Origin of the sequence: Nocardia altamirensis NBRC 108246 (assembly GCF_001612685.1) — a bacterium.
Lineage (GTDB): Bacteria > Actinomycetota > Actinomycetes > Mycobacteriales > Mycobacteriaceae > Nocardia > Nocardia altamirensis.
Genome location: NZ_BDAY01000003.1, coordinates 57,672 through 115,342, shown reverse-complemented (window position 1 = coordinate 115,342; position 57,671 = coordinate 57,672). Strand labels below are relative to the sequence as shown.

General features: G+C 66.3%; 39 protein-coding genes (2 of these 39 cut by a window edge). 17 read left to right on the top strand and 22 right to left on the bottom strand.

Translation table 11 applies throughout. From position 1 onward, the window contains the following. Together NA11_RS00920 and NA11_RS00915 are read right to left on the bottom strand one after the other, a co-directional pair. On the bottom strand, window positions 1–734 hold the 5' portion of the coding sequence (locus NA11_RS00920) for a phenylacetate--CoA ligase family protein (RefSeq protein WP_069159768.1). 415 nt of this gene lie to the left of the window's left edge; 734 of the gene's 1,149 nt are visible here — the first part of the coding sequence; its start codon is at window positions 732–734; its stop codon lies beyond the left edge, outside the window. Continuing rightward, entirely contained in the window at window positions 727–1,929 is a 1,203-nt protein-coding gene (locus tag NA11_RS00915) for a pyridoxal phosphate-dependent aminotransferase (RefSeq protein WP_167837519.1), read from the bottom strand. Before NA11_RS00915 ends, NA11_RS00920 begins: the two co-directional genes overlap by 8 nt. Window positions 1,930–2,266: 337 nt before the next feature. On the opposite strand from NA11_RS00915, the gene NA11_RS00910 reads away from it, so the two are divergent. The 3 genes from NA11_RS00910 (at window position 2,267) to NA11_RS00900 (ending at window position 6,600) form a co-directional block, all read left to right on the top strand. Further along, the gene (locus NA11_RS00910; protein WP_069159767.1) at window positions 2,267–2,998 is read left to right on the top strand and encodes a hypothetical protein; all 732 of its coding nucleotides are present in this window, start codon (window positions 2,267–2,269) and stop codon (window positions 2,996–2,998) included. A gap of 409 nt (window positions 2,999–3,407) precedes the next feature. After that, on the top strand, window positions 3,408–4,625 hold the full coding sequence (locus tag NA11_RS00905; RefSeq protein ID WP_069159766.1) for a cytochrome P450 family protein: 1,218 nt from the start codon (window positions 3,408–3,410) through the stop codon (window positions 4,623–4,625). A gap of 142 nt (window positions 4,626–4,767) precedes the next feature. Continuing rightward, window positions 4,768–6,600, top strand: a complete 1,833-nt coding sequence (locus NA11_RS00900) for an acyl-CoA dehydrogenase family protein (RefSeq protein ID WP_069159765.1) — start codon at window positions 4,768–4,770, stop codon at window positions 6,598–6,600. Window positions 6,601–6,626: 26 nt separating this feature from the next. On the opposite strand, the gene NA11_RS00895 is transcribed toward NA11_RS00900, so the two are convergent. After that, entirely contained in the window at window positions 6,627–17,429 is a 10,803-nt protein-coding gene (locus tag NA11_RS00895; RefSeq protein WP_141717308.1) for a winged helix-turn-helix domain-containing protein, read from the bottom strand. Window positions 17,430–17,725: 296 nt separating this feature from the next. On the opposite strand from NA11_RS00895, the gene NA11_RS45410 reads away from it, so the two are divergent. Further along, window positions 17,726–18,511 carry a hypothetical protein gene (locus tag NA11_RS45410; RefSeq protein WP_069159763.1) on the top strand — a complete coding sequence of 262 codons (786 nt, stop codon included), beginning with the start codon at window positions 17,726–17,728 and terminating at the stop codon, window positions 18,509–18,511. A 27-nt stretch (window positions 18,512–18,538) separates the two neighbouring features. Here the strand turns inward: NA11_RS45410 and NA11_RS00885 are convergent, their stop codons facing one another. The 3 genes from NA11_RS00885 to NA11_RS00875 all read right to left on the bottom strand — a co-directional run bounded on the left by NA11_RS00885 (window position 18,539) and on the right by NA11_RS00875 (window position 22,589). Then, complete coding sequence (locus NA11_RS00885; RefSeq protein ID WP_167837518.1) at window positions 18,539–21,133, bottom strand: helix-turn-helix transcriptional regulator; 2,595 nt, start codon at window positions 21,131–21,133, stop codon at window positions 18,539–18,541. A gap of 101 nt (window positions 21,134–21,234) precedes the next feature. Further along, window positions 21,235–21,747 (bottom strand): hypothetical protein, encoded by a 513-nt coding sequence (locus tag NA11_RS00880; protein ID WP_069159761.1) that lies wholly within the window; start codon window positions 21,745–21,747, stop codon window positions 21,235–21,237. A 14-nt stretch (window positions 21,748–21,761) separates the two neighbouring features. Further along, the gene (locus NA11_RS00875) at window positions 21,762–22,589 is read right to left on the bottom strand and encodes a glutamate ABC transporter substrate-binding protein (RefSeq protein ID WP_069159760.1); all 828 of its coding nucleotides are present in this window, start codon (window positions 22,587–22,589) and stop codon (window positions 21,762–21,764) included. A 293-nt stretch (window positions 22,590–22,882) separates the two neighbouring features. On the opposite strand from NA11_RS00875, the gene NA11_RS00870 reads away from it, so the two are divergent. Beyond that, window positions 22,883–23,266, top strand: coding sequence for a hypothetical protein (locus tag NA11_RS00870; protein ID WP_069159759.1), 384 nt, complete (start codon window positions 22,883–22,885; stop codon window positions 23,264–23,266). Window positions 23,267–23,406: 140 nt separating this feature from the next. Here NA11_RS00870 and NA11_RS00865 read toward each other — a convergent pair whose 3' ends face one another. The 4 genes from NA11_RS00865 to NA11_RS00850 all read right to left on the bottom strand — a co-directional run bounded on the left by NA11_RS00865 (window position 23,407) and on the right by NA11_RS00850 (window position 27,489). Continuing rightward, a complete protein-coding gene (locus tag NA11_RS00865) occupies window positions 23,407–23,832 on the bottom strand; it encodes a hypothetical protein (RefSeq protein WP_069159758.1) in 426 nt (141 codons plus the stop codon). Window positions 23,833–23,835: 3 nt separating this feature from the next. Then, the gene (locus NA11_RS00860) at window positions 23,836–24,153 is read right to left on the bottom strand and encodes a hypothetical protein (RefSeq protein WP_069159757.1); all 318 of its coding nucleotides are present in this window, start codon (window positions 24,151–24,153) and stop codon (window positions 23,836–23,838) included. Between the two features lie 95 nt (window positions 24,154–24,248). Next, the gene (locus tag NA11_RS00855) at window positions 24,249–24,983 is read right to left on the bottom strand and encodes a MerR family transcriptional regulator (RefSeq protein ID WP_069159756.1); all 735 of its coding nucleotides are present in this window, start codon (window positions 24,981–24,983) and stop codon (window positions 24,249–24,251) included. Window positions 24,984–25,122: 139 nt separating this feature from the next. Continuing rightward, entirely contained in the window at window positions 25,123–27,489 is a 2,367-nt protein-coding gene (locus NA11_RS00850; protein ID WP_069159755.1) for a serine/threonine-protein kinase, read from the bottom strand. A gap of 218 nt (window positions 27,490–27,707) precedes the next feature. On the opposite strand from NA11_RS00850, the gene NA11_RS00845 reads away from it, so the two are divergent. Then, window positions 27,708–28,160 (top strand): hypothetical protein, encoded by a 453-nt coding sequence (locus NA11_RS00845; protein ID WP_069159754.1) that lies wholly within the window; start codon window positions 27,708–27,710, stop codon window positions 28,158–28,160. A 63-nt stretch (window positions 28,161–28,223) separates the two neighbouring features. On the opposite strand, the gene NA11_RS00840 is transcribed toward NA11_RS00845, so the two are convergent. The 3 genes from NA11_RS00840 to NA11_RS00830 all read right to left on the bottom strand — a co-directional run bounded on the left by NA11_RS00840 (window position 28,224) and on the right by NA11_RS00830 (window position 31,183). Next, window positions 28,224–29,171 carry an EamA family transporter gene (locus NA11_RS00840; RefSeq protein ID WP_069159753.1) on the bottom strand — a complete coding sequence of 316 codons (948 nt, stop codon included), beginning with the start codon at window positions 29,169–29,171 and terminating at the stop codon, window positions 28,224–28,226. Continuing rightward, window positions 29,164–30,027, bottom strand: a complete 864-nt coding sequence (locus NA11_RS00835) for a prephenate dehydrogenase (protein ID WP_069159906.1) — start codon at window positions 30,025–30,027, stop codon at window positions 29,164–29,166. The genes NA11_RS00840 and NA11_RS00835 overlap by 8 nt, the downstream gene beginning before the upstream one ends. A 379-nt stretch (window positions 30,028–30,406) precedes the next feature. Then, window positions 30,407–31,183: a TetR/AcrR family transcriptional regulator gene (locus NA11_RS00830; protein ID WP_069159752.1), complete on the bottom strand. Its 777-nt coding sequence runs from the start codon at window positions 31,181–31,183 to the stop codon at window positions 30,407–30,409. Window positions 31,184–31,621: 438 nt separating this feature from the next. On the opposite strand from NA11_RS00830, the gene NA11_RS00825 reads away from it, so the two are divergent. The 4 genes from NA11_RS00825 to NA11_RS00810 all read left to right on the top strand — a co-directional run bounded on the left by NA11_RS00825 (window position 31,622) and on the right by NA11_RS00810 (window position 34,289). Next, a complete protein-coding gene (locus NA11_RS00825; RefSeq protein WP_069159751.1) occupies window positions 31,622–32,479 on the top strand; it encodes an NAD(P)H-binding protein in 858 nt (285 codons plus the stop codon). After that, entirely contained in the window at window positions 32,476–32,991 is a 516-nt protein-coding gene (locus NA11_RS00820; protein WP_069159750.1) for an anthrone oxygenase family protein, read from the top strand. The genes NA11_RS00825 and NA11_RS00820 overlap by 4 nt, the downstream gene beginning before the upstream one ends. Before the next feature lie 165 nt (window positions 32,992–33,156). Continuing rightward, window positions 33,157–34,041 (top strand): hypothetical protein, encoded by an 885-nt coding sequence (locus NA11_RS00815; RefSeq protein WP_141717305.1) that lies wholly within the window; start codon window positions 33,157–33,159, stop codon window positions 34,039–34,041. Next, entirely contained in the window at window positions 34,038–34,289 is a 252-nt protein-coding gene (locus tag NA11_RS00810; protein WP_069159748.1) for a hypothetical protein, read from the top strand. Before NA11_RS00815 ends, NA11_RS00810 begins: the two co-directional genes overlap by 4 nt. 107 nt (window positions 34,290–34,396) lie before the next feature. Here NA11_RS00810 and NA11_RS00805 read toward each other — a convergent pair whose 3' ends face one another. Further along, on the bottom strand, window positions 34,397–35,842 hold the full coding sequence (locus NA11_RS00805; protein WP_069159747.1) for an MFS transporter: 1,446 nt from the start codon (window positions 35,840–35,842) through the stop codon (window positions 34,397–34,399). A 384-nt stretch (window positions 35,843–36,226) separates the two neighbouring features. On the opposite strand from NA11_RS00805, the gene NA11_RS00800 reads away from it, so the two are divergent. Both NA11_RS00800 and NA11_RS00795 read left to right on the top strand, forming a co-directional pair. Continuing rightward, window positions 36,227–37,831, top strand: a complete 1,605-nt coding sequence (locus NA11_RS00800) for an L-aspartate oxidase (RefSeq protein WP_069159746.1) — start codon at window positions 36,227–36,229, stop codon at window positions 37,829–37,831. A 400-nt stretch (window positions 37,832–38,231) separates the two neighbouring features. Continuing rightward, the gene (locus NA11_RS00795; RefSeq protein WP_084653856.1) at window positions 38,232–40,811 is read left to right on the top strand and encodes a LuxR C-terminal-related transcriptional regulator; all 2,580 of its coding nucleotides are present in this window, start codon (window positions 38,232–38,234) and stop codon (window positions 40,809–40,811) included. 4 nt (window positions 40,812–40,815) lie between these two features. On the opposite strand, the gene NA11_RS00790 is transcribed toward NA11_RS00795, so the two are convergent. Next, complete coding sequence (locus NA11_RS00790; RefSeq protein ID WP_084653914.1) at window positions 40,816–41,322, bottom strand: DUF4254 domain-containing protein; 507 nt, start codon at window positions 41,320–41,322, stop codon at window positions 40,816–40,818. A gap of 390 nt (window positions 41,323–41,712) precedes the next feature. On the opposite strand from NA11_RS00790, the gene NA11_RS00785 reads away from it, so the two are divergent. The 3 genes from NA11_RS00785 to NA11_RS46115 all read left to right on the top strand — a co-directional run bounded on the left by NA11_RS00785 (window position 41,713) and on the right by NA11_RS46115 (window position 45,683). Then, complete coding sequence (locus NA11_RS00785) at window positions 41,713–42,708, top strand: zinc-binding alcohol dehydrogenase family protein (protein ID WP_069159904.1); 996 nt, start codon at window positions 41,713–41,715, stop codon at window positions 42,706–42,708. A gap of 188 nt (window positions 42,709–42,896) precedes the next feature. Further along, window positions 42,897–44,117, top strand: coding sequence for a hypothetical protein (locus NA11_RS00780; protein WP_069159744.1), 1,221 nt, complete (start codon window positions 42,897–42,899; stop codon window positions 44,115–44,117). A gap of 237 nt (window positions 44,118–44,354) precedes the next feature. After that, window positions 44,355–45,683 carry a CBU_0592 family membrane protein gene (locus tag NA11_RS46115; protein WP_174567641.1) on the top strand — a complete coding sequence of 443 codons (1,329 nt, stop codon included), beginning with the start codon at window positions 44,355–44,357 and terminating at the stop codon, window positions 45,681–45,683. Between the two features lie 20 nt (window positions 45,684–45,703). On the opposite strand, the gene NA11_RS00770 is transcribed toward NA11_RS46115, so the two are convergent. From NA11_RS00770 to NA11_RS43670, 6 genes are all read right to left on the bottom strand, one after another. After that, entirely contained in the window at window positions 45,704–48,376 is a 2,673-nt protein-coding gene (locus NA11_RS00770) for a discoidin domain-containing protein (protein ID WP_245745640.1), read from the bottom strand. A 152-nt stretch (window positions 48,377–48,528) separates the two neighbouring features. Beyond that, the gene (locus NA11_RS00765) at window positions 48,529–49,416 is read right to left on the bottom strand and encodes a helix-turn-helix domain-containing protein (protein ID WP_369691106.1); all 888 of its coding nucleotides are present in this window, start codon (window positions 49,414–49,416) and stop codon (window positions 48,529–48,531) included. 98 nt (window positions 49,417–49,514) lie between these two features. After that, the gene (locus NA11_RS00760; protein ID WP_069159741.1) at window positions 49,515–50,342 is read right to left on the bottom strand and encodes an SAM-dependent methyltransferase; all 828 of its coding nucleotides are present in this window, start codon (window positions 50,340–50,342) and stop codon (window positions 49,515–49,517) included. Between the two features lie 133 nt (window positions 50,343–50,475). After that, entirely contained in the window at window positions 50,476–53,091 is a 2,616-nt protein-coding gene (locus NA11_RS00755; RefSeq protein ID WP_069159740.1) for a helix-turn-helix transcriptional regulator, read from the bottom strand. Between the two features lie 156 nt (window positions 53,092–53,247). After that, window positions 53,248–53,847 carry a dihydrofolate reductase family protein gene (locus NA11_RS00750; RefSeq protein WP_069159739.1) on the bottom strand — a complete coding sequence of 200 codons (600 nt, stop codon included), beginning with the start codon at window positions 53,845–53,847 and terminating at the stop codon, window positions 53,248–53,250. A gap of 181 nt (window positions 53,848–54,028) precedes the next feature. Further along, window positions 54,029–54,343 carry a WhiB family transcriptional regulator gene (locus NA11_RS43670; RefSeq protein ID WP_084653854.1) on the bottom strand — a complete coding sequence of 105 codons (315 nt, stop codon included), beginning with the start codon at window positions 54,341–54,343 and terminating at the stop codon, window positions 54,029–54,031. A 140-nt stretch (window positions 54,344–54,483) separates the two neighbouring features. On the opposite strand from NA11_RS43670, the gene NA11_RS00745 reads away from it, so the two are divergent. Further along, entirely contained in the window at window positions 54,484–54,864 is a 381-nt protein-coding gene (locus NA11_RS00745; RefSeq protein ID WP_069159738.1) for a DUF1707 SHOCT-like domain-containing protein, read from the top strand. Between the two features lie 41 nt (window positions 54,865–54,905). Here the strand turns inward: NA11_RS00745 and NA11_RS00740 are convergent, their stop codons facing one another. Then, window positions 54,906–56,444 (bottom strand): amino acid permease, encoded by a 1,539-nt coding sequence (locus NA11_RS00740; RefSeq protein WP_069159737.1) that lies wholly within the window; start codon window positions 56,442–56,444, stop codon window positions 54,906–54,908. 182 nt (window positions 56,445–56,626) lie between these two features. Here NA11_RS00740 and NA11_RS00735 point away from each other — a divergent pair, with 182 nt between their 5' ends. Further along, window positions 56,627–57,671 carry the 5' portion of an SPFH domain-containing protein gene (locus NA11_RS00735; protein ID WP_069159736.1) on the top strand. 11 nt of this gene lie beyond the right edge of the window, so only the first 1,045 of its 1,056 coding nucleotides appear in the window; its start codon is at window positions 56,627–56,629; the stop codon falls past the right edge of the window.

The following is a 57,671-nucleotide window of genomic DNA, read 5'->3' as shown; positions in this document are numbered from 1 at the left end:
ACAATGACCCGGATCTGCGCGCCGATGACGTTGTCGATGTCCTCGTCGAGCAGCGTGTCCAGGGTGGCGCCCTTGTTGCCGGCCAAGTGCTTCGGGCGCCACGGCGGCAGGGCCATGGCGTTGAACCCGCCGAAAGCGCTCAGCCCGTCGGCGAGTTGGCCGAGGATCTGTTCGGGCGTTGCGTTGAGATGATGATTGTTCTCCACCACGCAGCCTGCCGTGGTGAAGATGTCCTCCATCAGTTTGCCCGCGACATGGCCGTTGTGAAAACCGTTGAACATTCGTGCGTAGTCCGCGGGTTCGGCCTCCCGCATCAACCGATCGCCGAACTGCGTTGCCGCTGCCCAATCTTCGTGGGTGTAGTACGAACCCTTCGGTCGCCCAGTGGAACTGGTGGTGAGGAACTTTCTGGCGATCCGTTCCTCGGAGGCCAGCCCGAACAGGCCGTTCACCGCCGCCGCGGCCAGCCGGTCCGGCAGCAGCGCACCGTCCGGCACCGACGACACCTCACCGGGCGCGAGCAGCGGCAGCTCGCCGAATTCGGCGTAGGACCGCAGCGGGCCACCGTGGAAACCCGCTTCGGCCAGCCGTTTTCCGTGGAACGAGCAGCTGTCCGCCGTGTCGGCAACGAAGGCACTCAATATCTCGAGGTAAGCGGAATCCAGCGGCTTCTCATCGATGCCGCGATCGGTGCTGTCGAACACGGACGCACCGAAGCGGAGCAGCTCAGGCACGACCGGCCTCGATGGCGGCGAACGCGTTGCCGAGCCGTTCGATGCCCTCGTCGAGCACGTCGTCGGGGCAGGCATAGGTGAGGCGAATATGGCCCTCGCCCAGCGAACCGAAGGCGGTGCCCGCCACCGTGGCCACCGAGAACTCCTCGGTGAGGAAATCGCTCACCTGCTGGGCGGACCGGCCCGTCGCGCGAGTATCGGGGAAGACGTAGAAGGAGCCGTCCGGCGCCGGACAGGTCACGCCGGGCATCTGATTCAGCGCGGCGACCATCTTGTCCCGTTTGGCGCGCAACAACGCGGTGGTGTGCGCGACGTGATCCTGCGGTCCGGTCAGTGCGGCCAGCGCGGCCTGCTGGACGAACGCGGGCACGTTGGTCACCGAGTTCTGCTGGAAGATATCGAGCAACGTGCACAGCTCCGGATTTGCCACGCTCCAGCCGATCCGGAATCCGGTCATGATATAGGTTTTGCTGAAAGTGTCGACGACGATCGACCTTTCGGCCATGCCCGGCAATGCGGCGATCGACTCGTGCTCGGCCGGTGCATACACGCGATGGCTGAATATCTCATCGCTGAGCACCAATGTTCCGTAGCGCACACACAATTCGGCGATATCAGCGAGGTGGCCGACCACCATGCCGTTCGGGCGTTGCGGGGAGTTGAGAATCAACAGGGCGGGCCGGTGTTCGGCGAGCAATGACTCCAATGCCATGAGATCCCAAGCGAAATCAGGCTCGGTCAGCGGTGCGTAGAGCACCTGGCCGCCCGCGTAGGTCACCCAGAACTCGTCCGGCGGATAGCCCGGATTGGGGAAAACGACCGAGTCGCCCTCGCCGATCAGCGTCAGCAGCGTCTGCGTCAACGCATGCTTGGCACCCATGGTGACCAGCACTTCTTCCCTGGCTGTCGGCCTGCCCCGACTGGTCAGCTCGGCGGCGATGGCGTCGCGCAGCTCGGGCAGGCCTGGACCGGGGACGTAGCGCACCTCGCCTGCCCGCAGCGCCGCCGTGCAGGCTTCCATGATGTGCGGCGCAGGCAGGAATTCGTCGCCCTGGAAATCGCCCTTCTCGAAGTGCACGATGCGGCGGCCGGTCTCCTGTTCCAGCGCTTCGGCTTTCCGCATCGACGCCCACTGCTTCGGAAGGACGAAATGCTCGGTCCGCGCCGAACCGATCGGCATCGTTGGCAGTGCCATGACATTCTCCTGTAGGGGTGCGCAGCCAGCACATCCGGCGGTGGTGCCGAGGTGTGGCCCCACAGTGTGGGAGCCACGTTGATCGTTGACCGATCGGTAACTGACCGGCATCAGGGAACCCCTGCGCGATGTTTGCTATGCACGTAGGAACGTTGCGGCTCGAGCCGGCCCCACACCATGGCCGATCTGGCGACACGCATCGCTCGCCGCAGACCTTGCCTGGTCACCCTGGTAGGTAGGTATGCCACGGGATAGCCGTCAGGCATCACCCCATGCGCGCGGCCCACCGAGTTCTGGACCATTGTGCTGGACGGATCAGCATGCAGATCGGATCGCCATGGTGCCCAACAGTCTCCTCTGGACCAACTTCCACGGGCCGGAGAAATACGCCACCGATGATGTCGTGATCACCGCGCTGACCGCCGCCGACGGTCGCTGCATCGGGGTGACGCTGCCGATGCTCGACCAGCGCGACACCGCCTACCAGCAGTACGCGGGGAAGCGGATTCGCCGGGGCGATCGCTACTTCAGTCTGGTCACTCCATTGCCGACGGGTCGAGGCGAACCGCAGGCATGGGACTTCGGGCCCGCACGAAGAGCGCCTTGGTATGACGCGGTGCTCGCGGCGGGCACGCCGCCGATTCTGCTGCTCACGCACGTGCGCTGCGGTCGCGCGGTCATCAGTGTGCTGCAGGACGGCCTGCCGACGTTCGCCTGCGTCTCCGGGGACACGCTCGGGCGGTTGGTCGCCAACCATCCGATTTTCCGCCGTGCGCTTGCCGCGAATCCGGGTAGTCCGGTGGTGCTGCCGATTCGGGAGTACGGCGACCCACATCCGCTGGTCGGCCCGCCCGCCGCCATGGCATTGCAGCGCAGCGGTGTCGATCGAGATATCCACACGGTCAACGGCATTCCCGTCCTGCGCGTCGGCAAGGCAGGAAGCTGGTCCCAGCTCGGCATCGAGCCGAGGTCGGATCCGGCGGGGCATCCGCTGCCGCCCTTCTACAGTTTCGCCGCGGTGGATCGGGCGGCCGCGCGGCAACCCGCGGCCGCGGCGGCCAAGCGCTGAACGAGCCTGCCGCGGTTGCTGTTCCCAGCGCAGGGAACAGCGACGGGTGCGCCGATGCGTATCGTCAGAAGAGATTGACTGAAACCCGGTGCATTCGAACATATTTGAGATACCGGCTGGTTTCATGAGCAGGACCGCCAGGTTGCTCACCGGCCCGCGCGAGCAGAGGAGTTCCAGCGTGTCCACGTTCTATCGTGCGCCAAATCCGCTGCCCGCGAACCTGTTCCCGCTGTTCCGATTACCTCGGTAGGCACGCCGAGACCAGCACACCTCCACCGCGATCCGGATACTCCGGTTCGCGGTGGCTACGCGTGCGCTCATGAATGCCGTCCCCACATCTCTCGCCCGACCAAGGAGAACCTCTGCAGTGCCTCTGCACGCTCAAACCGCACCAACAACGAATCCCCCCATGCCGATCGAGGCGATCGGCCCGCGAATCCCGATCTACACCGAGGAATTCGCGGCCGATCCGCACGGCGCCTACCGCAGCATGCGCAGTCGCTACGGCACCATGGTGCCGGTCGAAATCTGGCCGGGCGTGCCCGCCACCTTGGTGATCGGCTATCGCACCGCGGTCAGGATTCTCAACGATCCCGAGCACATGTCCGCCGATCCTCGACCGTGGCAGAAGACCGTTCCCGCGAACCTGCCGATCATGCCGATGGTCGAATGGCGACCGAATGCGCTGCGCAGCAACGGAAACACGGTCGAGCACGCGCGGTACCGCAAAGCGACCAACGACGCGTTGGCCGGGGTCGACCAGCACGCCTTGCACACCATGGTGGAATCGGCCGCCCTGCCGCTGATCAACGCGTTCTGTGAGACCGGGTCCGCGGATCTGCTGAGCCAGTACAGTCTTCCGCTGGTCTTCGATGTGCTCAATCAGATGCTCGGCTGCCCGCCACAGATCGGTCAGCAAGTCGCTGAAGCGAGCAAGGCGCTGTTCGAAGGGGTCGACACGGCCACCGTGAACGCGATGCTCGACGCAGCGTTGCTCGACCTCACCCGCCTCAAACGCGCGGTGCCCGGCGACGATCTCACCACCCGGCTGGTGCGCCATCCTGTGGAACTGACCGACACGGAGATGATCCACCAGCTCGTCACCTGCTATTCCGCGGGCATCGAAATACCGCAGAACCTCATCGCCAACACGGTGCTGTTGATGTTGACCAACGAAAAACGTTTCATGGGCAACGAACTCGGCTTCGCACCGTCGACCGCCTCGGCGCTCGACGAGATCTTGGCGACCGATCCGCCGCTGGCCAACTACTGCATCACCTACCCGCTGCAGCCGATCGTGATCGACAACGTCTGGCTACCCGCGAACCAGCCGGTGATCACCAGCATGGCGGCGTGCAACAACGGCCCCGAGCTCAACACCGGCGACTACGCGGGCAACGGATGGAACCTCGCATGGGGTTCCGGGCCGCATGCCTGCCCCGCGCTCGCCAGGTCGGCCGCGCAACTGATCGCGCACGACGCCATCGACCTGCTGCTCGACGCATTGCCGGAACTGCGGCTCGCCGTCCCCGCCGACGAATTGGTGTGGCGCCCTGGGCCATTCCATCGGGCACTGGCCCAACTACCCGTCGTCTTCCCCGAGACGCCGCCGATGAATCTCAGGTAAGGACCGTGTATGGAATAGCCGCGCACCAGCGAACCGCCGACAGCACCGGGCAGCCCACCGGCGTCCGCCCGGAGAAACCTGCCCGCGCGCCACCACCTCGAGCGATTCTGTGCGGGCCGAACCCAGCGTCAGGGTGAGTGCAATGACAACTTCAGACGTTACCGCCAACGAAACGTACGCCGAGCCACCGCTTCGGCCTTTCGACACCGCCGCAACCACACCAACTGTCGAGGCACTGCGGGAGGTGATCTTCGGTACGCACACGTCGCTGCACGCCCAGGTGCGCGACCTTGTCGTCGGCCTGTCCGATCTGCCGCCCTCCGGACTCACCTTCGCACGGGAAACCGAGATCGCCCCCACACTCTTACGCGCGGTCATCGCTGGGCTCGGGCGCCCGGCCAGCGAGATCGCCGCCGACGCGCATCTGCGTGGCGCGCTCTGTGACTGGGCGCAGGTCGCAGCCCCCAGGCTATTGCTTGTGCTCACTGGGCATTTCGACCTGACGGTTGGCGCCATCCTCGCGCTCGGCAACGGGTCGCGCTATCAGCAGGACTGCCTCGCCGAGCTGGACACCGGCGCCGCACTCGGTGTGCTGATGCTGACCGAACTCGGCGGCACCAACGGCGCCGACCAGCAGACCACGGCGCGCTGGGACGCCGCCGCAGGCGAATTCCGGCTCACCACACCGGCGGCCAGCGCAGTCAAGATCATGCCCAATGTCGCCGACGTCCGCGAGCCGAAAACCGCGGTGGTCACCGCACGTCTGCTCGTCGACGGACGCGACGAGGGCGTGCTGCCCTTCCTGCTCAGGCTGCGCACGCGGCATGGGCTGGCCGACGGTGTGCACGTAATGCGCCTGCCGGACAAGGATTCCGCGCCGATGGACCACGCGATGATCCGGTTCGACGAGGTGCGGCTGCCGCGCGCGGCACTGCTCGGCGGAGACTGGGCTCGGATGTCCGCGGACGGCCGCTTCGACTGCACGCTGCCGCCGCGCAAGCGATTCCACCGCGCCATCAGCGTGCTCGGCAACGGTCGCCTCGACCTGGCCAACGCCGCCATCGCCAGCGCTCGCGCCGCGCTGGCCGGGCTGGTCAACTACACCCGCCAGCGCAGGCCGGGTTCCGGAATGCTGATGGCCGATCGCGATGCCGTGCAACGAGATCTGGTCACCGGACTCGCCGCGGTCTATGCCGCAAGCGGTCTCGGACTGCGGCTGCGCGACCTGCGGGCAACGACCACGGGTGACGGGCAGGAGCATGCGGTGTGGTCGATGCTCGCAAAACCGTTGCTGTCCAACACCGCCCATCAAGTCCTCATGATGTGCAGGCAGCGCGCCGCGGCCCAGGGCGCACTGCGCGTCAACCACATCGTCGACTGGGTCGGCAATCTGGAGGCGATCATCACAGCCGAGGGTGAGAACCAGATCATGCAGGTCACCGCGGGCAAGCAGGGCCGAGACCTCACCGCACTCCGACTACCGGATACGCCGCGAATGCCGTGGTACATCGACACACTCGCGGAACGCGAACGCACGATCGCCGCGGACCTGCACAACGGCAGCTACCGGTCGACCGGCAATGCGCTCGGGCCGGACTCGGCCGCCATCGAACTGGCCACCGCGACGGCAGAACGGCTGGCGGCAACGGCATTGGCCACCGCGGCACTCAACACCGACGACCCCACCGCCAAGGAACTGATCGGCACCGCGGCCGCGGCGTACGCACTCGAACGCATCCATGCGCGCGGCACCTGGTACACCGCGCACCGGCGCATGTCGCCGGATCTTGCGACGTGGGTGACGACCGAGCTGAACCGGCTGCACGAGGTGCTGACCGCGCACCTGCCGATCATGGTCGCCGCCTTCGACATTCCCGATCTCCCCGGACCGATCTTCGCCGCGGACTACATCCGAGCGTGGCAGGACTACGCGGGCTGGGACGACGAAACATTCACTGCGGTGGATAGTCGTTGAACCGGTAGCCGACACCGCGGACCGACTCAATGCGCGGGGTCGGTCCGATCGGTGTCGCCGATGCTCGGGTCGGTAGGGGCACCACCGACCTCGAACCGATAGCCAACTCCCTCGATCGAGGTGATGCGTCGCGCGCGTGGGTTCGTATCGCCGATTCGATGACGTAGTCGACCGATGACAGCCTTCACCATTTGGGCGGTCCGCAGATTCCATTCGTCACCGAGAAACGCCGAGACCGGGACGACCACACCGGCGTTCGCCATGAGCAAAGCAAGCACATCGAACTCCACTGCGGAGACGTAGACCAGCACACCGTCGCGGAAAACCCGCCGACCGGGCGGCTCTGCCCTGAATTCATCAACCACAAGGGCGCCTTCCTCGACGAGAATTGGCGTACCGATCCCGTCGAACCGCGCACCAGAGCGGTAGACCCGAGCGATGGACCCGGGATCGCCGAGTTTGCGGCGCAGGATCCACAGCTCGTCCGTCACCTTGTTTTCCGAGACATCGTCGCGACCCCATACGGCAAGAATCTTGTCGCGCTCGACGTTTCGACCTGCATTTCTCATCAACAGTTCGAGCAGATCGAACTGCAAGCGACCGAACGAGACCAGATCATCACCGACGAAAACCCGCCTACCTGGCGGCTCCAACCGGACGCCACCGACCTCGATCACTCCGTCGTCGACGACGATGCGGTCACCGACACCATCGAAACGCCAACCGAAATGCGGAACTGTGACAATGGATCGCTCGGCGCCGAGCCTGCGCCGGGCTGCTGCGACGATGTACCGGACGGTGACCTCCGCCGCCAGCCCACCGTACAGCTCGGCAGCAATCATCTCCGGTGAAACAATGCGTCCGGCATGTGCCAGAAAAACTCGCAGCAGCTCGAAGACCGGCTGACTGTGCCACTCCCGGTCGGCATAGTCCAGCGGGACCGATCTGCCGTTGACAAGCACGCGGCGAGTGCCCGACTCGGTAGTCTCCAGCACGACACCGCCTGTCGCACTGCCGAATCGGCAGCCGAGCTCGCGAACGACCATGACCGGCGGCAGATCCGGGATCTTGCGTCGCAATTGCACGAACGCTCCTCTGACCGCGATAGCCGTTTCCTCGAGGTCTCGCGTCCCCGGCATTGTTTCCTCGGGCAGCTTCCGGCGCATGGTCGCCGATGAGATGACCCGCCCCTGATTCCGCAGTGCGAATTCGAGCAGATCGAATTCCAGGCGGCCGAGCTCGACGAGCTGATCACGGACGAATACCCGGCGGCCTGGTCGCTCGAGCCGAATGGGCCCTGCCTCCAGCACATTCGTTTCGACGACGATTCGGTCGGCGATGCCGTCGAAGCGAACACCGAAACCGGACACGGTGACGATGCTCGTGTTACCGAGCTCCTTGCGCAGATCGTGCAAAGCGTTATTGATCACCCGATACTGCGCGTCGCCCACCGCGCCGAGAATCTCATTCTGCAGAATGTCCCACACCACGATCCGCCCGGCGTCGGCCATCACCCGGGCCAGCAATCGGATCGCCGTCTCGTTCAACGTTGAGATCTCACCACTGGCGACGACCACCAGGCCTGCCCGTTGCCCGGTGACCCCGTCGGCGGGCAATTCGACACGGACGCCGCCGATCTCCAGTACCCCAGGTCGGTCCGGGCGGCTAACGGTCGGCGGGTCCGAGCGCGGCGCGGGGGCTGTCCGAGGGGACCACGGGGTGCCGCCGGCCGCCACCGTCGGATCGGGCGTAGACCATGGTGTCTCGGGCCGACTGCCGGTCGGCGCGGCGGCATCGGCCCGAATATCCGCCGCCACCACCGAAACTCGCCGACCGCGCAGGTCGTGCACCGCACCGGTGATGCCGGGCACCACCCCACCGTTGTGCAGCACCGCCATGAAACCGGCGGCGGTGGCCGTCGTGACCGCCGCGCCGAGCATCGCGGACAGCTGCACCACGCCATCCGCGATAGCGCCATCGGGAACGACGACGACCTCGTCGACGACCTCGAACAGTGCCTGGGCCACCCGCTCTTCGGACGCTACCGCCCCACTCGCTTCGAGCGCTGCGGCGAGCGTTGGCGTCCCTTCCGGAATAGCTACGAGGACAAGGCGTTCGCGCTGTTTGCCGCTACCGTCGGCGTAGTCTCTGATCGCCCGCGCGCGTTCCGCGACAGCACCGAGATCGCCGGACAGGATGATCACTTCCGCCTGCGGTCGTTGGGCGAGAGCGGCCGCCAGCGCCGGATCCGGCGTGGTGACATCTGCTGGCGCGGAGTTTTCGAGCGAGACAGCGCTTTCCGGCGCACTCGACTGCCGTTCCTGCGGCCCGATCCCGTCGACCAGCACGATGCCGAGATCGACTCCGGTCAGCTTCTTCACGCTTCGCGGACGCACCACTTGCACTGCGGGCCCGCCGGATCGGGACTCGGCATCGACCCGCGCGCTCGACGCCGCTGCGTTGGCGTCCGGATCCGGACCGGGCGGCGGGCCGTGAATACGCCCGCGCGGGATCTGCCGGTCGCCCGCGTTGTCCGGCTCCGCACCGTGCAGCGGATCCACCGGTAGATCACCCTGGAACGCTAGTGCGTGCACACCTGCGGCGGCGGCATCCGCCGACAACATGGCCGCCCACACCCGCACCGCATCGTCACCCTCGATGTGGCGGACCCCCACCACGGGATTGCCTGCGTCGTCGTGCTGCAACTCGGGTTCGGCGGCCACGACGCGACCGTTGTCGTCCACCTTGATCATGACGGCGTTGGCGCCGGCATTCGCATCGATCGGCTGGTAATCGAGGGCCAGCACTACGGTGCGCCGCAGTGGCGCAGCGCGTTCGGATCGCGGCGACTCGGAGACCCACTCGAAGGCCGCCGTCACATCCCGGAAGCGACGCCAATTCGCGTTCGCCCACAGCGCCGCGTCGTGACCGTCGACGCCGGACAGCACAATCTCGTCGATCCGGTTTTCGGGAATCCGGAACCCCGGCCGCGGGCCATTGCCCTGCGCGGCCTCGTTGAACATCACAACCAAACAGGTCTGCGGGGCATTCATCATGATGTGCTGCAGATTCGCGCCCGCGCCCCAGGCCCCGGCCTTCGCGAATTCGACATCGAGTCGCTCATCGAGATCGCCGAGTTCGTCCCACGCCTCCTGCCGCGTCGCCCCCTCGGCGATCAGCTCCTCGCGTGTGCGCGCCATGCTGTCGAGATGCCAAGCGAGATCGGTCAATTCGGCCAGGCGAGCATCCCAGCCGAAGCCGGGTCCGGTGTCGCGATCCCGCCACGATCGCGCCTGAACCAGACCCGCGTCCACCGCGTCGATGGCGCGCACCCAGGATTCGGCGCGATGAAAATCCGAGGCAAGATTGAGTAGCAGTTCGAGCCCGCGGTAGTGCTCGAGTGCTTCCCGCAGATCCGGTTGGGCGGCCGCCGACGGATCGAGCAGCTGTTCGTCCGCCCACTCCCACGTCACCAGTTCCGGGTCTGCCGAGACCCGTTGGGCGATCTGGGTGCGCAGGTCCTCGGACAACTCTTCGAGTTCCCAAGCTGCCGAGGAACCCGGCCACAACTGCGTGATCGACGCGATTCCCGTCCCTGGGGCGGCGTCGGAAAACCGGTGCACCGCACCAGCGGCCACCGCAACGAGCTCGGCGCGCAACGCGAAGAGACTGGCCCCGAGTCGATCACGGCGCGCACGATCCTCGGGACCGTAAGCGGGCGGGTGCCCCGGACCCGCCAGGTCGAGCGCCGCATCGGCCACCGCGTTGTCCACCGCCGCGTTCAACACGGTCAGGTCGCCGCGTCGCTGATGCGCGGCCCGACCCCAGTCGGCGTATTGCCGAAGCTCGAGATACTCCTGCACCAGCGCGTCCTTGAACAGGAGCCAGTCCGCATCCTGGTCGGCCAAACTCTCCCATTCGAATCCGGTGGGGGCGTGAAAAGGGTCGGCCGAGTACGGAACCCGCGCCGCGGCGTCGGTTGGTTCGTCGGGTGGCCGCGTCCGCTCCTGCAGCTGCGCGGCAGTCAGATCGGCAGGATCCGTGTCGATGATCGCTTGCAAACGGTCGTGCGTCAGCTGCAGCTTGCTGAGCAAGCGACGCTGAGTATCCCGGCCTGGCTGCAGTTGCTCGGGCGGAAGCGCATATTTGACCGACATCTGCTCGACCCAGCCGTGCGCCAGCCCCGGCAGCACCGGTATCGACGCGGTGTCCTCGACGGCCGTCGCCCAGCGATCGACCCGGTAGACCAGACCCAACAATCGCAGATACCGTGCTGCCTCGTCGTCGAGCACGGGACCCGGCTGGTCGAGCATCTGGGTGACCGCCATCCGCGCGTCGAGCAGCGCTCGTTCCATCGTGTCGATGACCTGGATGCGCGATCGGAGCCGATCGCAGCCCGCGATGACCTGCAGTTCGTCGAAGGTCTGCGCGAAAACACCCCATGCCGTGGCGAGTGGCTCGTTGTGGCCGTTCGCGGTGAGCTCCCGCACCATGTCCGCGATGTCGGCGACCCGGTCGGGATCGGTCAACTCGGTGGGGAGCAGCTCGATTCGCGCCGCCTGGGCCAGCGCGTTGATCACTGCCGACGTCGCCAATTCGAGATCACGGGCCAAATAGCGACGTACCCGTGAATCCTTGCTCAGCGCTTTGTCGATGTCACCGTCGAAACCACCTGCGGCGAGGATTTCGGCGAGATCCGCACGCAGCGAACGGAGCTCGTCCCCGGCATCGGCGCGCAACCCGGCGACGGCCTCGGTGAGCACGCTTCCCCCGATGACTTCCGCCTGCGTCTGCAACCGGGTGTGCAGGTCCTCGAAGCCCCGGTTCTGTTTGTCCCGCAGCCGATTCAACCGGTCGACGAGCGGGGTCGGATCTCGGGATTCCGACAACCGCTCGGCGATCTCGTTCTCGGCCTGGGCGACCAGATCGGACTGTTGCCGCACATCGCTTGCGACAGTGGCTATCTCCTGAGTCAAACGCTTCAGATCCCCGAGCCCGCTCGCGCACTCGCCGAACGTCTCGGCAAGTGACAGGCTCGTATCGATGCCTCGATAGTGCCGATAGAGCTCGTTGACTTCGGGCGAGTACCGCCGCGACTGGGCATGCAGCGCTTCGAGATGCGCGGAAACCGGGCCGGGAGGCAGCAACTCGACGAGTCGCGCCCGCGCGTTCTGCCGTAACCGCTCCAGTTCTAGTAGGTTCGGCTCGCCCTGGAACAGACCGGGTATCGGCGCTGACGCACCTCGGGCAACCAATTGCCGCGCGGAGTGATCCCGAAGCACCGTCGCGCCGCGTAACGCCGCCTCCAGCACATCAATCCAGTGTTCGAGATCTGCCCTCTTCTCGGCGCTGCCAACATCCGTCCAGCTCCGCAACAGCTCGCGGAGTCCGGCGATCGTCTCCAGCCACTCGCCGCCCGGCGTGTGGCCGAACGGTATCCGTAGCTGCGTGGCGTACTGTTCCCGTTCCTGCGCGTCGAGTGGGCGCAGCGGTCGTCCGTTGGCATCGAACAGGATCGCCAAGTCCTGGAACACCTCTCGGGGCGCGTCGGTCGAGAATTCGCGCACTCGGGATTCGTTGACGGACAGCACGGTGCCGTCTTCCTTCGCCACTTCCCCGTCTCGCTGGTTGACCGCCAGTTCCACATGCCCCTGAGAACCCTTGTCGTCCGGGGCCTTCCACTGCGTGAGCACAAGCGCCGCTTCGGCCGGATCGGCCGGGTCGAGCAAGCGGGCGCGCAGCTCGGCGCGGCTGAGATCCTCCGGCGCACCGCCCGCCGCCGCGATGATCTTCCCGAGGTCGGTGCCCGCCATTCTCCGCTCCTCGGCGAGTAGCCGAATATCACTGTCCGGAAACAGATCTCGGAGTGCGAGCAAGGACGACACCGCACAGTTACCCGCGTCGGGGTTCGGTGCGGCCACGGCATCCACGGCACTGGCGGCCGCCACCAGCGCGACGAGTTTCTGGTCGAGGATATCCAGCGCTTGCGCCCAGTCGTATTCGGCGGGCCCGTCCGCCGACGCGTGCGCCAGCGCAGCCCGTAGCCGTGCGGCGGCCAACCTCTCGATCAACTCGAGCTGTCGTCGTAGCTCGTCGGCAGCTTCGAGATCGCCTGCCTTTCTTGTGGTTTCGGGAAGTGCCAGCCGCTGCTCGGTCAGACGGCGGGCCAACGCTTCCCGCGCGCGATCCGCCGCCCCGCTCACCACATTGGGATCCATTACCGGTGGGTTCCGGCGTGGCGGCGCGCCGGGCTCCAGCGCCGCCCGCTCAGCCGCGTCGACCAGCTGGTGGTAGAGCACCCATTCGCCCTCGGTCGGTTCCGCCGCGGCCCCTGGCGGCAGCCGTCGATAGGTCTCGACTTGCAGGAATGACTCGGCTGGCGCCTCGACGTCGTCGGCATCAACCTCACCGAATGCGTTGACACGGAGGCCGTACTTGCTGAACAGCCTGACCACCCATGCGGCATACCCGGCATCGGTGCCGCCAGTTTCCAGATGGTGACGATAGAGAATGTTCACCACGCCGGGCTCCACAGCACAGTCGCCCGCGTGGCTCAGTCCGTGTCCGAGTTCGTGCAGCACCGTACGAGTTGTCGGGGTGTCGGCGTTTCCCCGGAGATACCCGCTCGCGGTCGCCCGTTGTGATTCTGTTCGGTTCACTTCCGGACTGATGCCGATCCGCTCATTGAACCGGAGCGACGTTGCCCGCCGAGTGTTTCCGTACCAGGACCGAACCGCGTAGCCATTCTCCATGTCGCCTTGTGGCGTAAATCCGATGTCGACGAGCGTGATCAGTGGGTATTCGGCGAGAGTCGTACGCACGGTCGTGACGAGCTCACGCACCGTGGCGCTGTCCAGTCCCGGTATCTCGAATCCGGGCAGTGCGACACCGTGTGCCCGCGCCATGGCCTCGCCAAGGGCCATATTCACCAACGTCTGCGCCCGCTCCGATTCGTTCGCGGGTGGTGTCCGAAGCGGGTGCTGCGCGGTCCACACGCGAGCCATCTGCTTGACACGATCATGCACGGCACGTTCCGCGACGGACGCGTTCGCCCGATCTATCCGCACGGCAAAATGCGACGCGACCAGCGTGCCCCGAATGTCCAAAGTTCCGTCGCTGTGAAAAGCTCCGGCACTCAGCTCTTTTCGAGTCCAGTCGACGAATGATTCCGCGCCGGTGCGAGTGCGTATCCAGAGTTCGCGCAGGAAACCACGCAGATCCTTCTCCGCGCGCCACCGTCCGGCTTGGACCAGGACATTTCCAAGTTCGTTGACAACAAGGCAGTACAGCGGCCGATCCGGCACCACAAGCCGCGGGTTGGCTTCGACCAACGCTTGCCATGCCGCACGCAATCGATCGGGATCGCCTACGTAAGCTCGGTTGAGGAGCATGACCGTCGATCGCTGTGCAATCAGAGTGCTATGCAGAATGCTGACGGCGACTCCCTCGGTGCCGGACAGCTCGTCGATGTTGACCCGCTGCAGAACGGACGGAGCACCGTGGTCGCGGATAGCCGAGGCCACTTCGCGGGCGGTCGCCAGGTCACGACCGCCGCCATCGAATTCGAGCTCGATGCCGCGGCTGTCCCGCAGACCGTCGACCACCTCATCGACGGTCGAGCACCCTTCAGGGTGCCAATCGGCGGACAGTGGGCGCGAGTCGACGACGCCATACTCGTCGTAGATCTGTAGCTCGCGCAGAGCGGCGGCGAGTTCGACCTGCCGCGCGTCGTACTCGTCTGCAATCTGGTCGTCCTGGTCCGCCGCACCGGCCAGTACACGAGAGTAGGCCGATCCGGCCTCGCGCAGCCGCTGCTCGTGTTCGGCGTACCGCTCGAACAGGTGATCCGCGTGACCGCGCTCCGCGACGACCTGTCCGCGCCGAACAATCGCGCTCACGAGCGGAAGAGCGCCGACGTCCTTCACGAAGACCGAGGCAACATCCGAATCGAGGACATCGGCGGCCAACCGAACCACCTCGGCGCCTGCACCGCCACCAACCAAATGAATCTCCGGTGGGCGCGCCGCATTACCGCCGCTCGCGTCCAACAACTGCCAAACCAGCTCAGCCACGATCCGCGGGCGGCGTGCGGCATCCAGCGCACCCCCCGACGGGTCGTATGCAGCTACCGTCACCACTGCCGCCTTGCGGCCGCCTCGCGCCGCGCGCTGATACAGGTCCCCCGCCTCGCGCACCATAGCGGGCAACGCGGCCCAGTCGGCCACGGGGTCCGGCACAAACCCCCACACCTCGTCCGCGTCCGCAACATCGCCGAAAGCAAGCACCGCGACGCTCGGTGACCAGAGACCCGCTGCGCCGGTAGATGATTCGACACCGAGCACCGACACTCGCGCCTGGGCGGGCAGCTCGGCCGCCCGAACGTCGGCGGTCTCGAACACCAGTCGCATCGGATCGAGAAAACGCTCGTCCGCCGTGGCTTTGCTCGTGGCCTCGGCGTACTCGGCAGCCCTCATCCAGAATGGAGCCTCGACCGGTACCTCGGTCGGCTCGGTGTCTTGATCGTGGGTCGGCTCGGTCGTGCTGTCATGGGTCGCAGGTTGTCCCTCGGTCTGCTCAGCCGTGCGCTGATCGTCGCTCGGCTCGACGGTCCCGTCCGCGCTCGCGGCACCGGTCTGCCCACCGACGCCGTAGCCATGGCCCGGCTCGCTTGGCCCGCCCCGAGGCGCGTCAGGCACGCCAGTCTGCTCAGCAGCGCTGTGACCCTGACCCGGCGCGATGGATCCGCCGGGGTCGGCCGAGGTGGCGGCACCCGCGTTTTCGTGCGCAGGCCCTGCCGGTTCGGACTCGTCGACGGCTCGAAACTGCACGGGCTCCACCGGATCCGGCATCGAGGGAGGCACATCGGAGACCGGCGCCGCAGGCCTTGGTGGATCGTGGGGGTCCGCGGGACTCTGGACCGCACCCGGGCGGGCGATAACGTGCGGCTGCCGGTTCGTCTCGTCCAGCTCCGGTGGTCGCAGTGTCGGATCATCCGGTGCACCAGGACTGTTCGGGTTCGGCGCCACCGATCCTGGCTGGATCGCGGGCACCCACCCCGAGGTGCCCGTGCCTGCACCGGCCTGCCCGGCCGCCGGGGGCTGCTGTGTCGTCGGGGCTGTCGTTGGGGTTGCCGGTGGCGCACCTGTTGTTGGAGTGGCTGGCGGCTCGACTCTCGTGGGAGTCGCTGGCGATTCAACTCTCGTCGGAGTCGCGGGCGGCTCAACTGTGGCGGGAGTCCCTGGCAGTTCAAACCTCGTGGGAGTCGCTGGCGGCTCAACTCTCATGGGAGTCGCTGGCGGCGCACCGAGATCTGCCTCCGTGTCCGGCCGAATATCGAACTCTCGCAGTGGATTCCGTTCCAGCACACCTACCTGTGCGGACTGCGCCTCCGGCTTGGCGACCGAACCATCGGACACGGCACCACCGGCATCCCGCCACACCGACGACAAGCCGAGGTCTGCCCCCATCGACGCCGGGGCACCGCCTGCACCGTCCCCGCCGCGCACCGCGGACCCGAACACGCTCATTCGGTGCAGGCCTGCCCGGTCCGTCGTCGAATATCCCCCGGACTCGGCGGGGAGTCCGCTGCCGGGCTGCGGGCCTGGGGGACGCACCCCGCCGCCGTCGCCAGGTAGCCGCGTCGGGACGTACCCGCCGTCGCCACCACCGCCGTCGAACCCGCCGAGCCAGAATATTCCGCTCGATTCGGGTTGTCCGGCAACACCGTTCGGGCCCGACAGGAAAGCGCCGTCCCCGCCTGGCGGCTTGCCGGGACCTGCGGGACCGATCAGCTCCACCGACGAGCCGTCCCCCGACGACAGTGCCATCAGCTGCTCGCGCGCTCCCTGCTCGGCGAGCTGCGCCAGCCGGGCCACGGCCTCGCCGTCCCCGACCGATTCCGAAAACAACAGCCGCTCAGCGGCTGCGGACTTGCCGTCGATCAACAGCCGCTCAGCGGACACGGACTTGGCGTCGGCGCCGGTTGGCGGCGCATCGAGAGTCGGCACATCGACAGCTGGGGCAGCCTGTCGCGCCGCGCTCACCGTGTGCGCGGCCAACCCCAGCACTCCGCCGCTGATCAGTTGTGTCACAGGCGAATCGAGCCGTCCGATGGCGACCGCGCCACCGAGCGCACCGAAAACTCCGGCTCCGGCGGCAACGACCGCGCGCCCCCACCCTGCGGACAAGTTCGCGCCGACGACCTTGGCGACTACTCCGGCCCCGAGCCTGCCGCCCATTGCGGACCCGGCGCCAGCCAGCCCCGCCGTGCCAACCAACGCCCAATCCACCCCACGCCGAGTGGGCTGCGCCAGCTGGATCCCCAGGTTGAGCCCGGCCTGCGTCGCGCCGAAGGCAGCCCCTTCCGCCACGAACAGGCCGGCCCGCGCCACCGTCACGGCCGAAGAGCCCGCGCCGATCCGACCGACCAAACCCTCCAACAACGCCAGAAACCGCGCACGCGCCTGCGCGGCTGCGGCCACCGAAGTCCCTGCGCAGAGCACCATCAGCACCAGCAGCGTCATCTCCGTGCATGCCAGCTCGACGTCGTTGGCGACGTCGTCCAGCCAATCCGCAACGGCCACAGCGAATCCCGACAGCTGTTCGGAGTGCGTCGTGAGCGCCGCTGCCGACTCGTGCATCGCGCGACCGACGTGACTTCCCTCGTCGACGGCACCCGCCAGGTGCTGGATACCGCTCGCGACCGACGCCCGCACATCGGCTGCGCCCGTGGCGATCTCGCGCCACGTGGCCGCCAGCCGGCGCAACGCCTCGGGATCTCCCCTCGGGAACTGACCCCCGAACACGAGCTTCTCTGCGAATTCCGACACCGGCGAACTCATCGAGGCGCCCTACACCCGGTGCTGTCGCACCGATCGGGCCGGCGCACCCACTGTCGATACCGCATCATCGCTCAGTCCGTACCGTCGAATGCCACCCGCTCGGCTCGAGCGCGACGCCACCTCATTTCACCGATCGAGAATCGTTGACAGACATTCTCGCTCTGCTTCCGTCTTGCCCCGGTTACCACAGCTGGGAGGTCCATTCGCCCCCTGTTACGTTCCCTGCCGGGGCATCTGGAGGAATACCGCTGAGCAAGAGCCCGATCACCGTCCTCGCCGACTTGATGCGTCGAATCGTTGGCGACGTCGGGCGTGAATCGAAGGTTCTGCACGATCAGACCCTGGCGCCAGGAACTGCGGCAAAAGGTGCGGTCGAGGCGACCGCGGTGGTCGACCGCTACGCCGTACCCGGTGCGGCACGGACTCCGACTGGACCGCATGCGGGTCCCGGCGCGCGCTCCGGCGGAGGTCCGCTGTCAGGCCTCGGCGCCAGGGTCGACCGCTTCGTCGCGAGGTACGACCCCGTACTGGCGCAGCGGGCCCGCGATCTCAGAGCGGACGGCTGGACAATCCGGTATGGCCCGAAGGGGCAGGGCAGCAGGACTCGATTCGACATCGGCGTGATCGAGATCGATATCGCACACCGCGGCGACGTGCTGATGATTGTCAGAATCCTGGCCCACGAAATCAACCATGCCCACCCCGATGGTTATCACCCGAAGGAGATTCCATACGAGAACACCACAAACGACGACTGGGTGATCGACAACGTACTAGAGCGTTTCAAATCCGAAGGTGATGCCGACATAGCGGCACGCGACGCACGACAACGGATTCTCGACAACAAGGGGCCGGATATCGGAATATCAACGGATACACCGGAATTCAACGCGATATACGCGGAGTACGTCAGCGGTGCGAAGACCAGGGAACAGGCTGCCGAGGAGATCGGCTACCGCTACGGAACCACGCCGGTGACCAACGGCGTCGACGATAAGACCTTCACCCACTTCGATTCCTACAGTAAAGAATACGACGCCCTGTGGGACGACCTCGTCGAGGACGATTGACCTCGCCCGCCCGGGCGGCGACACCGATCACCTGCTGCGCGGACCGTGCTCGTTGCGTATGCTGCCCGTGGATCGCCTGGTCGGTCGCCCGGCCGCTTCGGCGCGTACCCGCTCCAATTCCGCGCTGGGAACGAACCGGATGATCTCGCCGCGCGAGGTGATCATCAATTTCTGGAAGATCGTAGCCATTTGCGCGTCAACAGTTTTGAACGATTTGCCCCGGCGCGCAGCGATCGCGGTGTTCGCGAATCCCGCGGCCGCCAGCAACGCGACCTCCTGCTCGGCGGCGGTCAAACCGTCCCACGGCACCGAACTGTGCGCAGGCCTGGTTCGGCTGCGGCCGAGCCGGTCGAGGTTCAGCAATCCCAGTGCGAGCGAATGCACTTCGCGGCGTTCGGGTCGCAACCGCTCGCCCTGGCGCACCGCCGCTTCGTACTCGTCCGAGCCCAACGCGCGCCGGGCGACGTCGATGGCGTGGTCGGTCGCATCCGCGAACGGACCGAGCCCCTGGATCTCGATGCCGATGCTGGCAAGCAATACGCGAGTTCCGCCGACCAGCCGGGCGATTTCGATACTCGGCGGGCCGATCCCCGAATCGCCCGCCGCCGTCATCTCGGTCACCACCCGCGCCAACGTCCACATCCGGACGTGAACCGCCCACACGGCTCCCCACTGATCACGAATTTCCAGCTGGCATGCCAACGCCGTGCGCCCGATCGTCAACGCAGCGTCGGTATTTCCCTGTCGGGTCGCGGCGACCGCCCATGCCAGCTGCGCCCACGAAATCGCCGCTTCGGCGCCTGCGCGCGTGGTGCGGTCGAGATGGCGCTGCGCGATCTCGACCGCTTGGTCGACGGATCCGAGCAGGCCGGCGGCCAGTGCCTCGAACAACTCGGATACGGCGGCGGCGCCGTCCCTGCCGTATCCCAGGTACTTTTCGCGGGCACGGCCGAGCACGCCGATGGCGCGCGGGTCGCGGTCGAGCATCATCAAGGCGACGCCCAAGAGGAAATCGACCGGCGCGAGCAGCTCATGCCGATCGCACTCTCGACGCCAGTCCGGGTCGGGAATCACCATCGCCAGGCATGCCTGCAGCGCGTGTTCAGCGTCCTCGCGCCTGCCCTGACAGAGCGCTGCCCAGCAGATCAGGGCCTGTGCTTGGATGTGGGTCACCGCGTTGTCGCCGCCGGCCTGGCGCGCGGTGTCCAGCGTGTGCTGCATCCACTGCCTGACCTCGCGCAGCGATCCGCGCACCATCGGCGCGCGCAACGCGATCAGACCGGCGGCCAGCTCGACACCGACCGCGGCGTCCTCCGGCGTTGCGAGACTGGCTTCGATCGCGATGCGGAGGTTGTCCCAGGCCACCCGCGCCCAGTCGACCATGCCCTGTCCCGCCGGACTCAACCAGTTCGTCTGTGCGTCAACCACTTTGGTCCGATAGTGGATCAGGTGCCGCCGTTGTAGCCGCCGCCATTCCGCCGGCGCCCGCTCGTCGAGGCGTTCCCGCACGAAGACCCGGATGCTCTCCAGCAGTGAATACCGCACGATGTCCGCGCCGAAATGCACCGTCACCAGCGATCGGTCCACCAGACGGCCGAGCAGCTCTTCGATCTCGTCCTGGCGCAGCGTCGGTTCCGCCGAGTCCGCGACCGCCTCGTGCTCGTCAGGCGGTCGATCCGCGCACACCTCTTCGATGGCAGCCAATTCCGCCCCGACGGCGCAGCCGTCCTGCTCGTCTTCCGGATTCGCCTCATAGCCCGCGGCGAAGACGGACATCCGCTGCAGGAGGATACGTTCCTGCTCGCCGCACAGTTCGTAGGACCAGTCGATGACATCGCCCATCGCTCGATGCCTGCTGTCCACGCCGGTCTGCGGTCCGTGCGACCACCGCAGTCGACGATCGTCGGCGGACCCGCTCAACTCGCGCAGCACGCCAGGCAACGGCTGGTACCGCAATCGGGCGGCCGCCAACCGGAGATAGAGCGGGTGGTAGTGCACGTGCCTGCAGATGTCGGCAATGGTCTCGGCGTTCTCGATGCCGAGTGGCATGCCTGCGGCCGCCGCCCGCTGCTGGAACAGTTCGGTGGCCTGGTCGCGGGTCAGGGGCGGCACCACGACCAATCCCTCGTCGACCCAGCCGATCGCCTCCCGGCTGGTGGCCAGAATCGTCAGTCCTGGAACCGATTCCAGCAACTCCGCGATCACCTGTCCCGCCGCGGCGAGCACGTGCTCGCAATTGTCCATCACCAGCACCATCGGCACCGCGCCGTCGGCCGAGCTGAGGCCGATCAGGTTGTCCACCAACACATCCCACGCGGATCGGCTGGAGAAGTCGATCTCGACGACCGCCTGTGCGACCTCTTCCTCGACCATCGCCTCGTCGGCATCCCGCGCCAACCGCGCGAGCCGCACCCAATAGATCGCGGCGCCGGTGTCGTAGCGATAGCGCCGCATGGCCTCGGTCGCCAACCAGGTCTTCCCGATACCGCCGGAACCGATCAGCGTGACCAATCGGACCGACTCGGACAGCAGGGCCGCAATCTTCGCCAATTCCCGGTCCCGGCCGACGAAACCCGCGGCACGGTGGGATTGACCGCGGCTTCGTTCGAGACTGTCCGCCATGCGCCGGAGCATAATCGCCCGAGGTCACCACGGGGTTACCTTTGCCGACACGCGGCGCGTCCGCCGGCTCGGCATGGTGCGGGCGGTGACCCGACCGCGGGCTACGTCAGTTCGTCCTGCACATCTGTCAATATCTCGACTACGCGAGCCACGAGCATCGCCTCGATCCATGGCAGCAGGAACGGGCCGCGCACCACGGCGAGCGCGTCGGTCACTGCATCAATGCCCACCCATATCGCCAGCAAGGTGTCATGGACCGACCGCTCCATCCCGGCGATCTGCCGACGCACGTCGGTGTCGCGCCGGTTCAAATACCTCGTGTACTCAGTCATGTCGGCGATGCGGTGCTGATACCCGGTCGCCAGCTCGGAGGTGCTGTCAGGGCTCGTCACTCCGGCCCAGTTCAACAGGTTTCGGATGTCCGGTATCGCAGGCGGACCCGCCGTTTTCGCGGACATCAGTTCATCGAGCACCAGTCGCAGCCAGGCTTCGGCCATCTCGACGACAGCCCCGAACGCCGGCGAAAGACCGGGCGGGCGTGGGAGATTCACGTGCGACGAATTCCGCAGCAGCGGCAGCACGGAACCTTCGGCGGTCACCCGGAATTCGCTCATCCGCTGCCGTCCGCTCAGTATCGGTCGATGATGGGCGGGGTCAGTGTCGAACCGCCGAGCGGGCCGATCGTCGACTCGAAGGCGCGTTGCCACGAGCCGTCGATGACCATCTGCTCGATGGCGTCATTGATCTTTTCCCGGGTGTCCCGGTCGCCCTTCTTCAGGCCGATGCCGTACTTCTCGACGCTGAACGTGGCGCCGACCAGCTTCAGTTCGCCGGGCGCCAGCCCCGCGTACCCGGCGAGAATGATGTCGTCGGTGGTCACCGCCTCGACCGCACCGCTGCGCAGCTTGTCGACACACTGTGAGTAGGTGTCGAGCTCGAGCAGCTGAATGTCCTTGGCGTAGTTGTCCTTGATGTTCTGCGCCGGAGTGGAGCCTTTGACCGAGCAGACCTTCCTGTTGCCGGTCAACGACTCGACGCCGGTGATATCCGTGTTTGCCATCTGCACAAGCAGTGCCTGCCCCGCCACGAAGTACGGCCCGGCGAAGTCGACCTTTTCCTTGCGGCCCTCGGTGATCGAGTAGGTGCCGACGACGAAGTCGACCTCGCCATTCATGATCATCGTCTCGCGTTGCGCCGACGGCGCTTCTTTGAAGGTGATGTCTTCGGGCCGGACACCCAGTCTGCCCGCCACATACTTGGCGACCTCGACGTCGTACCCGCGGAACGAACCGTTGGCGTCGCGAATACTCAGGCCGGGCTGGTCGAACTTGATGCCGATGGTCAGCTTGCCCTCCTTCGCTTGATCGCCGGCATCGTTGCCGCCACCGCATCCAGTAGCTGCGACGGCGATGGCGACGGCCCCGATACCGAGGCGTAGTGCATGGCTGAACCTCATCGAATGTGCTTCTCTCTCACGGTGAGTCGCAAGGCCGGAGCAGGTGGGCCGGCCGCAAGTGGTATGCCATCTTCACCTGTCAAGCCCGGTACCCGTGTCCATCGCCTTCCCGCCGGTGGGAAACGGGTCGCGAAAGCCGACGTCATTGCCGTCCCGCGGCGCCGGCCTTACCAGCACCGAGAAGTGGCCGCCGACACACCAGCGCTCCACCAACTATCGTGCCATTAGATAACGGTACGATGAGCAGTGATTCGGAGTTTCCGACGGAGCCCTGCTCGCGATGGGAGACCCACATGTCCACGACCACCACCACCGGCAAGACGATGGCACGTCTGCTGGTCGCCGCCGCGATCATCGGTGCAATGACCGGCGTGGCCGCAACCCACGCACCGGGTATAGCGGAGGCCAAGCCCGATTCGTCGTCCGACGGCAATTCGAACAACGGCTCGGACCGGCCCGAACGGCGCACCGACCCGCTCGGCTACCACAACCCCCCGGTCGACGCCAGGGACCGCGCACGGGTCGATCAGAACCGGCGCGACTACTACAACGGGCAGCGCTCCAGGCAGGCACAGTCAGGCGGACGCGACGCCGACGGGCAATCCCCCACCTGGACTCGCGTGCAGCGGCCCGACGGCAGCTGGTACGTCTGTAAGCCCAACGCCTCGAATTGCTGAGTCGGCGCACAGAATCTCACGGCAGTCGAGGCGAGGGCCAGCGCGCCCGATCGCCTCGATACCGTGTTCATTGACGCTGCATGCTGCCCAATCACGGTGCCCGCTGAATTCGTCGGCGCGGCACCGTTGTCAGTGTTCGATCACCGAACAGGGCGCTGCCATGAACTGCCGCCGATAATTACCTTCGCGGTAATCGTGCCGTCGGTTTTCTTGTCGCCGTGCACGAATACGGTATCGCCGACCCGCACATCGGAAAGGCGAGTTCCGCCGAGCATCAAAACCTTGGTTCGCGCGGTGGTATATACAATCGTCTCTGCGCCGAGGAAACCAGTGACGGTGATGATGCCGCCATTATTGGTGAGCACTTTTCCCGCGGTGACGCCGAAATCGATCGGCGGATTGCTGGTCATCACCGCCCGGCTCGCGGCGACCGAGGGCGCAGGCTCGTCCCTGAGCAGACAGCCCGCGAGCACCGCGAGCAAGAGAAGGCAGATCCCGATGGCGACGGAGAGCGCGGTGCCGCGGCGCGGACGCTGCTCGCCGGCCGGGTGACCGGACGTGGTCATCGATCAGTACGCGCTGCCGGACCACCATGGCCAGTACCCGCCGTACCAACCACCTGGGTATCCCCCGTACCAACCACCTGGGTACCCTCCTCCCCACCACGGCGGGCGCAGCGGATACCAGGGTCCCGGTCGCTGAATCTCATGCATCGCGCCCGCCTGCTCCGGCTCGACCACCGCCGGTTCGATCACCATTGGTTCGATCGCGATCGGTTCGGCATGAGCCGACGCGGCGACCGCGATCGGCGCCGCGGCGAGTGCGATCACAACAGCGATCCGCGCGACCATCGACCGCGACCGGTCGACTCGATTGGCTGCATCCATGGAGTTCCTCGTTTCGGTACGCATCGGCCACCTAAGTGACATAACTAACGTACCGCTACGTAGCGGAACATTCAACAGCGGATCGACCGGTCAGGTCAGGATTCCGCGAGCACCTCGGCGAATTCGGAATCGAGTTCCAGATACCGGATCAGGAGCCGATGGGTGAGGTCGGCGGCGGCCCGGCCCGGCGCCGCGGTGGCCACGGTCAGTCGATGCGCGAGCTCGGCGCGATCGTCGGGAGTTCGCTCAGAGGATCGGAAGTCCTGCCCGGCGGTCCGATCGAACAGGTCGGCGCAGCGGCGCGCGATGCGTTCGCAGTCGGCGCGTAATCGCTCGACTTCGTTGAGCACCTCCGTGTGCGGGACGCCCGCCTCGGACAGTTCGTCCGCGAAGCGAACCAGCTGTCGATCGGCGACGCGGTAGGTCGTCGCGTCGACCGGCTCGTACAGCCCCGCCTGCACCACCCTGGCCAGCCCGTTGGGCACGTCGCTGTAGAGCTCGCCGAGCGCGGTCGCCGCGATCGTGTCCGCGCCGGACAAGACGATCGACTCCGGCTCGTCACCCTCGCTGACGCCAAGGATGTCGCCGAGATCGTCGCCACGATCCCATGCCTCGAGCAGTTCCCTGATCCCGTTGAGCTTGATGCCGCGTGACAACAGGCGCGAGATCGTGTGCACGCGGTTGAGATGGTCGGTGCCGTAATACCCGGTGCGCCCCTTCACCTGCGGTGAGGGCAGCACTCCGCGCTCGTGATAGACGCGCAGGGCTCGCACGGTCGTTCCGGCCTCGCGCGCCAGTTCATCGATCGTGTACTCAACACCCGCCGTCATACACAAAGGAAACCACATCCGAGGGTCCATGTGCGCTCGGCATCCCGGTCGGGCAGCACGTATTCCCAGCCGTATCCGGCACGCACACAGCGCCGAACGCACCACAACTCGAGAGATCGCCGGCGACCGGCTCGCGCGCTCACCAGACCGTCGTCGGACGCAATTGGTTGGCCAGATCGACGAGCCGATAGCGATGCAGCCGATCGGGTGCGGTCCTGGCCAACGCGCGCAGCCCGGATTCCAGACCGCGCTGCATGCCCGGTTCGTTGAACGGGAATTCGAAGAGGGACGGGTCGGGGTCGTGTGGTTGATGGCCCGCCCGGAACCACTCCAGGGCGGCGCCGAACACGACGACGCGCAGTTGCAGCGCCCTCGGCTCGTCCGGCAGCGCAAGCAGTCTGGCCGCCGCCTCACCGAAATCGGCCTCGGTGATGTCATCGATCGGCCGCGATACCGAGAGCACACAACCGGTCAGGCGCGCCAAGGCGTAATTGCGCGACGCCTTCGGCACCCGATCAAGCACCGCGACGGCCGCGTCCGGGTCGGTCGCCGCGAGCATGCGCGCCAACCCGAACGCCGCACTCACCACACCGTGATTGGTGCGCCACACCGTCCGATAATGCTCGACTCCCGCGCGCCGCCACCGATCCGCCTCGGCGGGCGCCGCGCGTTGGAGCACCAGTTCGGCGCAGGCGGCCAGGGCCAGCGGCGGGGCGATTTCACCGGGGACCGCCGTGTGCACGGTGTCGAACAGCCGATAGGCGCCGTCGTAGTCGCCGCGCAGCAGCGCGGAAACGCCGGTGTACCAATCGAGGCGCCAATCGGCGTCGTAGGTGGGGCGCAGTTCGGCCAGCAGCGACGCGGCCGCGTCCGACTCCCCCAGATCCAGGTGTGCCCGGATCGCGGTGAGCGCGCTCTCCAGTTCGAAAGACGGTGGGGCGGAGATGGTCCCCGCTTCGATCCGATCGCGGGCGCGCCGCACCGCGTCGATGGCCCGCTGTGGATCACCGTGCAGCAGCGTCGAGAGCAATTCGGCGCTCGAATCCTCGCTGTCGATCAACGGCACCGGCAGCGCGGCGATCACGCTCGATACGTCGAGGCCGGGGGCCCGGTGAATGCCGTCCACCATGCCGTCGGTCCGGCCGAGCAGCGTGTCGGTGCCGAAATCGCCTCGCAAGCTGCCGAATTCGATCGAGGCCTGCGGGTGCTCGCGCTCGGAGTCGACCGCGAGCACCATTCTGAGGACGCCGCCGAGCTGACAGTACATCGAGTACGCGGAGGGAAAGCGGGACAACGGATCCGGGTCGGTCGCGCGCTTGAGCAGCCGGTGCAGGAACGGGTAGCGCCGCAGCACCGCATGCTGCTCCAGCGCGGGCACTTCGTGCACATAGTTGCCGTCGGGACCGATCGGGATGGGCAGGGTCAGCACCGCGAGCGTGCGGCCGACCGCGTAGATGTCGGATTCGACAGTGGGTCCGGTGGTGGTGATTTCGGGCGCCTGATAACCCGGCGTCCCGTAGAGGCTGCCGTAGGACTCCATGGCTGCCACCGCACCGAGATCGATCAGCTTCACCTCGTCCTGGCTGACCATGATGTTGTCGGGCTTGAGATCGTTGTAGGCCAAGCCGAGCGAATGCAGATAGTCCAGTGCCGGAAGCACTTCCATGACGTAGGTGATGGCCTCGGCCACCGAGATCCGCTCCGGCCCGCGCTGGTCGAGCACCTTGCGCAGCGATCGGCCGCTCACGTACTCCATGACGATGTAGCCGTCGGGCACCCCGCGCGCGGAGCGGTGCTTGACGAAGTTGTAGATCTTGACGATGCCGGGATAGGCCATCTCGGAAAGGAACTGCCGTTCGGCGAGCGCGACGACATGCGCTTCGAAATCGAGCGGATTCTGCAGCCCCTTCAGCACCACCCACCGATCGCTCACGTTGCGGTCGACGGCGAGATAGATCCAGCCGAGCCCCCCGTGTGCCAGGCAGCCTTGCACTTCGTACTGATCGGCCACCAGCTCACCCGGTTCGAGCAGCGGCCGGAAGTTGAACGGCGCACTACATTTCGGACAGTCGCCGACCACCTGCCCCGGCTGCGACTCGGTGGTCCGGCCGATGGGCTCGTCACATTTCCAGCAGAATCGTTTGCGCTCAGGGACTTCGGGGTTCGGCAGCAGTACGGTGCGCGGATCCACCTCGGCGCTCTTCGGCAACTGCACGAGACCGGCGCCGAGGCGGCGGCCGCTCGGTCGGGAGCGGCCGCTACGACCCGAGGACGGTTCGGTGCCCGGCTCGAGCACACCCGAGGTGGCCTGTTCGGGTACCGGTTCCGCCGCAACCAGCGGCCGGGTCGCCCAGGGATGCGAGAGCCGCTGGGCGACATCGAACTCGGACGGCCTGCGACCGCCCCATGGATGGGTTTGCCTGCGCGACAGCATGGTTCGGCGCGTCCGCCGATTCGCCCATGGATGCAGCAACGGGCGGTCGGTCCCATTGGGGTGTTCCGGCATGCGAACCTCTCGAACCCGCGGTCTGAATCGCTGATTGATTGTTGTTCGGTTGGCGTCGATGCGCGCACGCCGAAGCTCCCATCGCTGGGAATGCGCTAGCGGATGCTGCCTAGACCGGGCGGATATCAGCAGGTGAGCGGCTACCGATGCACCTGCGGTACCTACGGCCGCACGCTCGAAGGAGCCGAACTTTTCACCAAGGACGTTGTGAGGAAGATATGTCCACCTTCGCCATCACCTCCGTGTCGGAGATGTGCGCACGGTACCGGGCCGACAACGGCTTCGATGCCGCCGTCGACGACCACGGCCAGATCCTGCTGCGGACCGGCAGCGTCGATGGCATTCAGCTGCCGATCGGCCTCGCGGAACGCGTACTGGGGGAACTGATGCGCCGCGACCTGCCGACGCCGGTCATCGCCAATCACCGGTCGGATTTCTGGATGCTGCTGACCCAGGGGGCCAGGGCCGCCGACCGCTCGGTGCCGCGCTTCGGCGCGCTGTACCGGCATCGCGTGCTGATGACGGCCGCGGGGGCGTTGATCACGCTGCCCGGCCCTGACCACCGGATCCGGTACTGGGAAGTGGCGCCGAACGGCACCCGACGCCCCCCGTTCAACGAGCTCGTCGAGATCACGCTGCGACTCGCGCACTGCATGCCCGAATCGGCCTGAATCGAACGAGCGGGACCGCGCTGGGGTGCTTAGGTAGCTCGCCGTAAGCACCCCAGCCTGCCATCAGGTTCCGGCGTGGTACGGGTGCCTGATCCGGTGGGCCAACGGCGCGAGTCCGCTCGGCATCCGGAGCTGCCACGACGTGCCACGCTGCTCCAGACCACCGAACTGGGCGGCAAGCACCAGCAGGATCCCGGAGATTTGCAGGAAGGTCAGCCGTTCCCCTGCGAAAGACCAGCCGAGGGTCACCGCGACCACCGGTCCGAGCAACATCAATCGGGACGCCGTCGTCGCCTCGACCCCGTGGAAGAGGCCGCCGAAGAAACAGGCGAACGCCACCGCGGTCGCCGCGATCGCCAACCAGGCCGTCGCGACGAATTGGTCGTAGGTCAGTGCGGGTGGCGGTCCTTCGAGGGCACCGGCCAACGGCAGCAGAATCAGCCCGCCCGCCAGCATCTGCCACGCGACCGCACTGACCGGGTGGGTGTTCGGCGGCACGCCCCAGCGGCGGGTGAGCACCATGCCGGTCGACGAGAACAGCGCAAGAGCGCCTGCCGCGGCGACGCCGACGACGTCGAGCCTGGTGTCGCCGCGCATGACCAGGAGCCCGACGCCGAACAAGCCGAGTAGCGGCACCGTGAATTGGCGCAGTCCGACCCGCTGTCCGAACATGAGCACGATAAACGGGACGACAATGCATTGCGCCGCGGAAATCGTGGCGACCACCCCGCCGGGTAAGCGATGCGCGGCCAGTGCCTGCATCCCGAAGAAGCCACTGAAGTTGAGCACGCCGAGCACCGTCATGCGCGACCACCAAATCCCGTGCGGCAGTGCAGGACGAATGGCAATCAGCAGTAGGCCTGCGGGTAGCACGCGCAATGCCGCATTCCAGAGTGGCAGCGGCGGAAGCAGTTCGAGTGCGAGAAATGCGGTGCCGAACAAACACGGCCCAGCGGCACAGGACAGCAGCACGGCGGATTCGCCGTGCAGGACGACGCGATGATCAACCATGGTCGGCTCCGCGGTGCTCGCCGATCAGCAAGGCGCGGCCGGTGTTTCCGCGGTGCAGCAGTGCCGTCATCGCGTCGACGTCGGAGCCGAGCGCCTGCGAGACCGCCGTCAAATCGGCGGCGATTTCCGACAGCACCTTCGAGACCTCGGTCGCGTTCGCCCGAAGTATCTGGGTCCACAGCGCGGTGTCCCCCGCCGCGATCCGCGTCGCGTCCTTGATCCCGGCGCCGCAGAGCCCGAGCATCGCGTCGTCGGCGCTGTCGAGGCTGGCCGCGAGCGCGGCGGCGATCACGTGCGGCACATGGGACGTGCGCGCGACGATGCGATCGTGCTCCGCGTGCGCCATCATGATCGGCCGCGCTCCGGTCATTCGGACGACATCGATGACGGTGCCGAGGGTTTCGGCGCTGGTCGTGGCCAGCGGTGTCAGCACCCAGTTCCGGTCGCGGAACAGATCAGGCCTTGCGCAGGCCGGTCCGGATCGCTCGCCGCCCGCCATGGGATGCCCGCCGAGGTAGGTCGTCAGATCACATCCCATGGCCTCGGCTTCGGCCAACGGCGCTGTTTTGACGCTGCCGACGTCGGTGTAGGCACGAGCCAGCCTCTTGTCCTGAATTTCCGCAAGCACCGCGGCGATGCCCGCGGGTGGCACCGCAACCACGGCGAGGTCGACCGCGGTCGACGGTAGTCCGAGAATCCCCGCACCGCGGGCTGCCGCAGCGGCGGCGGCAGCGGGATTCCGATCATGGAGATAGGTGCGAATGCCCTGATTGCGTAGCGCGAGCGCGACGGAGGTGCCGATCAGACCGGTGCCGATCACCGCAACCGTGCGCGAATTGTTCGTCGGCGAATTCATGGTCGTGAACCACACATATCGAACCGACATGGCGCCACACCAGCGGTTGCCATGTTTTCCATTTTTAACCCGACCTCGTCCAGTCGCCCAAACAGTGTAAAAACCACCGCTTGGTAACGATCTTCGATTCGCTCACGATACGAGAGCAAAACTGGTCGCTCAATAGGTATCGAGTTTAGGTAGCAACACTCCGCGCACCCCCTTATGCGCGGAGACACCTTATGCATGCGGCACGTCGAATACCGATGTATCGAGCACATCAACGCGATATTGCGGCGACGTGCACGCATCCGCGACATTTCCGAAGAAATTGCAGAGTCGACTCAGCGGCCGCGTCGATACCGCAGGTAAGGCCCGATAGACGACACCCTACGAGGGGTCACGGCCGGTGTGGCGACCCGCTCCCCACGATGGCCTGGACGCCGTCCAGAATGACCCCGAGGCCGAAGAGGAAGTTGTCCTCCGGATCGGCGGGATTGCCGGTCGGCGGCGCCGCCTGCGCGGCGAACGTGCCGACCGCGAACAACTCGGCCGCGTCGGGAAACTGCGCGGGCGCCACCAGTTCCGCCATCTCCTGCCCGTACTCGCGCGCGGCGACCGCAGGGTCGATCTTGCGCTGCCGCCGGCCCTGTTCGAGTTGCTGCGCCATGCGCGCCGCGAAATTCACGTACCCGCTGAGCAGGGTCAGCGTGCCGACCTTGGTCATCCGGTCCAGGTCGATGTCGCGCATGGCGCGTAATCCGGCGTCCATCCAGGCGATCGCGTTCGGTCCGCGCGGCGGACTGGAGATCGGCAGATCCGCGAGCCATGGGTGCAGTTGATAGGCCGACCAGAGCCCAGTTGCCCACGCCCGCAATCCCGCACGCCACGATGTCGCGGCGTCGGCGAGTTCCGCGCCGGGCGCGAAGGCCATATCACCCATCAGGGTGAGCAGTTCGTCCTTGGACCCGATGTAGCGGTAGAGCGACATCGGGGTGACTCCGAGCTTCTCCGCGATCTTCGGCAAGGTCGCGCCCGCGAGGCCTGCGCGATCGGCCAGCTCTACCGCCGTTCCGACGACGGTGTCGATATCCAAGGCGGCCCGGCGGCCGAGTCCCGACCCGGTCGGCAGCCGCCACAGCCGGACCAGTTCGTCGGACAGTTCGCCATCCGCCATGACCTCGCCACTCCCTCGCCGCTCGCGTGCATCGGCCCCGAACCTACCCGCAGGTACGCGGGCATCATTACTATGCACACTATACTATAGATCATATTGTAATGACTGCAGCGTATCGACGGTTTCGGCCGATCGAACGCACGTTCGGTAGACGAAATATAGTATTGCTCCTATAGTATAGGTGATAGAGTTAAGGTCCGGTCGCCCACCGAGGTGGCGTCGAAGGTGCCGCCGGGCGGCAGTGCAGCCGCCGGACTCCGGTGCGCCGGAACCCGATCACGAGGAGATCCCCCAATGCGTTAATTCGAATCATCGACCAATGCTGCATTCCGAGTGGAATGCGAAAGAACAATCCGGCCGATCGGCCATTCCACACACACATTCCACGGGTTGATTTGCGCTGCTTTCTCCCCGCGAAAATCAAGCAAAGGCAATATCATGAGCAACACACCAGATAATTTTCCGCCGCGCCTGACGCTCGTCACCGGCGCCACCGGTAAAACCGGTCGCCGCGTCGCCGATCGACTCGTTCAGCTCGGTCTCGCCATTCGGTCCGGATCGCGCACGGCGGAAATTCCGTTCGACTGGGCCGACGCCACCACCTGGGCGCCCGCGCTCGCCGGTGTCGACGCGGTCTATGTCGCATACCATCCCGACCTCGCGGCGACGGGCGCTCCGGCGATCATCGAGGAGTTCGTCAAGGCAGTGGAGCAGGCCGAGATCCCCAGGGTCGTCCTGCTCTCCGGGCGTGGTGAGCCCGAAGCTGAAGAGTGCGAGGCGTTCGTCCAGAATTCCGGTCTCGGCTGGACGATCGTGCGCTGCAACTGGTTCTCGCAGAACTTCACCGAGGGCGGGTTCCTCGATTACATCCTGGCAGGCGAGATCACGCTGCCCGCAGGCGATGTTCCCGAGCCGTTCGTCGACGCCGACGACATCGCCGACGTCGCGGTCGCCGCGCTGACCGATCCGAAGCATCTCGGCGAGATCTACGTGCTGTCGGGACCGCGCGGACTCACCTTCGCCGAGGCCACGGCGGAGATCAGCACGGCGCTCGGGCGGGAGATCGGGTACGCGCCGAGCTCACGCCAGGACTTCATCGACTCGCTCAATCACTATCAGATGCCGCTGGAACAGATCGACCTGCTCGACTACCTGTTCCATACCGTGCTGGACGGCCGCAACTCCACCCCGACCGACGGGGTCGAGCGGGCGCTCGGCCGCAAGCCGCGCGACTTCACCGACTTCACCCGTGCCGCAGCGGCATCCGGTGTCTGGAGCACTGGAGAGACCAGATGACCGAGCGTGCGCAGTCCCTGCCCGGGGTCACTGCGCTCATCCTCGCGCTCATCACCACGGGGCTGCTCGCAGGCCTGTTCTACGCCTACTCGGTGTCGGTGATGATCGCGCTCGGGAAGTTCGACGACAAGACCTTCGTCGAGGTGATGAACAAGATCAACGTGGTCATCATCAATCCGGTGTTCATGCTGAGCTTCCTCGGCTCGATCGGCTTCTCGGTCATCGCGGGGTTGTTCTTCCTGGGCTCCGATACGCGATCGGTGTTGATCTGGATCGGCATCGGCGCCGCGCTCAACCTCATCAGCCTGATAGTGAGCGGTGCGTTCAATATTCCGCTGAACAACGCGATGGCGGTGGCGAACGACGCGACCGGGCCGATCGACTATGCCGGGCTGCGGGAAGCGTTCGAATCATCCTGGGTGACGTGGAATATCGTGCGCGGCCTGTTCAATACCGCCGCGATCGGCGCCCTCGGCTGGGCACTCGTCCAGTACGGCAGGCTCACCGGCTGAACCCGACTGGTCACGAAAGGCCCTGTCGTCGCTGAGAATTCAGCGTCGGCAGGGCCTTTCCCGTGCCAGTTCACCGAGGCAGCCGGTACTCGCAGGAGTGGGAACAGGTGCGCCATCGGCCCGAGCCTACGATCGCGATGCGAGTGGGTCTCGAGGTGAGTGGAGTTGAGCTATGACATCGCTGCCACGGCACTGCGGATCGCCGCGCGGTTTGCCGGCAAGGCCAGGGAGGGCATCGGCCAGGTCGACATGTTCTATCGAAAGTCCATTGCCACCACCACGACTCGCGGCGTAGGCACACTGCTCGCCGCCGATGTGCCGAGCCGCCATGGCATGAATCTGATCGGGGCAGGCACACCGGCGCAGACCGGCCTCGGACCGAGCACAGGGAACAAGCTCCTTGCCCAGATTTATGGGAATCAGTTTCACACCGACAACTCGATGCTCGCTTCATTCAACGCCGAGCGCTTGGCTGGACTGCCCAAGCCATTGCATGATCGTGTCGCCGCCTATATGCGCGAAAAACCACATGGCGGAATCTGGCTGGGCGACGGCAACGTGGTCGATATCGGGCACCCGGTCTGGCCCGAGGGCAACGTTGCCGAGCTGCAGCCAGGAGGGTGGCCGGACGGAACGACGTGGCGCGATGTCGGCGGTGTCTACCTCCTGGAGCATCGCGCAGTGCTCATCGGTCGCACGCTGCGGTCCGGCATACAGACATGGCGGCACGAGTTCGGGCACGCGGTCGATGCGGCCCTCGGTTACCGCAGCCAAGAAATGAAGTTCCGCGCGGTGCATCAGGCGGTGTGCGGCCATTTTGTGAGGCTGAATTCCGAGGAGATCAAGTACTTCACCCAGCCCGACGGGTTAGGTGAGAGGGAACTCTTCGCCGAGGGTTTCGCCTGGTACGACAGCATCCGCAACACCCAGGGCCCAGGCATCCTGCTGCCCAACACCGCACCGCCGCCTACCTTTCTTCGATCGGCGGCCGCCGCGCAGCATCTGCTCGCCTATTTCGACGACCTGTACAAAGAGTTGAGGATCCCATGAGTGCGGACTACCCACCGGCCAGCCGTCTCGACGACGGACGAATCCTGGTGCGCTTCTTTGCCCATGGGCCCGACGGCGCGTTCCTCCGCGGCGCGACGATCATCGGCCCCGACCATCCCGACTACCCCGCCTGGGACGCCGAGCTCACCGAATGGGAGCAGAATCCGATAGTCGACGACATGGCGGACTACCACCCCATCGACTTCGAGAAGTTCGGCGCGGCCACTGAATCCGACGACAACCCATGACTGAATGGACGCCGGCGGCCCGAAAGGTCCGGCGCGGCAACAGCACGCAAAAAGGCGCGATTCGGCCCCGAGGACGGCGGGGCCGAATCGCGCGGCAGCGAATCCGGTCAGCGGAGCTGCACCGCTGGGTTCGCTGCCTCCGGTGGAGGAGCCTTCGACAAGGGTTCTGCGATGTCCTCCAATGACTTTCGTTCGGCATTGACGCCGAAGTACCACGCGATAATGCCGCCGGTCACCATGATGACGGCGCCCATGACATAGCCTGCGGTCAGCGGGTTCCGGTCCGGATTCGGGTTGTCTTCGCCACCGATGAGGTGCCCGAACAGGAAGGGCGCGATCACGCCGCCGACGCCCTGGGAAATGGCGAAGAAGAACGCGATGGCCTGCCCGCGCAGCTCGAGCGGGAAGATCTCACTGACGGTGAGGTACGCCGAAGACGCACCGGCCGAGGCGAAGAAGAAGATGACGCACCACAGCAACGTCTGCGAGGCGGCACTGAGGATTCCGGCGTGGAACGCCCAAGCGGAAACGAACAGCAGCGACCCGGATATCACGTAGGTGCCGCAGATCATCACCCGGCGCCCGATCGTGTCGAACAGCGGTCCGAGCAGCAGTGGGCCGAGCAGATTCCCGATGGCGAACGGGAAGAAGTAGTAGCCGGTGTGCGAAAGGGGCACGTCGTAGAAGTGCACGAGCACCATGCCCTGGGTGAAGAAGATCGCGTTGTAGAGGAAGGCCTGGGTCGCCATCATGCTGAACCCGAGGAACGATCGCCGCGGATACTTCTTGAAGAAGACGTTGGCCAATTCCCAGAGGGTGAGGCGGGGCGGGCTCGTGATGGCCAGCTCGTCTTTGGCCGTTACCGGCGGCAATGCGATCCCGTCGGCGCGCATCTGACGCTCGATCGCGTCGACGGTCTGCTCGGCTTCCTCCGCACGACCGTGGGTCAACAGCCAGCGCGGGCTTTCCGGAATGCTCTTGCGCACGAAGATGATGGCGATCCCGAGCAGGGGGCCGATGAAGAAGCCGAGCCGCCAGCCCCATTCGATCGGGACCATGTTCTCGTTGAACAACACCAGCGTTGCTGCCGCGCCGATCGCGGCGCCGCCCCAATAGGTTCCGTTGACGGCGATGTCGACCCGGCCGCGGTATTTGGCCGGGATGATCTCGTCGATCGCGGAGTTGATCGCGGTGTACTCGCCGCCGATGCCCATGCCTGCCACGAATCGGCAGACGAGCAGCATCCACCAGTCGAACGACAGTCCGGCCGCGCCGCTGGCCAGCAGATAGATCATCAGGGTGATGATGAACAGCCGTTTGCGGCCGAGCTTGTCGGTGAGCCGACCGAAGAAGAGCGCGCCGACGACTTGACCAGCTAGATAGACCGATGCCGTCGCCCCGACCTGAGCGCTGGTCAGATGGAGCGTCTGCGGGTTCTGCAGCGCGCCGCTCATGCTCGACACGATCTGGATCTCGATCCCGTCGAGAATCCAGGAGACTCCGAGGCCGACGACGACCAGCCAGTGGAACTTCGTCCACGGCAGTCGATCCATCCGCGCCGGGATGGTACTTCGGACTATCTCGGGTGTTTGGGCTACCTGCCGCACCGCCACCGCGTTACCTCCGCCTCGATGTTGTGATCCACAGCGCTGGCGCGATGTGTCCTGCCTCACGTTCCACGTCAAATAATGTACCGTTAAACATCGGTACATTCAATGGGTCACGGCGAGTCGGGGGTGTCATTCCTACGCAGTCGCGTCCGCATCCGTAGCCGCACCACCCGATGTGCAAGCCCTACGGACCGGAGAACGCTCAATGAGCACGCGACGCCCGCCGCCCGTGCACGCACCGCTCACCAAGCCGCCCAGAGGCCGATGACGTTGTCCGCCTAGGCCTCTCGATGAGCCGACACCTGCAGATCGACAAGGAGAGGAGCCGTGGCGACAGTGCCGACGATCGAGTGGGAATCGGATGCCGATCTGGTGGTGATCGGCGGTGGCATCGCCGGACTCACCGCCGCTCGCACGGCGGTGGCGCGGGGGCTGCGGGTGTTGGTGCTCGCCAAAGGCGGCCCGCTCGACACCGCGACCCACTACGCCCAGGGCGGGATTGCTGTTGTTGCGCCGCAGGGTGATTCGGTGACATCCCATGTGCGCGACACCGTTGACGCCGGTGCGGGATTATGTGATCCGGCCGCGGTGCGGTCCGTCGTCGGGGGCGGACCGCACGCGGTGGCCGCGCTGACCCGGCTCGGCGCGGTGTTCGACACCCGCGCCGACGGCGCGGTCGCGCGCACCAGGGAGGGCGGGCACAGCACCAGGCGGGTCATCCACGCGGGTGGCGACGCGACCGGCGCCGAGGTACAGCGCACGCTCAACGCGGCGGGATTGCCGGTGCTGTTCGGCACGGCGGCGCGGGACATCGTCACCGGACCGAACGGCATCCATGGCGTTGTCGTGCTGTCCGACAAGGGATTCGGTGTTGTGCACACGCCTGCCGCGCTCTTGGCCACCGGCGGCCTCGGCCAGCTGTACGCGTCGAGCACCAACCCGCCCGGCGCCACCGGCGACGGCATCGCACTTGCCCTGCGCGCCGGTGCCGCCGTTGCCGACCTCGAGTTCGTGCAGTTCCACCCGACCGTGCTGTACACGCAGGGTGGGCGGGGTCGGCGGCCGTTGATCAGCGAGGCGGTGCGCGGCGAGGGCGGGGTGCTGGTGGATGCGGACGGGAACTCGGTGACCGCCGGTGTTCATCCGCGTGGCGACCTCGCACCCCGTGACGTGGTGGCGCGGGCCATCGCAACCAGGATGCGCGCGCTCGGCACCGATCACGTCTATCTGGACGCGCGCGCCATAACCGGTTTCGGCCAACGGTTTCCGACGATCACCGGATCCTGTCGCGCGGCGGGCATCGATCCCGAGGCCGAGCTGATCCCGGTCGCTCCTGCCGCGCACTATCAATGTGGCGGCGTGGTGACCGATCCGCACGGCCGCACTCCGATCCCCGGCCTCTATGCCGCGGGCGAGGTCGCCAGAACGGGACTGCACGGCGCGAATCGGTTGGCGTCCAACAGCTTGCTGGAAGGTCTCGTCGTCGGCGCACGAGTCGGTGCGGCCGCCGCCGAACGCCGCGGTGTCCGAGTGCGGGTGCGCGACATCCCCGCTCGGGTAGACCACGCCGCCGATCGCAGACTGCTCCAACAGCTGATGACCGATCATGCCTCGATCGTGCGCGATCGAGCCGGGCTCGACGAGGCGCACGAGCGGATGAAAGCCGGTATGGCACAACATCGAACGCTGCGCGCCAAGGCCGCGGAGACGACAGAGCGGGGACCGGAGGCCCACCCGCCCGCTGAGCTCTTCGCCGGAATCGAGGACACCGCCCTGACCCTGGCGGCACAAACGGTGCTGCTCGCCGCCGCGGCCCGCACCGAAAGCCGGGGCTGCCACACCCGGTCCGACCATCCCGACCCTGACGACCTTCTGCGCCAAAGCTTCTCGGTGCGGCTGGACGACGACGGACACCCGGTGCTCAGCCGGTGACCCGCTGGTGGCGAACTCTCGGCCAATCCCTTCGATGGGAATTCGACAGGTCACGCGCGGCCGACCGGTAGCGCTGTCGATCAGTTCTGCTCTCGCGGTTTACTCTGCCGGAAGTTGCGACATCTCCCGCGCGACTGCATTCGCGGCGATGGCGGGCCCGCTCGCAATTCGTGGATGCCACCGGGGCAACCCTTCGACGTCTCCCCGCTCGGCGCGGCGATAACGGCCCAGATTGAACGGTCGACCAATTAGGCCGCGAACCGAGTACACTGCTATCGCGCTGATCACCCAGTAGCCACAGCGCATGCCCTGTCACGGATCGGCATGCCCGGCACCGGGTACGCCGACGACAGACTTCCGGACTCGCACAACCGGATTCGCGGCCCATAACGGCAAATAGATGACTAGTCTCACAAATGTGTCAGCACCACGTTCGCGCAAAGCTGGTGCGCTACCACCGGCAACAACCAACGACTTCATCGGCCGAGAATCCGAGCTCGAACATATCAATACCCTCTTAATGAGCTCGGCCCCGCTGATCACCCTGATCGGCGCGGGTGGCATCGGCAAGACCCGGCTGGCCGCCGAAGCCGTGCACCGGTACCACAAAGCCAAACACCTGCCGGTGCGCTGGGCGCGCCTGGCCAGGCTGGCCAAGGGCGCGAGCGCGGAAACGGTCGCGGAGGAGATCGCGCATTCGATCGTCGAGGCCGACTATTCCGGGCGATCGGTGTGGGAGACGCTGATCGATACGCTCGGTGGCTCCGTGACGAAGGGGCAGTCGGTGCTGGTGCTCGACAATTGCGAGCACGTGCTCGACGGCGCGGGCCAGGTGATCACCGGCCTGCTGGACGCGGTGCCCGGCCTGACCGTGCTGGCGACCAGCCGTGAGGCGATCGGCTGGGTCGACGAACAACTCGTCCCGGTCCCCCCGCTGTCGCGCGGGCATGCGCTGGACTTCTTCCGGCAGCGCGCCGAACTGTCCGGCCACGCCATCGTCGACGAGGACCAGGTCACCCTCGCCGACTCGATCTGCAGGCACGTGCACAACCATCCGCTGCACATCCAGTTGGCGGCCGCGCGGCTGCGCCGCCAGCCGCTGCTGATGATCTTGGACGACCTCACCGGCGGTGCAGGCGATCGCAGGCTCACCTGGTCGCACGGGCCGCGCGCCGGAGCCGACGAGCGCCAGCAGGGGATCCGCAACGTCATCGCGTGGTCCTATGACCTGTGCGCGCCGAAAGAGCGCCTGCTTTTCGAACGGATGTCGGTGTTCTCGGCGGGCTATGACATCGCACCGGACGACAAGGGCAGCGCGGCCGATGGTGACGTCGGCGCGGAATTAGCCGCGATCGAGGCGGTCTGCGCCGACGCGGACGCCGACGGCAGCGCGGATTCCATTGCCGTCGACGAGGTCGCCGGACTGCTCGAACGGCTCAGCGACCAGTCGCTGGTCCTGGTGCACATGACACCGAGCGCGGTCAGGTACTCGCTGCTGGAGAGCTGCCGCGTGTTCGCCCAACAGCGGCTGCTCGATCACCCGGGCGACGAGTGGACCCGACTGACCGGACGCCACCGCAGGTACTACCGCGACATGGTCGCCCGCATCCAGTCCGCGTGGTACAGCACCGCCGAGGTGGAGTTGTTGAACTGGGCCCGCGCGGCATGGGACAACATTCTCAGCGCCATCGACGGCAGCCTGGCCACCCCGGGGGAGGCGCAAGTCGGCCTGGAGATCGCCGTCGGGTTGATCGGCTCTCGCGTCCCGTTCTACAAAGGTTCGCTGCGCGAGGCTCGGCGCTGGGCCGAACAAACGTTGGCCGCCACCCGCGCGCTCGACCCGCCGCCGCGCGAACTCGAAGTCGGGGCCTTGGCGCTGATCAGCTGGGTCGGCCTCTGCCAGGGCAAGGTCGATGAGGCCATGCGGACGCTTGACCAGTGTGTCGCGCTGTGCCTTCCCGAGGCGAGCGCGGCCGACTGGCGGTCCGAACCCACGCGTGATCTCGGTCTGCCGCCGCCGGTGGAATTCGCGAGAGGGTGCCAGTTGATGCTGGTGGACCGCGCACCCTGCGCGATCCCGGTGCTGGCCAGGGCAAGCAAACAGTTCGCCGCCATGGGCGATCCTGGCGGCGCCGCGATGGCCGAATTGTTCCGGGCGCTTGCCGCGGGATTCCTCGGCACCGCCAAGGAGGCACGCGAGATCACCGCTGCGTATGTGGCGACCGTCACCGAGTCCGGCGCGCTGTGGACCCAATCGTGGGCCGAAATGGCCTGGGCGCTTGCGCTGACCAAGCACGGCGACCCGCTGCAGGCGGTCACCATCCTCCGAAAGGCGTTGGCCTACCAGGATTCGACCAGAGACCAATGGGGCGCGGTCTGGGCGATCCATTTCCTGGCATGGGCGCTCGCGCAGCAGGTCGCCGACGCCCGCGCACCGCAGGGCAGACAACCGGAGCAGGTGCTGCGGTGGTCGCTGGAAATCGCGCGGCTCACCGGCGGCGCCGCGACCTTGCGGCACCGCGTCGGCGCCGACATCAAGAATCTCGGCCCGTTCTCAGATGAGACGGAGAAGGCCGCCGAGGTAGCACGCCAGGTGCTCGGGCCGGAGGCATTCGCCGCCGCCGAACGCGAGGGCGCGATGTTGCGACCGGAACTGGGCGAGGTGGCCCAACTGGCGCTCGGCACCTTGTCCCTGGACCGGCTGCCGGTGGACCACCCGGTCCGGCAGTATCGGCCTTCGGCGTGGCATGAATTGTCCGCCGCCGAACAGGATGTCGCGGTGCTGGCGGCGGCCGGGTGGACCAACTCGGCGATCGCCACCCGGCGCGGCAGTTCGAACCGGACGGTGGACGCCCAGATGGCCTCGATCCTGCACAAATTGGCCATCAGTTCGCGCGAGGACATCCATGCCCTCGTCCCCGCCGATCAGCAGCCACGGGTCGCCGGTGAGATCGAACGTCGTCGCGCTCGGGCCCGCTAGCTCGTCAGCCGGCGAGGTCACCGCTCATCCGATGGGGCACCGGTAGCCGCCGGTGCCCGGCGACTACCGCGGTCACCAGATCGTTGTAGCCGTCGACGAGTTCGGCGAGGCGATACCACGCCGCGTGCACCTCGGGTGCGCTCGCGTTCGGGTTTCCCGTCAGCACGGCGTCCGCGCGAACCTGCGCGGCCGCCATGCGATCGATGACCGAACCCAATGTTTCGGTGTGCACCGTGCCGCCGCGGCGATGCTGCGGCACGATGCGTTCGATCCACACATCGATGTCGTGCACGAGATCGGCCTGTGCGCCGCGGTGCGCGGCCGCACCGTCCGTGCTCTCGTCACCACGGTGCAGATCGGCGAGCCGAAATGCCAAGCGCGCGAGCGGATGATTGTTGTCGAGTGAGCCGCGGATGGCGTCGAGTAACTCCTCCGCGGACAGCAACGGTTCGATCCGGCCTGCACTCGCGCCCTCCACGACGAGCCGACGGTTCCGTCGCGGAAACACCATGTGCGAATTCTCCATAATATGCACCGCCGATATATGACAGCGGCAAAATACCGCAGCCCATCGCCATTCATCGAAACTCGAATTGTGCCCCGGAAGTCAAAATGAGGAATCGCCAATGATATCCGAGGGTGTCGAGGCCATGAACAGGGACAAACTCAGGATACGTGCCATGTCGAGACCCACTTCCCAGCATTGAGAAAGGCAATCTTCCGATAGATGATCTATCAGCAAGACCGACGCTGACACTGATTCGACGAACCTACCTATGCGCCTAGCGTGCCCACCTAAGAGTCACGCCAGATCGCACAGAAATGGATTCCGATGGGCAACGTCAGCACCTCGAATGAGCTGAACCTATCCGGGCCGCGAATGCCCGGCACACCGACGACGATGCGGGTCTGGCGGGTCACCGAACCTGGACCGCTCGCCGGCAATCCGGTGGCACCGGGTTCCGCGCCGGTCCCCGAGCCGGCCATCGACGAGCTGCTGGTTCGGGTGCTCGCCTGCGGCGTGTGCCGCACCGATCTGCACGTCACCATGGGCGATCTTCCGGTGCACCGCGAGCACGTCATACCCGGCCACGAGGTGATCGGCGAGGTCGTGGCGGGCGGGTCGGCCACCAGCACACCGATCGGTAGCCGGGTCGGCATCTCGTGGCTGCGCCGCACCTGCCGCACCTGCCGGTTCTGTATCACCGGCGCGGAAAACCTCTGCCAGGAATCGGAGTACACCGGCTGGGACAGTGACGGCGGGTTCGCCGAATTCGCGACGGTGCCAGAGGATTTCGCTGTCGCATTGCCGGAGCAGTACTCCGATCTCGAAGCGGCGCCGCTGTTGTGTGCCGGGGTGAGCGCCTACCGGGCGCTCAATCTCGCCGACCTGCCCGAGGGCGGTGTCGTCGGTATCTACGGCTTCGGTGGCAGCGGACATATCGCCGCCCAACTGGCGCTGGCCCGTGGCGCGCGGGTGCACGTGATGACCCGCAGAACCGACGCCATGGAGCTGGCGATCGAGCTCGGCGCCAGCTCGGCGCAAGGTGTCACCGATCCGCCGCCCGAGCCGTTGGACGCGGCCCTGTTGTTCCCGCCGGTCGGCGATCTGATGTTGCCCGCGCTGCAGGCGCTGGTCCCCGGCGGGATCCTGGTGCTGCCCACCATCTACCTGCCCGACATCCCGGCGATGGACTACCACCGCGACCTGTTCTGGGAGAAGCAGATTCGTAGCGTCACCGCCAATACCCTCGACGACGCACGGGAATTCATGGACTATGTCACCGCGCATCCACTGCGCGTGACGGCAAACAAGTACTCCCTCGACGAGGCGGACAAGGCGTTGCGCGACCTCAAGGGTGGCCGGTTCACCGGCGCGGCGGTCCTCGTGCCATGACCCGACGCCCGACGGGGTTCGGCACCGACCGAACCTCGTCGGCCACACCCGACCGACGGGAATCCAGCACACCCAACCCAATTGGCGTCACGGCCTCCCACTGCCGAGAAGACGAGCGCACCCGGCGCGGCGCGCGACAGTAGCATCTGCTGCACTCGAGGGGGCCGCGGACTACCGGGTGAGGATGGTTGCTCAGCCAAGCCAAAGAAGTGCTCGCCCGGATCACCCAGCGCATCGGCGACCGTCTCGCGTGGATCACCGGCTTGGGAGTCAGCCCACGCTATCGGACAGCCGCCGACAAGGTGGTGACGGATCGCCGCGAGTTTATGGCGCACGATCAGCGGTTCGAGCACGCCGACAGGACTCCAGCCGACACCCCCGTGCCACCGTTCGAACGCACCACGACGGCGCCGCGCGGGTTGGCGCCGCCACGCGTATGGACGGTCCGGGAGTACCTACACCGATTCGAGCAACGAACGGGCCGCGAGCCGACTTTCGAAGACATCGACACCATCACCAGCACCGGCTGCCTCGGAGTCGTCAATCACTACCTCGGTTTGACCAAGGGCGAAATGTTGCCGCAGCACAACGCATTCTTCGATCCGACAGCGCACCGAGAGCTCGCCGTTGTCGATAACTTGTTGTTGCAGGATGACAGGGCAACCGCCACGCTTCGCGAGTTGAGAAAGCTGCGGGACGAGGCCGAAAGAAATCATGAGCTACAACAGACCGCGCACACCGGCAACGTTCTCCGCGGCGCCGAGCAGATCCTGAAGAGAGGCGAAAAACTAGCAGAGGCTACCCACGGAAAGATGCCGCAAGAAGTCCGCACGAGATTGCTCGAGCGTCGTGTCGAACTCAGGAGGGAAGGCAACTGGAATACGCTCGAAAGAGTTTCTCAGTACGAGGAAAAATTGATGCACATATTCCGGAATGCCCCCGATGCCGATGCGGTCAAGCGCATGATCGCCGACGACGAAATGCTGTCGCAGATGCCGAGCCTCTGTCGCGATCTGCCGAGCAGTCCCCCTGACCAGTGGAACGTCGTGACGGTGCATCACAAGTTCTGGACCGGACAGAGTGCGACGAGCGACCCGGAAGGTCTCGTCGGCACCCTGGCCCCCAATCCGTTGGCGTTCGAGCCGAACCCCGAGACCTGGCAGGTCGATATGTCGATGGATCGGCAACTGGCCAAGCCGGGCGGAAACTCGAATTTCGATTTCACCTTCCTCGAACCGGAGTCGCAAACCTGGGTCGGTGCGAACAACTCGATCCACCAAGACGACAGTCCGATTCGGGTGCTTCAGTACACGACGGATCAACTGTTGACGCCGCCGCTGCAAGCCCCTTCGCATGACGGCAGTGTCTTCTACATGATCATCACCGATCAGGTGCCCGCGGCGGGTTGACCACTGCCTGACCAGGTAACAGCGCCGGGCACGACTCTGCCTAAGTAGAAACCGACGAGTATGCCCCGCGTCTCCTGATGCGTGGTGCTACCCGGGAGTTGCACGATAACGGCGATCTTGGACCACACATTGACCGACGCCCCAACAGCATTCGTTACCCAGAGTTTCAGATCGACCGAGCTTTGCGTTACCGAGCTGGTGCACCCGGTGCGGCGGCGAGCGACACACGAGGCCACGATGAGTCAAGTCCTGCAAGTTCTCGGCGCACTACTCCTGTTATCCGGATTCATCGCCGCTCAGGCCGGCGTAGTGAAAGACAGTTCTGCTTCGTATCTGACGGCGAACGCCGTCGGCGGCACCGTGCTTGCCGCGCTCGCCTACGCCGGTCGGGATTACGGCTTCCTGCTACTCGAAGGCACCTGGGCAGTGGTGTCGGCGATCTCGCTCTACCGCGCCTTTCCCGCGGGAAAGGCCGCAGCCGCGGACCCGACAGCAGCCTTCTCCACCGCGAAGGCCGCCGACAAGGGTTTGCCGCTGCCCATGTCCCGCAGCGTCCAGCTCAACGGTGACGAGTTGAGCACCGAGCAGCGCCTCGTCCGATACTTCCGCAACTCCTACGCGGGCTCGCAAGGCAGGCAGTGGCTGCAGCCGCACATCCTGTGGTGGTCGCTGGCCTTCCTGCGCGACAACGGTATTCGGATCGACTTCGACACGCTGGTCGCGGCGGGGGAACGGGCGAGGACCATGCCGCTGCCCGCCGGACACACCAAGGTGCACCCCGCCGACCAGGCGGAATTGAACTTCGCCTTCTGGTGGTCGATCCTGATCGACATCGCCCGCGTGGTGTACCGCCCGCAGCGGCGCTTCCTGCCCGGCGTCGCTGTCGAGCTGCCGACCGTCGCCGACCTGCAAAGGCGCGCTTGGGACCTCGGCCTGCGGCCGTGGATGTCCAGTGCCACCACCGAGGAATTGGCCGGGATCGCGCACGCGCTCGCGATCATCGACGACCACGAACGCAAGCGGCCCGCCGACCCCGACCTGATCATGAGCAAAGTGCTGCTGCCCGAACTGCTGCTCGTCGAGTTGCACTGGTTGCACACCCCTGGCGGTCGGGTCCGCGCCGATGGCCTGCCCCGGGTCGACGTCGTACTCCTGCGCCGTTATTCGAGGGCGCAACTCTGGTGGGCCGACGACCGCTACCTCGATCCGCTCGACCACATGTACTTGCGTGCAGGCGACATCCTCAATCATCTCGCCAGGCTGCCGAAAGAATCGCAGACCCCGACCATCCAGTCGATGCTGAGCATGTACGAGGAAGTGCTGATCGCCGATACCAAGGGCACGGTCGACCTGCCGAGTTCCCCGGCACCGGTCGACACCGTCCCGAATCCTTCGACGCAGGTCGACACGATCGCCGGTCCCCCGGCGCAAGTCGATACGATCGCGAGTCGCCCGGCGCAAGTCGATACGATCGCGAGTCGCCCGGCGCAAGTCGATACGATCGCGAGTCGCCCGGCGGGGACCGACACCAGGGTTGTCGCTCCCGCGACCGCGAGCGTGCCGTAGCGAGCGCTGCTCAGCAGAGCTCATTGCTCGCCGCCGATCTCGAGTTCCCGCACTGCGGGGCGAGTCGCCGGGTCCGTCGCCGTGACGTCGAGCTGGACGTAGCGGGTGACGGTCGGCGTCGGCAAGGCGCCGGTCACCTTGTCCACGAGAACCGTTGTCCACGTGCGGTTGTCCCCCGATATCTGCACGGTGGACGAGATCGGTGCGGCGGACGCCCAGTGTGGCAGCACTCGACCGATGCGGGTCGGCCCGCCGAGATCGACGGTGAGGTTGCCTTGCGGCCCGTCCGGCGCCCAACTCGTCGCGGTGCTGCCGTCGATGGCCGCGCCCGGGTAGCTGCCTGCCTCGTCCGAACTGGACGAAACCTGCTTGCAGCGCGCTAGATTGCCGGTGGGCGCGCGGTCAGGACGCCGCGTCGGAACCGTCAGCGACCCGCCCTTGCCTACCTCCTGTACTCCGGCCGGTGTCCGAACCCGCATCGGCGCACCGGTTTTCAGCGTGATCGTGGTGCCGTCGGGGCCGAGCTCTGCGTCGAAAGTCCGCCCATGCCAGTGCAGACCGCGCAGACGCGGTGCGGTGCCGAGTTCGGCAGGCAGGATCGGATCGAGCTCGACCTCATCGGCCCGCCACCGCAGACCGAGCAATCCGTTGGTGACGGCTTGCAGAAACGCACCCGCCGCAGCGGGTCGCCCGTAGGGCGCCCGCACCAGGGGCCGGGCCGCGCGCTCGAGAAACGTGGCCGTCGCACAACCGGGCGCCCCGACCGTCGCCGCGGCGACGGCATGCATCGCATCGGTCGTCGCCGGGCCGTCTGGATCGGTTCGCGCTGCGTAGTATTGCAGCAGATCGGCCGAAACATCCTGGGGCATCGGCCATTCCAGTGGATAGATGAGCAAGACCGCATCCGCCTGCTCGATCGGCGCGCCTTGGTAACCGTCGTACTGCAGGAAGATGTTCCGCGCGGGGTCGAAGGGCATCCGCACGTGGTCGGCGATCGTGCGCCACTCGACGGGGAACCGCTCCCCCAGTGTTTCCGCAGCCTTCGCCGCATTGCGCAAAGCTAGTGCCGCAACCGCATTGGTGTACACGCCGTCGTTGACACCGTTGCTGTTCTCGTCAGGTCCTGCGACATTCTCCACGGAGAAGCTGCCGTCGGGATTCGAGGTGACCCGCGACGCGAAGAACTCCGCGATGCTCTGCATGATCGGCCAGCCCCTGGTCCGCAGCTGATGTTTGTCTCCGGTCGCCAGGTAGTACTGCCAGGCGGCCAGCGAGATGTCGCCTTGCAGATGAACTTGGGTAAGACACCGTGGCGGTTCCCAGCCGCGGCACTCGTCGAGATCGCCGCGACTGCCGCTGGTCAACGGGTAGAGCGCACCACGAAGCCCGAGTCGCCGCGCGTTCGCCTTGGCCGCAGGCAACGTCCGGAAGCGGTATTCCAGCACCGATCTCGCCGACTCCGGCACGAACTGCAGCAGCGCAGGGTGCATCCAGCGCTCGGCGTCGCCACGGATCTGACCCGCGTACTCGTCGCTGCCGAGGCCGACCGGCGAGATGCTGTTATCTTGTCGCACAGCGGTATTGGCGTACAACGAGTACAGCGCGGCGCGCGCCGCACGTTGCAGATCGCCGCGGCCGGGCAGCTCGATATCGCCTGCCCACAGGTCACGCCAGGCGGCCGCGGTGCTCGCGAGCAGCCGGGACCACCCTTTGAACGCCGCCCGCCAGGCCGCGGCGAACGCGGATTCGGCCGGATCCGCTGCCGTCAGCGCGGTGTCGACGCCGACGAATTTGGTGACCTCGTAAGTGTTTCCGGCGACCACCGGGAATCGAGCGGCCTGCGCGACAGTGAGATCACGACCCGGTGCGCTGCGCACCGTCGCCGAGGCGTCGGTGCGCAACACCGACGCGACGGACCCGGCCACCGCGGTGCCCTCGGTGCGGAACCCGACGCGGACGCTGTCGTCGGCGGGCGCGTCGGTGCCTGCGCCGGTGATCCGGCGGGCGCCAGCGCCATCGAGCACATCGGTGACGGTGATGTCGCCGGACCAGTGCGGCACCAGGGTGAGATGGACCGCGCCCGCGTGCTGGTCGGAGCGATCGGTGAGCACCTCGTAGACCAGATCGGTGACCTTGCCGTTCGCCGCGGTCCAGGTGAGGGTGGTGCGCACCAGCCCGCAGCGCAGGTGCATCGTCTGAACGAAATTCGAGATCCGGGTGGTCGCGGTGGTCGCGTCGTACTGCTCGCCGCCGACATCGACCGTGAGCGTCGACCAATTAGGAAGGGCCGCAATGACTTCACGCCCTGCATCGGCCGAGGGCGACACGGCGAACAGTCCGGCGACGAACGCGCCGTCGTAGTGCGGCTGCCCGCTCTTGTCTCCCGTGGCCGCATAGCCCGTCCCGCGCGGCGGGACGCGCAGTCCGAGATATCCGTTGCCCACGAACGGATGTCGGTCGTTCGGCGCGTCGACGTCGATATTCCTCGGCGCCCATTCGGCCGAGGCAGACTGCGCGTCGGCCGGGCACACCGCGTCCGCCGCCTGCGCCGCCGAACCACGGTCGACGACGATCATCGCCACCGCGATCCCCAGCGCGATCACCGCGCCGAGCCCGATACCCGCCACGAGCCTGCGGCCCACTCGCCCGGATCGGGTTGCTGGAGCCGACAACTCGGTTCCTCTCTGCGTCACACCAACCGATTGTACCGCTATTTAACGTCACGTTAGATAGCGGCGCAACCAGCAGCCGGTAAGCCGCCTGAACTACGTTGCTACCGATCGAGCTACCGAGTCAGGCCGCGCGGACAGGACAACGAGCAGCACAGCAGGCGATTGGGCCGACGTCAGTCCTTGGCCAGGTAGTCCGACAGCATCAGCGGGGTCTGCTCATGCGAGGCGGCCGCCACCGACAACCGGCTCGCCACCGCGAGATACGCGTCGAGATCCGCGCGCTTGTCCAGCAACGCACCGTTGGTCAGCTGCGGCACGAAGACGACATCCGTCACCTCCGGCTCCACGAAACGCAAAACCGTGAACGGTCCACCGGCAATGGCGGCCCCACCCGCGTCGTCCGGCAATATCTGGATCGTGACATTCGATTCCGCCACCGCATCCGCGAGGCATTCCAGTTGTGCCTGCCAGGTCTCGGTGTCGCCGAAGGGGAATCGCAATGCCGACTCCGTAACGACGTACCACAGCGAAGGCGGCTGCCGCCGATCGAGAATCTCTTGCCTGCGTAGGCGCAACGTAGCCCTGCGCTCGATCATCTCGTCCGGCTCATCGGGGTGCAGAAACCGCAGCACCGCGCGCGCGTACTCCGGAGTCTGCAAGAGCCCAGGGACAAATCGCGGCTCGAAGCCGCGAATCAATTGGGCGGCCTGTTCGAGCCCGACGAAAGTACCCAGCCAGCGCGGCAGCCAATCGCTGTCGCGCTGCCACCACCCCGAGGCGTTCGCCTGCCTGGCCAACGCCAAGAATTCTTCGCGCTCACCGCGATCGGTGAAACGGTAGAGGGTGAGCAGATCCTCCAGATCACGTTCCCGGAAAGGCACCCGACCGAGCTCGAGCCTGCTGATTTTCGACTCGGACGCCCGGATGGCCTCTCCCGCGTCCTCTCTGCTCACACCGCTGGCTTCGCGCAATCGTCGCAGGCGTGCACCGAGCACCATCCGTAATATGGTTGGCCCGCCACTGGCCATCCCGATCACCGGAATGTCCGGGATTTCGGTCACGTCATTGTCCCTTCGTCCACTCACACCAGGCCGAGCGCCGCGCGGAGTGCTCGGACCGTTGCGCCAACGATATCGGCGTACCCGCCGTGCCATTACGCTTACACGCTCGGTTGCTTGACGCCGACCGCACCGAAAAGGGACGCGGTCCTTGGCGAATCGAGTGCGCCGGGCCGCCATTGCCACGGCCGGACCAGCCCGGGCTCCACCAGGTCGTACCCCTCGAACAGGCTCCGGATCGCACCCTGATCGCGCAGCACCAACGGCACCGTCGCGCCGGCGAACCCGGCGTGCCACCCCTTCTGCTCCTCGCTGGACATGCCGTCGGTGGTGAGATGGGAGAGGGCGATACACGATCCTGGCGCCTGCATATCGCGGAAGGCCGCCACGATCCCGGCCGGGTCGTCCGCGGCGGTCACGAAATGAAATACCGCGATGAACAGCACCGCGACCGGCTCGTCGAAGTCGATCATCTCCAGCGTGGTCGGATGGCCGAGTATCGAGGCGGGATCTCGCATATCCGCGGTGATCACCCGGGTTGTGCCGCTGCGGAGCAATGCTTGACCGTGCGCGGCCACAATCGGATCGATGTCGGCGTAGACGACTCTGGCATCGGGGTCGGCTTCCAGCGCGATCTCGTGCGTATTGCGCACGGTCGGCAAGCCGGAGCCGACATCCAGAAATTGACGGATACCACGTTCCTTCGACAGGTACTCCACCACCCGCCCCAGAAAGCGCCGGTTCTCCATGGCCGTCGAACGCACCTGGGATTCACCGATCAGCCGGTACAGCCGCGCATTCGCCGCGCGGTCGACCTCGAAATGATCCTTTCCACCGAGCGCTTCGTCGTACATGCGCGCGGCGGTCGGCTGACCGAGCGGAATATCGGCGTGCGCGTTGTCGTCGACCGAGTGCGTTTCCTCCGCCATACGTGTTGCCTCTCGATCTCGAATCTTATGTCGCCCAAGGTATTTCGAGTGACTCCGAAAATCGTATCGGCCGGGAAAGGCTACCGCTGTTCCCAGCGGCGGGATTGCTGGTGCGCCGACGACGGCCATGGCGTCACGACACGCGCTGCGCTCGCGCCCGGCGACGTGGTCGCTGCACCGATTCGGCGCGCACCTGATCGACCTTGTCGTCGGGCACCAATCCGATAATCTCGCCGCGCGAGGTGATATTCAGCTTCTGAAATACCGAAACCATCTGGGCGTTGACGGTTTTGAACGAACTTCCGCGCCGCGTTGCGATCGCGGTATTCGTCCAGCCCGCCGCTGCCAGCACCGCGACCTGTTCCTCCGCGAGCGTCAAATCGTCCCAATACGACGGAACATGCTGGCGGGTGGGATGTTCCGGCGGCAGGTCGTCGATCGCCAAGGTGCCGAGCGCGAATCGCGGTAGTTCGTCGGACTCCGCACCGAGCAGCGCGCCCTGTTGCTCGGCTCGGGTATATGCCTCGTGCCCAAGGAAATCGGCCAGTATCTCGATCGCGCTGTGGTGCCGATCGGCGTAGGGGCCGAGGCCCGCGATGTCGATGCCGAGCCGCGCGCGCAGCGTATTGGCTCCACCGATGAGCCGGGCGGCTTCGATGGCCACCTCGACCACATCGCGCTTGCCGCTGCCCACCGTGCGCGCCGAGCTCTCCACCTTGCGCGCCAGCGACCACACCCGCGATTGCACCGCCCACAGCGCGCCCCAGCGATCGCCGGTCGCCACCAGTCGCTGCAACGCCTGCCGCTCGAGTGTCAACGCGCGCACGGAATCTCGATGCCGGGTCAGTGCGCCAGCGGCGATCAGATCGGCGACGGCCATCCCCTCGCGCACGCCCTCGTGGTCGGGTCCGCAATCCGCCTGCTCCTGGCCCGGTTCGGCGGACCCGAGCAGACCGGCCGCCAGCCGCCTGGACAGTTCACTCGCCACCACGCCTGCTCGATCGCCGTCGCGCCGGTACTTGTCCCGCGCCCTGGCGAAGACGATCGCCGCACGGGCGTCTCGACGCGCGAACACAAGCTCTATGCCCCAGGCGAATTCGGCGGGAGCGGGCAGTCCGGCGTCGGTTTCGGGACTACGCCGCCATTCGGCCGTGGCAAGCCCGCATGCCGCGAAGCACTCGTCGAGCAAGGGTGCCGCGATCTGGATGTGGCCCTGGCACAGCGCAAGCCAGGCGACCATCGCCCTGGCCGGGATATCGGGCCGGTCCGGTCGTGGCGGCGTCGCGTCGCCGATCGCGAGCACCCGCTCGATCCGGTCCCGCAGCTCGGCCACCGAATCGCCGAGGAAGACCAAGGGCAGCGGGAACATTGCCGCGACGAGGTCGACCGCGACCGCGCGCTCGCCGGTGTCCGCACCGCTGAGTTCGAGCGCCGCAACGATGTTGTTCCACGCCGGACGCATCCAGTCGTCCCGCGCCACGCGCTCCGCGGGGCCGCCCCAATCGGCCCGCACCCGGATCACGATGTCGCGGTAGTACCGGCGATGCCGTTTCGTCAACCGCGCCAACTCATCCGGCCCGCCGTCCGCCCGCTCGCACAGCGCGCGCCGCGCGAACAACCGGACGCTTTCCACCAGGTAGTACCGCACGCTGGTTTTGGTGATCCGCCGGGAGACCAGCGACCGATCGACGAGACGCGTGAGCAGTCCTTCGATCTCGTCGCGCGCAAGTCGTACCGCGCCGTCGCCGGACCCGTGCTCCTCGTCGACACAGATCGAAAGGATGGCATCCAGATCGGCGCCGCGGCCGACGCGGCGGCCGTCGGATTCCTCGGCGGGATTCAGGTCGAGATCGGCCGCGAAGACCGACATCCGTTCGAGGAGTAGCCGTTCCGGCACCGCACACAGCTCATAAGACCAGCCGATCACGTCGCGAAGCCGCTGGTGCCGCGCTTCGGCGCCGACCCGGGGCCCGTGTGACCAGTCCATCCGCCGATCGGAGTCGGTGCCGCTCAGCTCGCGCAGCACCACCGCCAACGGCTGCCGCAACAGCCGCGCGGCCGCCAGGCGGACGAACAACGGGTGGTTGTGCACCCGGACGCAGATCTGCGCCACCGTGGCGAGCTGATCGCGTTCGCCGACCCGGCAACCCGCGAATTCCGCACGCTCACAGAACAAATCGATGGCCTCCTGCCGAGTCAACGGCGGCACGCTCAGCAGCTGCTCGTCGACCCATTCGATCGGTTCGCGACTCGTCGCGACGATCGTGAGACCAGGCACCGTGTCGAGGAGGTCAGCGATGACCCGGCCCGCGCCATCGATCACATGCTCGCAGTTGTCCATCATCAACAGGATTCGCCGTTCGCCACGCGCGGCGCTCAGCGCCTCCACCGTGGCCTCCCACCCCTCGGCCTCGGAGCCGAGCACCGCCCTGGTGACCTCCGCCGCGATCACGCAGGCTGCGGCGCCTCCCGGCAGGCGCGCCAAGCGCGCCCAGTGCACGACGACCCGATGATTGCGCTGGAAGTCGCCGAGCGCTTCGGCAGCGAGCCTGGTCTTGCCGATACCGCCCGAACCGATCAGCGTGATCAGCCGGGCCGGGCCGAGCAGCAACCGCGCAATCTGGTCCAGCTCCGCAGCGCGTCCGACGAAACCACTCGACGCTGTCGATAAGTGATCAGGTCGGGCCGCCGCTCGCTGTTCGACCAATGGCATCTCGCGCGGTCGTGCGGTACCAGCGAGTTCCAGCATCAGCGTTCCCTCTCGGCAGGCTCTCGTGCACGTGCATATGCTCCTGCATATGCAGGGTATCCGCCGACTGTGACGTAGCACAACAAAACGGGCAACGAAAGTCGTTCGGGGGGGTATACACCAGCCGACAGCAGGCGTCCGCCGCCGCATGACGTGCTAGGACGCGACCGCCGGCATGCATCGGGCGGACACCGGAGTCTGCTGGTAGTGCATCTGGACGACCGCGCTGTCGAAGGTCGCGATGTCCACCAGCTGCAGGCCCGACGTGTCGACGGAGGCCGGGAACAGCGGAACGCCGCCACCGAGCAGCAGCGGATGCACGAACAGCCGGTACTCGTCGATCAGATGGTGCTTCATGAAGGTCGACGCCGTCTCGGCGCCGCCGAACAGCACCATGTTGCGGTCGCTCCGCTCCCGCAGTGCGGTGATCTCCTCGACCAGCGACGTGCCGACTACCCGGGTATTCCAACCCGCGGTGCGCAACGTGCGGGAGAAGACGAGCTTCGGCGTCGACTTCCAACACCGCGCGAATTCGACGTAGAACGGCGAAATGGCGGGATCGGCATCCGCCGTCGGCCAGAAGGCCGCCATGATCTCGTAGGTCCTGCGCCCGTACAAGAACAGGTCCGCGGACCGCAACTCATCCAAGAACGACCCACACAACTCTTCGTCGACCACTGGCCAGTGGATTCCCTCGTCGGGCCCTTCCGCAAAGCCGTCGAGCGACATCTGCATCCACAGTGTCACGTTTCCCATGGCAAACCCCTCTGCCTCCTCGTCGAGATCAAAGTATCGATGGAGGAGGCACGGGCACACATCGGTAGATCCGTCGCCAGATCTACCTAAGCAGGGCGGGACGCATTGCATCAACCTGCTCTACTGAAGAGTACTGTACCACTAAATAGCGGCACATCTAACTATGGATCGCCAAACAAAGCTATGAAGTCGGCGCGGCGCGGCCGGGCGCCGTCCTGCGCCGGTTCCGGTCCCAATAGCGCCGTCGCTCGTCCTCCGACATCCCGCCCCAGATCCCATACGGCTCGCGAGCCGACAGCGCAAACCTGCGGCACTCGTCGCGGACCGGGCACACACCGCAGATGGACTTGGCCCGGCGCACCCGCGCGTGCCTCGACCAACCGCGCTCGCCATCCGGCGAGAAGAACACCGATGAATCAAGACCACGGCAAGACCCATGCAGTTGCCAGTCCCACCGTTCGGTGAGCGAACTGTAGATTCCCCTTGCACTGGTCACGCTACTCCTCGTTCTCTGCGCACCTGCGATTGAGCATAGGATCTCCCCACCATTGGGAGTTCGGCTGCGCGACAGGCCTATTCCCCATTCCTGGAAAGCCAGGATTTCGGGCTCTTACGGCGGGCGAATATTCTTCCGTAATGGTGGAATTGCCAGGAGCCAGGATTACCGCCGATGCGCGCGAGCGCGCATTGCGGGAACTGTCCGCCCATCTCGTCGCAGGCCGCTTGAGCTTGGTCGAGTTCGACGAACGCAGCACGCGCGCGGCCGCGGTCACCACCAAGGCCGAATTGGCCGCGCTCTTCGCCGATCTGCCCGGCCAGACGCCGACCGCGCACGCCATGGCGCCCCGGGATCCGATTTCGACACCTGCGCTGCTCACCGCGGTCGGCGCAACGGCCGTGATTGTCATTGCGCTGCTGACGGGTTACGGGTGGTGGCTGCTCGCCCTCGCCGGCGCGGTGGCGGTCGGCGGCGGCGTCCTCGCGGTGGTGCGCGCGCGAAAATCGTCCGGACAGTAAAGCGTGGCCGCCCCGAATCCGGGGCGGCCACGTTGGATCGGTCAGCGGGTCTCGTCGTCGGATTCGTCGACGAGGACGACGACGGGATTGTCCTTTCGCTCGGGCCGCTCGGCGACGACCGGGAACTGTCCCGTGTAGCCCTCGCGCAGCGTTGCGATGTTCAGCACTCGCTTCCGCGCGAGGAACCAGCCGATGACCAGCGCGGGAGCCGCGCCGAACAGCACGGCGAACACCGCGCCACGCTGCACGGGGTCACTGCTGGTCGCCATCAGCACGACCACAGCGGCCAGGAACACCAGCGTGGCCAGACCCGTATAGGGAGCACCGAACAACCGGAATTTCGGCCGCTCCATCAACCCGGCCTTCGACCGCTGCCACAGCTTCAACTGACAGAGGATGATCACCGCCCAGGCCGCGACCGTGCCGAGCGCGGTCATGTTCAGCACGATCTCGAACGCCTGCTCGGGCACCAGCGCGTTGAGCCCGACGCCGAACAGCGCGATGACACCGGTCAACAGGATGCCGACGTAAGGCACACCGCCGCTGGACATCCGCGATGCCACACCGGGGGCACTGCCGTTGACCGACATCGAGCGCAGGATCCGGCCGGTGGAATACAGGCCAGCGTTCAGACTGGAGAACGCGGCGGTGAGCACGACGAGGTTCATCACCGATCCGGCATTGTCGATGCCGAGTTTGGAGAAGAACGTCACGAACGGGCTCTCCCCCGACTTGAAGGCCGTGTACGGCAGCAGCAGAGCGAGCAGCACAAGCGAGCCGACGTAGAACAACGCGATCCGGGCGATGACCGAGTTGATCGCGCGCGGCATGATCTTCTCGCAGTTCTCCGCCTCACCGGCCGCGGTGCCCACCAATTCGACTCCGGCATAAGCGAAGACGACACCGGTGGTGACGAGCACCAGCGGCAGCAGGCCTGCGGGCAGCAACCCGCCGTTCTCGGAGATCACGCTGAATCCGGTCGTATGCCCGTCGAGGCTGAACCGTCCGCCTAGGAAGATGGTGCCGACGATGAGGAAGGTGATCAACGCGGCGACCTTGATCAGGGCCGCCCAGAATTCCAATTCACCGAACCAGCGCACCGAGATCAGATTCAGGCCGACCACCAAGGCGAGGGCCACCAGGGCGATGAGCCACTGTGGTAATACTTCGAAGGCGTGCCAGTAGTGCATATAGGTGGCAATGGCGGTGATGTCGACAATGCCGGTCATGCACCAGTGAAAGAAATAGATCCAGCCGACGGAGAACGCGAGCTTTTCGCCGTAGAACTCGCGCGCATAGGAGACGAACGAACCCGAAGACGGGCGATGCAGGACCAATTCGCCGAGCGCGCGCAAGACGAAGAACACGAAGATGCCACAGACCGCGTACACCAGGAACAGGCCCGGCCCGGCGTTCGCGAGCCGACCGCCCGCACCGAGGAACAACCCGGTGCCGATCGCACCACCGATCGCGATCATCTGCAGCTGACGCGGGCGTAGCGCCTTGTGATACCCCTCGTCTTCGGCGTTTAACCCGTAGGCGGGCGCGGACGGTTCCGCGGGTGGTCGAGTGGTGGTCATGGGATGCCCTCTCCGGTGACGACGATCATATCGACACTTAATGTACCGTCACTTGACGGTACGTTCAATACGGTGTCTTCCAGGCGTGGGATGACGGAACTTCCTGGCCAGGGGGTGACCTCGGTTGAGCGAGCCGCCCAATATCGGTACGCTCAACGGGTATCTGCGCAGATGGAGCTGCTATGGCTTGGTTCGATCGAGAGTTCATCGCCGTCCCGGACGGCAACAAGAACCAGCTGGTCTACAAGTGGCCGGATGTGAACATCCGCCGCTACTCCCGCGCCATGGTCAACGCCGACGAGATCGCGCTGTTCGTCAAGTCGGGACACGTGGTCGCCACCATGGGACCGGGCAGACACCGGGTCGACGCGAACGAACTTCCGGTGCTCGGCGCGCTGGTGGACGGGCTGACCGGCGGCAACTTCTATCGCGCCGAGCTGTACTTCGTGACCACCAGGGAGACCACCGGCATCAAATTCGGTGGGCGACTGGCCGACATCACCGATCCGGTCAGTCAGCAGGTGGTGACGCTGCGCGTCTTCGGCGAGTTCGCGCTGTCGGTGCGCGACCCCGCCGAACTCATCACCGCCCTGGTCGGCACGACCGATCTCGCCGCCCCGGCGGTGGTGGAGAACTGGTCAGCGGACCTGCTCCTCAAATCGATGAAGGTGGCGGTCACCCAGGGTATTTCCCGCGGCGACTGGCCGGTGCTCGGCCTCGCCGGTGAGCTGGAGCCGATCGAGTCCGCGGTGCTGCGGCAGACGAATATCGCCCTGTACGAGTACGGCCTGCGTATCCCACGGCTCGGCAACTTCGACATCACGCTCGCCCCGGAAGACGCCGAGCGGCTCAAACGACTGGCAAAGGACACCACCTACATCCGGCTGGCCGGTGATTTCCAGCGCTACGCGGCGGGCGAGCTCGCACTGGGCGCGAGCGAGGGCTTCGCACGGGGCGGCACCGGCGGCGAGGGCGGGTTCCTCGGTGCAGCCTTGGGCATCAACGCGATTCAGCAGCACACCGGGAACAACAACACGCCAGCGCCTGCGTTACCCGTTGCGGCGCAGACAATCTGCGCCGGTTGCCGGACCCCGAATCCGGCAGGCGCCCGGTTCTGCATGCACTGCGGCACGCCAGTCGCTGCCAGCGCAACACCACGGTGCCGCACTTGCGACGCGGAATTGACCGCCACCGCGAAGTTCTGCGGCGCGTGCGGAACCCCAACGG

Excerpts from the sequence above, each read along its gene's own strand:
- NA11_RS00875 (WP_069159760.1), bottom strand. The coding sequence starts at position 22,589 with ATGAGGTTCAGCCATGCACTACGCCTCGGTATCGGGGCCGTCGCCATC.
- NA11_RS46115 (WP_174567641.1), top strand. The coding sequence starts at position 44,355 with ATGAGTCAAGTCCTGCAAGTTCTCGGCGCACTACTCCTGTTATCCGGA.
- NA11_RS00745 (WP_069159738.1), top strand. The coding sequence starts at position 54,484 with ATGGTGGAATTGCCAGGAGCCAGGATTACCGCCGATGCGCGCGAGCGC.
- NA11_RS00790 (WP_084653914.1), bottom strand. The coding sequence starts at position 41,322 with ATGGTGTTTCCGCGACGGAACCGTCGGCTCGTCGTGGAGGGCGCGAGT.
- NA11_RS00855 (WP_069159756.1), bottom strand. The coding sequence starts at position 24,983 with ATGACGGCGGGTGTTGAGTACACGATCGATGAACTGGCGCGCGAGGCC.
- NA11_RS00870 (WP_069159759.1), top strand. The coding sequence starts at position 22,883 with ATGTCCACGACCACCACCACCGGCAAGACGATGGCACGTCTGCTGGTC.
- NA11_RS00825 (WP_069159751.1), top strand. The coding sequence starts at position 31,622 with ATGAGCAACACACCAGATAATTTTCCGCCGCGCCTGACGCTCGTCACC.
- NA11_RS00900 (WP_069159765.1), top strand. The coding sequence starts at position 4,768 with ATGACAACTTCAGACGTTACCGCCAACGAAACGTACGCCGAGCCACCG.
- NA11_RS00915 (WP_167837519.1), bottom strand. The coding sequence starts at position 1,929 with ATGGCACTGCCAACGATGCCGATCGGTTCGGCGCGGACCGAGCATTTC.
- NA11_RS00880 (WP_069159761.1), bottom strand. The coding sequence starts at position 21,747 with ATGAGCGAATTCCGGGTGACCGCCGAAGGTTCCGTGCTGCCGCTGCTG.
- NA11_RS00835 (WP_069159906.1), bottom strand. The coding sequence starts at position 30,027 with ATGAATTCGCCGACGAACAATTCGCGCACGGTTGCGGTGATCGGCACC.
- NA11_RS00885 (WP_167837518.1), bottom strand. The coding sequence starts at position 21,133 with ATGGCGGACAGTCTCGAACGAAGCCGCGGTCAATCCCACCGTGCCGCG.
- NA11_RS00820 (WP_069159750.1), top strand. The coding sequence starts at position 32,476 with ATGACCGAGCGTGCGCAGTCCCTGCCCGGGGTCACTGCGCTCATCCTC.
- NA11_RS00795 (WP_084653856.1), top strand. The coding sequence starts at position 38,232 with ATGACTAGTCTCACAAATGTGTCAGCACCACGTTCGCGCAAAGCTGGT.
- NA11_RS00740 (WP_069159737.1), bottom strand. The coding sequence starts at position 56,444 with ATGACCACCACTCGACCACCCGCGGAACCGTCCGCGCCCGCCTACGGG.
- NA11_RS00750 (WP_069159739.1), bottom strand. The coding sequence starts at position 53,847 with ATGGGAAACGTGACACTGTGGATGCAGATGTCGCTCGACGGCTTTGCG.
- NA11_RS00760 (WP_069159741.1), bottom strand. The coding sequence starts at position 50,342 with ATGGCGGAGGAAACGCACTCGGTCGACGACAACGCGCACGCCGATATT.
- NA11_RS00810 (WP_069159748.1), top strand. The coding sequence starts at position 34,038 with ATGAGTGCGGACTACCCACCGGCCAGCCGTCTCGACGACGGACGAATC.
- NA11_RS00865 (WP_069159758.1), bottom strand. The coding sequence starts at position 23,832 with ATGACCACGTCCGGTCACCCGGCCGGCGAGCAGCGTCCGCGCCGCGGC.
- NA11_RS00845 (WP_069159754.1), top strand. The coding sequence starts at position 27,708 with ATGTCCACCTTCGCCATCACCTCCGTGTCGGAGATGTGCGCACGGTAC.
- NA11_RS00755 (WP_069159740.1), bottom strand. The coding sequence starts at position 53,091 with ATGCTGGAACTCGCTGGTACCGCACGACCGCGCGAGATGCCATTGGTC.
- NA11_RS45410 (WP_069159763.1), top strand. The coding sequence starts at position 17,726 with ATGCGTCGAATCGTTGGCGACGTCGGGCGTGAATCGAAGGTTCTGCAC.
- NA11_RS00805 (WP_069159747.1), bottom strand. The coding sequence starts at position 35,842 with ATGGATCGACTGCCGTGGACGAAGTTCCACTGGCTGGTCGTCGTCGGC.
- NA11_RS00860 (WP_069159757.1), bottom strand. The coding sequence starts at position 24,153 with ATGGATGCAGCCAATCGAGTCGACCGGTCGCGGTCGATGGTCGCGCGG.
- NA11_RS00840 (WP_069159753.1), bottom strand. The coding sequence starts at position 29,171 with ATGGTTGATCATCGCGTCGTCCTGCACGGCGAATCCGCCGTGCTGCTG.
- NA11_RS00910 (WP_069159767.1), top strand. The coding sequence starts at position 2,267 with ATGGTGCCCAACAGTCTCCTCTGGACCAACTTCCACGGGCCGGAGAAA.
- NA11_RS00785 (WP_069159904.1), top strand. The coding sequence starts at position 41,713 with ATGCGGGTCTGGCGGGTCACCGAACCTGGACCGCTCGCCGGCAATCCG.
- NA11_RS00830 (WP_069159752.1), bottom strand. The coding sequence starts at position 31,183 with ATGGCGGATGGCGAACTGTCCGACGAACTGGTCCGGCTGTGGCGGCTG.
- NA11_RS00905 (WP_069159766.1), top strand. The coding sequence starts at position 3,408 with ATGCCGATCGAGGCGATCGGCCCGCGAATCCCGATCTACACCGAGGAA.
- NA11_RS00850 (WP_069159755.1), bottom strand. The coding sequence starts at position 27,489 with ATGCCGGAACACCCCAATGGGACCGACCGCCCGTTGCTGCATCCATGG.